The organism is Micromonospora jinlongensis (assembly GCF_013410645.1).
Taxonomy (GTDB): domain Bacteria; phylum Actinomycetota; class Actinomycetes; order Mycobacteriales; family Micromonosporaceae; genus Micromonospora; species Micromonospora zamorensis.
In genome coordinates this window covers 5355774-5413444 of the sequence record NZ_JACCHK010000001.1, presented here as the reverse complement: position 1 = coordinate 5413444, position 57671 = coordinate 5355774, and the positions used below count along the sequence as shown (strand labels likewise).

Annotated in this window: 52 protein-coding genes, 1 tRNA gene and 1 other RNA gene (2 of these 54 cut by a window edge); 14 read left to right on the top strand and 40 right to left on the bottom strand. The window is 71.0% G+C overall.

All coding sequences use genetic code 11. The annotated features are described in order from the left end of the window. Positions 1 to 1015, bottom strand: partial view of a magnesium chelatase ATPase subunit I gene (locus HNR22_RS24375; RefSeq protein ID WP_179782285.1) — the 5' portion only. Its footprint begins 446 nt before the window's first position; the window shows 1015 of its 1461 coding nt (coding positions 1–1015); its start codon is at positions 1013 to 1015; its stop codon lies off the left edge, out of view. Between the two features lie 207 nt (positions 1016 to 1222). Between HNR22_RS24375 and HNR22_RS24370 the strand changes: the two genes are divergently transcribed. Together HNR22_RS24370 and fxsT are read left to right on the top strand one after the other, a co-directional pair. Beyond that, positions 1223 to 2497, top strand: coding sequence for a TIR-like protein FxsC (locus tag HNR22_RS24370; RefSeq protein WP_179782284.1), 1275 nt, complete (start codon positions 1223 to 1225; stop codon positions 2495 to 2497). Beyond that, positions 2481 to 6536 carry an FxSxx-COOH system tetratricopeptide repeat protein gene (gene fxsT, locus HNR22_RS24365; RefSeq protein ID WP_179782283.1) on the top strand — a complete coding sequence of 1352 codons (4056 nt, stop codon included), beginning with the start codon at positions 2481 to 2483 and terminating at the stop codon, positions 6534 to 6536. Before HNR22_RS24370 ends, fxsT begins: the two co-directional genes overlap by 17 nt. Here fxsT and HNR22_RS24360 read toward each other — a convergent pair. The 8 genes from HNR22_RS24360 to HNR22_RS24325 form a co-directional block, all read right to left on the bottom strand. After that, positions 6505 to 8415: an HEXXH motif domain-containing protein gene (locus HNR22_RS24360; protein ID WP_179782282.1), complete on the bottom strand. Its 1911-nt coding sequence runs from the start codon at positions 8413 to 8415 to the stop codon at positions 6505 to 6507. The genes fxsT and HNR22_RS24360 overlap by 32 nt on opposite strands. Continuing rightward, positions 8412 to 9590, bottom strand: a complete 1179-nt coding sequence (locus tag HNR22_RS24355; protein ID WP_179782281.1) for an FxsB family cyclophane-forming radical SAM/SPASM peptide maturase — start codon at positions 9588 to 9590, stop codon at positions 8412 to 8414. The genes HNR22_RS24360 and HNR22_RS24355 overlap by 4 nt, the downstream gene beginning before the upstream one ends. Positions 9591 to 9613: 23 nt before the next feature. Then, on the bottom strand, positions 9614 to 9787 hold the full coding sequence (gene fxsA / locus HNR22_RS24350; RefSeq protein WP_088946343.1) for an FxSxx-COOH cyclophane-containing RiPP peptide: 174 nt from the start codon (positions 9785 to 9787) through the stop codon (positions 9614 to 9616). 274 nt (positions 9788 to 10061) lie between these two features. Further along, complete coding sequence (locus HNR22_RS24345) at positions 10062 to 11138, bottom strand: hypothetical protein (RefSeq protein ID WP_179782280.1); 1077 nt, start codon at positions 11136 to 11138, stop codon at positions 10062 to 10064. 76 nt (positions 11139 to 11214) lie between these two features. After that, the gene (locus HNR22_RS24340; protein WP_179782279.1) at positions 11215 to 11865 is read right to left on the bottom strand and encodes a response regulator transcription factor; all 651 of its coding nucleotides are present in this window, start codon (positions 11863 to 11865) and stop codon (positions 11215 to 11217) included. After that, positions 11862 to 13109, bottom strand: coding sequence for a histidine kinase (locus HNR22_RS24335; protein WP_179782278.1), 1248 nt, complete (start codon positions 13107 to 13109; stop codon positions 11862 to 11864). The genes HNR22_RS24340 and HNR22_RS24335 overlap by 4 nt, the downstream gene beginning before the upstream one ends. A gap of 55 nt (positions 13110 to 13164) precedes the next feature. Beyond that, a complete protein-coding gene (locus HNR22_RS24330; protein ID WP_088946339.1) occupies positions 13165 to 13671 on the bottom strand; it encodes a hemerythrin domain-containing protein in 507 nt (168 codons plus the stop codon). After that, a complete protein-coding gene (locus tag HNR22_RS24325) occupies positions 13668 to 14648 on the bottom strand; it encodes an aldo/keto reductase (RefSeq protein WP_179782277.1) in 981 nt (326 codons plus the stop codon). Before HNR22_RS24325 ends, HNR22_RS24330 begins: the two co-directional genes overlap by 4 nt. 76 nt (positions 14649 to 14724) lie before the next feature. Here HNR22_RS24325 and mgrA point away from each other — a divergent pair, with 76 nt between their 5' ends. Further along, positions 14725 to 15714, top strand: a complete 990-nt coding sequence (gene mgrA, locus HNR22_RS24320; RefSeq protein WP_179782276.1) for an L-glyceraldehyde 3-phosphate reductase — start codon at positions 14725 to 14727, stop codon at positions 15712 to 15714. 96 nt (positions 15715 to 15810) lie between these two features. Here the strand turns inward: mgrA and HNR22_RS24315 are convergent, their stop codons facing one another. After that, complete coding sequence (locus HNR22_RS24315) at positions 15811 to 16386, bottom strand: TetR family transcriptional regulator (RefSeq protein ID WP_218906667.1); 576 nt, start codon at positions 16384 to 16386, stop codon at positions 15811 to 15813. Between the two features lie 111 nt (positions 16387 to 16497). Between HNR22_RS24315 and HNR22_RS24310 the strand changes: the two genes are divergently transcribed. Continuing rightward, positions 16498 to 16926 carry a DoxX family protein gene (locus HNR22_RS24310; RefSeq protein WP_179782274.1) on the top strand — a complete coding sequence of 143 codons (429 nt, stop codon included), beginning with the start codon at positions 16498 to 16500 and terminating at the stop codon, positions 16924 to 16926. 194 nt (positions 16927 to 17120) lie between these two features. Continuing rightward, positions 17121 to 18032, top strand: a complete 912-nt coding sequence (locus HNR22_RS24305; RefSeq protein ID WP_218906665.1) for a Kelch repeat-containing protein — start codon at positions 17121 to 17123, stop codon at positions 18030 to 18032. Positions 18033 to 18095: 63 nt separating this feature from the next. Here the strand turns inward: HNR22_RS24305 and HNR22_RS24300 are convergent, their stop codons facing one another. Beyond that, positions 18096 to 19019 (bottom strand): lytic polysaccharide monooxygenase auxiliary activity family 9 protein, encoded by a 924-nt coding sequence (locus HNR22_RS24300; protein ID WP_179782272.1) that lies wholly within the window; start codon positions 19017 to 19019, stop codon positions 18096 to 18098. 124 nt (positions 19020 to 19143) lie between these two features. On the opposite strand from HNR22_RS24300, the gene HNR22_RS24295 reads away from it, so the two are divergent. Further along, positions 19144 to 19266: a 50S ribosomal protein L36 gene (locus tag HNR22_RS24295; protein ID WP_030490864.1), complete on the top strand. Its 123-nt coding sequence runs from the start codon at positions 19144 to 19146 to the stop codon at positions 19264 to 19266. A gap of 170 nt (positions 19267 to 19436) precedes the next feature. Then, positions 19437 to 19697: a YciI family protein gene (locus tag HNR22_RS24290; protein ID WP_179782271.1), complete on the top strand. Its 261-nt coding sequence runs from the start codon at positions 19437 to 19439 to the stop codon at positions 19695 to 19697. 73 nt (positions 19698 to 19770) lie between these two features. On the opposite strand, the gene HNR22_RS24285 is transcribed toward HNR22_RS24290, so the two are convergent. Together HNR22_RS24285 and HNR22_RS24280 are read right to left on the bottom strand one after the other, a co-directional pair. Further along, positions 19771 to 19843, bottom strand: a tRNA-Ala gene (locus HNR22_RS24285). Positions 19844 to 19931: 88 nt separating this feature from the next. Continuing rightward, entirely contained in the window at positions 19932 to 20522 is a 591-nt protein-coding gene (locus tag HNR22_RS24280; RefSeq protein WP_088946335.1) for a YqgE/AlgH family protein, read from the bottom strand. Between the two features lie 321 nt (positions 20523 to 20843). On the opposite strand from HNR22_RS24280, the gene mdlC reads away from it, so the two are divergent. After that, on the top strand, positions 20844 to 22439 hold the full coding sequence (gene mdlC / locus HNR22_RS24275; RefSeq protein ID WP_179782270.1) for a benzoylformate decarboxylase: 1596 nt from the start codon (positions 20844 to 20846) through the stop codon (positions 22437 to 22439). A gap of 9 nt (positions 22440 to 22448) precedes the next feature. Here the strand turns inward: mdlC and HNR22_RS24270 are convergent, their stop codons facing one another. From HNR22_RS24270 to pruA, 10 genes are all read right to left on the bottom strand, one after another. Then, the gene (locus HNR22_RS24270) at positions 22449 to 23405 is read right to left on the bottom strand and encodes a hypothetical protein (RefSeq protein ID WP_179782269.1); all 957 of its coding nucleotides are present in this window, start codon (positions 23403 to 23405) and stop codon (positions 22449 to 22451) included. A gap of 39 nt (positions 23406 to 23444) precedes the next feature. Further along, positions 23445 to 23990, bottom strand: coding sequence for a hypothetical protein (locus HNR22_RS24265; protein ID WP_246380998.1), 546 nt, complete (start codon positions 23988 to 23990; stop codon positions 23445 to 23447). Positions 23991 to 24161: 171 nt separating this feature from the next. After that, positions 24162 to 24839, bottom strand: a complete 678-nt coding sequence (locus HNR22_RS24260) for a hypothetical protein (RefSeq protein WP_179782268.1) — start codon at positions 24837 to 24839, stop codon at positions 24162 to 24164. Between the two features lie 73 nt (positions 24840 to 24912). Continuing rightward, positions 24913 to 25288: a transfer-messenger RNA gene (gene ssrA, locus HNR22_RS24255) on the bottom strand. A 104-nt stretch (positions 25289 to 25392) separates the two neighbouring features. Beyond that, positions 25393 to 25872 carry an SsrA-binding protein SmpB gene (smpB, locus tag HNR22_RS24250; protein ID WP_007455863.1) on the bottom strand — a complete coding sequence of 160 codons (480 nt, stop codon included), beginning with the start codon at positions 25870 to 25872 and terminating at the stop codon, positions 25393 to 25395. A gap of 151 nt (positions 25873 to 26023) precedes the next feature. Next, positions 26024 to 26899 (bottom strand): permease-like cell division protein FtsX, encoded by an 876-nt coding sequence (ftsX, locus tag HNR22_RS24245; RefSeq protein ID WP_179782267.1) that lies wholly within the window; start codon positions 26897 to 26899, stop codon positions 26024 to 26026. A gap of 67 nt (positions 26900 to 26966) precedes the next feature. Next, positions 26967 to 27647 carry a cell division ATP-binding protein FtsE gene (gene ftsE, locus HNR22_RS24240; protein WP_030331491.1) on the bottom strand — a complete coding sequence of 227 codons (681 nt, stop codon included), beginning with the start codon at positions 27645 to 27647 and terminating at the stop codon, positions 26967 to 26969. Between the two features lie 118 nt (positions 27648 to 27765). Further along, entirely contained in the window at positions 27766 to 28887 is a 1122-nt protein-coding gene (gene prfB, locus HNR22_RS24235; RefSeq protein WP_091393964.1) for a peptide chain release factor 2, read from the bottom strand. 64 nt (positions 28888 to 28951) lie between these two features. Continuing rightward, positions 28952 to 29467: a PadR family transcriptional regulator gene (locus HNR22_RS24230; RefSeq protein WP_099850731.1), complete on the bottom strand. Its 516-nt coding sequence runs from the start codon at positions 29465 to 29467 to the stop codon at positions 28952 to 28954. 177 nt (positions 29468 to 29644) lie between these two features. Further along, entirely contained in the window at positions 29645 to 31273 is a 1629-nt protein-coding gene (pruA, locus tag HNR22_RS24225; protein WP_179782266.1) for an L-glutamate gamma-semialdehyde dehydrogenase, read from the bottom strand. A gap of 383 nt (positions 31274 to 31656) precedes the next feature. On the opposite strand from pruA, the gene HNR22_RS24220 reads away from it, so the two are divergent. Beyond that, positions 31657 to 32748: a hypothetical protein gene (locus tag HNR22_RS24220; RefSeq protein WP_246380997.1), complete on the top strand. Its 1092-nt coding sequence runs from the start codon at positions 31657 to 31659 to the stop codon at positions 32746 to 32748. A gap of 18 nt (positions 32749 to 32766) precedes the next feature. On the opposite strand, the gene HNR22_RS24215 is transcribed toward HNR22_RS24220, so the two are convergent. Continuing rightward, positions 32767 to 33276, bottom strand: coding sequence for a DUF6912 family protein (locus HNR22_RS24215; protein ID WP_179782265.1), 510 nt, complete (start codon positions 33274 to 33276; stop codon positions 32767 to 32769). Between the two features lie 216 nt (positions 33277 to 33492). On the opposite strand from HNR22_RS24215, the gene HNR22_RS24210 reads away from it, so the two are divergent. Then, complete coding sequence (locus tag HNR22_RS24210) at positions 33493 to 33720, top strand: helix-turn-helix domain-containing protein (RefSeq protein ID WP_099850727.1); 228 nt, start codon at positions 33493 to 33495, stop codon at positions 33718 to 33720. Between the two features lie 226 nt (positions 33721 to 33946). Then, the gene (locus HNR22_RS24205) at positions 33947 to 34540 is read left to right on the top strand and encodes an Rv3235 family protein (protein ID WP_179782264.1); all 594 of its coding nucleotides are present in this window, start codon (positions 33947 to 33949) and stop codon (positions 34538 to 34540) included. A 276-nt stretch (positions 34541 to 34816) separates the two neighbouring features. Here HNR22_RS24205 and secA read toward each other — a convergent pair whose 3' ends face one another. Then, positions 34817 to 37744 carry a preprotein translocase subunit SecA gene (gene secA / locus HNR22_RS24200; RefSeq protein ID WP_179782263.1) on the bottom strand — a complete coding sequence of 976 codons (2928 nt, stop codon included), beginning with the start codon at positions 37742 to 37744 and terminating at the stop codon, positions 34817 to 34819. Between the two features lie 168 nt (positions 37745 to 37912). Between secA and HNR22_RS24195 the strand changes: the two genes are divergently transcribed. Further along, the gene (locus tag HNR22_RS24195) at positions 37913 to 39064 is read left to right on the top strand and encodes a GNAT family N-acetyltransferase (protein ID WP_179782262.1); all 1152 of its coding nucleotides are present in this window, start codon (positions 37913 to 37915) and stop codon (positions 39062 to 39064) included. Next, the gene (locus HNR22_RS24190; protein ID WP_179782261.1) at positions 39061 to 40173 is read left to right on the top strand and encodes a GNAT family N-acetyltransferase; all 1113 of its coding nucleotides are present in this window, start codon (positions 39061 to 39063) and stop codon (positions 40171 to 40173) included. Before HNR22_RS24195 ends, HNR22_RS24190 begins: the two co-directional genes overlap by 4 nt. A gap of 58 nt (positions 40174 to 40231) precedes the next feature. Here HNR22_RS24190 and hpf read toward each other — a convergent pair whose 3' ends face one another. The 8 genes from hpf to efeU form a co-directional block, all read right to left on the bottom strand. Beyond that, positions 40232 to 40876, bottom strand: coding sequence for a ribosome hibernation-promoting factor, HPF/YfiA family (gene hpf / locus HNR22_RS24185; protein WP_179782260.1), 645 nt, complete (start codon positions 40874 to 40876; stop codon positions 40232 to 40234). Between the two features lie 246 nt (positions 40877 to 41122). Continuing rightward, positions 41123 to 41797: a ComF family protein gene (locus tag HNR22_RS24180; protein ID WP_179783707.1), complete on the bottom strand. Its 675-nt coding sequence runs from the start codon at positions 41795 to 41797 to the stop codon at positions 41123 to 41125. Between the two features lie 37 nt (positions 41798 to 41834). Further along, complete coding sequence (locus HNR22_RS24175) at positions 41835 to 43655, bottom strand: LpqB family beta-propeller domain-containing protein (protein ID WP_179782259.1); 1821 nt, start codon at positions 43653 to 43655, stop codon at positions 41835 to 41837. Then, on the bottom strand, positions 43652 to 45406 hold the full coding sequence (mtrB, locus tag HNR22_RS24170) for an MtrAB system histidine kinase MtrB (RefSeq protein WP_179782258.1): 1755 nt from the start codon (positions 45404 to 45406) through the stop codon (positions 43652 to 43654). The genes HNR22_RS24175 and mtrB overlap by 4 nt, the downstream gene beginning before the upstream one ends. A 12-nt stretch (positions 45407 to 45418) precedes the next feature. Next, a complete protein-coding gene (gene mtrA, locus HNR22_RS24165; protein ID WP_030331519.1) occupies positions 45419 to 46108 on the bottom strand; it encodes an MtrAB system response regulator MtrA in 690 nt (229 codons plus the stop codon). Positions 46109 to 46330: 222 nt separating this feature from the next. Continuing rightward, positions 46331 to 47608, bottom strand: coding sequence for an iron uptake transporter deferrochelatase/peroxidase subunit (gene efeB, locus HNR22_RS24160; protein WP_179782257.1), 1278 nt, complete (start codon positions 47606 to 47608; stop codon positions 46331 to 46333). Between the two features lie 25 nt (positions 47609 to 47633). Beyond that, the gene (gene efeO / locus HNR22_RS24155; protein WP_179782256.1) at positions 47634 to 48767 is read right to left on the bottom strand and encodes an iron uptake system protein EfeO; all 1134 of its coding nucleotides are present in this window, start codon (positions 48765 to 48767) and stop codon (positions 47634 to 47636) included. A 23-nt stretch (positions 48768 to 48790) separates the two neighbouring features. Further along, entirely contained in the window at positions 48791 to 49693 is a 903-nt protein-coding gene (gene efeU / locus HNR22_RS24150) for an iron uptake transporter permease EfeU (protein WP_179782255.1), read from the bottom strand. A 168-nt stretch (positions 49694 to 49861) separates the two neighbouring features. Here efeU and HNR22_RS24145 point away from each other — a divergent pair, with 168 nt between their 5' ends. Continuing rightward, the gene (locus tag HNR22_RS24145) at positions 49862 to 50020 is read left to right on the top strand and encodes a hypothetical protein (protein WP_172861943.1); all 159 of its coding nucleotides are present in this window, start codon (positions 49862 to 49864) and stop codon (positions 50018 to 50020) included. A 90-nt stretch (positions 50021 to 50110) separates the two neighbouring features. On the opposite strand, the gene ahcY is transcribed toward HNR22_RS24145, so the two are convergent. The 7 genes from ahcY to HNR22_RS24110 all read right to left on the bottom strand — a co-directional run. Beyond that, positions 50111 to 51610, bottom strand: coding sequence for an adenosylhomocysteinase (gene ahcY / locus HNR22_RS24140; RefSeq protein WP_179782254.1), 1500 nt, complete (start codon positions 51608 to 51610; stop codon positions 50111 to 50113). A 280-nt stretch (positions 51611 to 51890) separates the two neighbouring features. After that, positions 51891 to 53054 (bottom strand): mannose-6-phosphate isomerase, class I, encoded by a 1164-nt coding sequence (gene manA / locus HNR22_RS24135; RefSeq protein ID WP_179782253.1) that lies wholly within the window; start codon positions 53052 to 53054, stop codon positions 51891 to 51893. A 3-nt stretch (positions 53055 to 53057) separates the two neighbouring features. Next, a complete protein-coding gene (locus HNR22_RS24130) occupies positions 53058 to 54047 on the bottom strand; it encodes a cation diffusion facilitator family transporter (RefSeq protein ID WP_179782252.1) in 990 nt (329 codons plus the stop codon). A gap of 67 nt (positions 54048 to 54114) precedes the next feature. After that, the gene (locus tag HNR22_RS24125; RefSeq protein ID WP_179782251.1) at positions 54115 to 55311 is read right to left on the bottom strand and encodes an SIS domain-containing protein; all 1197 of its coding nucleotides are present in this window, start codon (positions 55309 to 55311) and stop codon (positions 54115 to 54117) included. After that, a complete protein-coding gene (locus HNR22_RS24120) occupies positions 55308 to 55493 on the bottom strand; it encodes a Trm112 family protein (RefSeq protein ID WP_030490836.1) in 186 nt (61 codons plus the stop codon). The genes HNR22_RS24125 and HNR22_RS24120 overlap by 4 nt, the downstream gene beginning before the upstream one ends. A 61-nt stretch (positions 55494 to 55554) precedes the next feature. Continuing rightward, a complete protein-coding gene (locus HNR22_RS24115; protein ID WP_179782250.1) occupies positions 55555 to 56940 on the bottom strand; it encodes a phosphomannomutase/phosphoglucomutase in 1386 nt (461 codons plus the stop codon). A 70-nt stretch (positions 56941 to 57010) separates the two neighbouring features. Next, positions 57011 to 57671 carry the 3' portion of a hypothetical protein gene (locus HNR22_RS24110; RefSeq protein WP_179782249.1) on the bottom strand. The gene runs 398 nt beyond the window's last position, so the window shows 661 of its 1059 coding nt (coding positions 399–1059); its start codon lies off the right edge, out of view; the stop codon is at positions 57011 to 57013.

Genomic DNA, 57671 nt, shown 5'->3' with positions numbered 1-57671 from the left:
CGGTGGCGGCGAGCAGACCGGCGCGGCGCAGCGCGGCGCCGGCGACCGTCTCGGCGGCGGCGATGGCGAACCGGGCGGAGACCCCGGAGCGCGGGTCCACCGACGGCGACTCCCGCACCGCTCGGGCGAAGCGGGCCAGCACCTCCAGGACGTGCTCCGGCACGGCGGCGACCAGGTCGGCCTCCTGCCGGATGAGGTCCAGCTCCAGGTCCAGGTCCACCGGGTAGTGGGTGCGGATCTCCGCGCCGAACCGGTCCTTGAGCGGCGTGATGATCCGGCCCCGGTTGGTGTAGTCCTCCGGGTTGGCGCTGGCGACCAGGAGCAGGTCCAGCGGAAGCCGCAGCTGGTAGCCACGAACCTGGATGTCCCGCTCCTCCAGCACGTTGAGCAGCGCCACCTGGATCCGCTCGGCCAGGTCGGGCAGCTCGTTGACGGCGAAGATGCCCCGGTTGGTGCGCGGCACCAACCCGAAGTGGATGGTCTCCGGGTCGCCGAGGGTGCGGCCCTGGGCGATCCGGATCGGGTCCACGTCACCGATCAGGTCGCCGACGCTGGTGTCCGGGGTGGCGAGCTTCTCGCCGTAGCGCATCGAGCGGTGCAGCCAGCCGACCGGCTGGTCGTCGCCGGCCTCGGCGACCTGGGCACGGGAAGCCGGGGTGAGCGGGTGCATGGGGTGCTCGTTGAGCACCGAGCCGGGGATGACCGGGGTCCACTCGTCGAGCAGCGCGCCGAGTGCGCGGATCAGTCGGGTCTTGCCCTGGCCGCGCTCACCGAGCAGCACCATGTCGTGCCCGGCGAGCAGTGCCCGCTCGACCTCGGGCAGCACGCTGTCGTCGTAGCCGACGATGCCGGGGAAACGGGCCTCGCCGGAGCGCATCCGGGCGAGGAGGTTGTCGCGGAGTTCCTGCTTGACGGTGCGGTACTGGTGACCGGCCGCCCGAAGCGCGCCGAGCGTGCCGGGCAGGTCGGCCGGTGGAACCGGGATTACCGGAGTAGGCGCAGTCACCCGACCCACGCTAGCTCACCCCGGAGTCGACCTACGCCAATACGGAAAGTGATATCCGAGACGCCCTCTTGATGCGCCGATCGGCGGGCTGTGGCGCGCCGTCTCCGCCCCTATACTCACGGTTAGCTCCGCCGTTACGGCCGCCGGAAATGGCCGTGGCCGACGGGGTCACGGCCCGGCCATCCGATGGTCAACCTCTCCCGGCGCGGAGGTGCGGTGCTGTACTTCTTCCTCAGTTACGCGAGGGGCGACGAGGACGCACTGGTCCAACGTCTTTACGAGGATCTCAGCGCAGAGGTACGGCTGATCGCGGGTCTGCCCCGCGACGAGCGGGTGGGTTTCGTCGATCGCACCATCCTGCTGGGCGAGCGGTGGCCGCAGCGGCTGGTCGAGGCGCTGACCACGTGCCGCTCCTTCCTCGCTCTGATGACACCGAGATATTTCCAGAGCGAGCCCTGCGGCCAGGAATGGCGGATCTTCGCCGACCGCACTGCCCGCTACGACCAACAGAACGGGGTGGACAGCTCGCTCCTCAAACCGCTGATGTGGATCCCGGCCCGACCCGGCCGCATCCATCCGGTCGCCTCCCCGCTGCAATATTCCTCCCACAGCCTGGGCGACCTCTATCAGCGGTTGGGGGTGCGGCAGCTGATGCGACTGCAACGGCACAGCGACGACTACCGCACATTCCTTTTCGAACTGGCCAACCAGATCGTGTCCAGCGTGGAGGAGCATCCGCTGCCGGAGGGCCAGCGCACGATCGACCTGCGCGCCACACCCAGCGCCTTCCACCAGGCACCCGGGCAGCTCGCGGCGGACGTCGACCAGTTCGCGCCGATGCTGGTCCACTTCATCGTCGCGGCCTCGCACCGGGACGAGATGAGCACGGTACGCCAGTACGTGACCACGTACGGCAACCATGCGTTGGACTGGGCACCGTACGGGCCGCCGCTGCCCGACCCGGTCGTCGACTACGCCCGTGAGATCGCAGCCGACCACAGCTACCGGTCAACGGTGGTGGACCTGACGGAGCTGGCCCGACGCGCCGAGCAGGCCGCCCGCTACAACCAGATCCTGGTGCTGATCGTCGACGCCTGGCTGACTCGCCTGCCCGAGCAACGACAGTCGCTGGCCGCCCACGCCACTGCTTCCCTGCGCGACGGTGGCACCACGGCGGTGCTGATCCCGAGCAGTCGCGACGACACGGAGACCCGGGAGCACTGGCAGTCACTGTCGCGCGCGTGTCGGGAGATCTTCGACGACCTGGCCTCGGACGACGAGCTCTACCGGTCCAACATCCTCACCCACCGCGCCTTCCAGGAGGAGCTGCCGGAGGTCCTGGAGGTCGCTCGTAACCGGGTGTTCAGCCGAGGAGCGGTGCACCGGCCCCCCAGCCTCGCCACGGACACCCGACCACCACGCATCGACGGGCCCTGGGGCGCGGAGGGCGACGACACCACACCGGAGGACGGCCGTGACGACGAGCGCTGACCCGGGCATCACCGGCGATGGTGTCGAGGGTCGAATCATTACGTTCTACTCGTACAAGGGTGGCACCGGCCGCACCATGGCACTCGCCAACGTCGCCTGGATCCTGGCCGCCAACGGCTACCGGGTGCTCGCGGTCGACTGGGACCTGGAATCCCCTGGTCTGCACAAGTATTTTCACCCGTTCCTCCTCGACAAGGATCTGCGGACGTCGACCGGGGTCATCGACATGGTCCGCGACTACGCCGAGGCAGTCGTTCGACCGTTGGAGGAAACCGAGGACGAGGACTGGATCGGCAGCGCCGCCGACGTGCTGCACCACGCCGTCTCGCTGCACTGGGAGTTCCCCGCTCCCACCTCGGCCGTCCGGCCTTCCGCCGGTCCGATTCCGCCGGGCAGCCTGGACCTGTTGCCAGCCGGCCGACAGGACACGGCGTACACCAAGGCCGTGAGCACCTTCGACTGGCAGGCGTTCTTCGAGAAGCTGGGCGGCAACAGCTTCCTCGACGCACTGGCCGCCAGCATGCGGGACAACTACGACTACGTGCTGATCGACAGCCGCACCGGTGTCAGCGACGGCGCGGGCATCTGCACCGTCCGGCTACCCGACGTCGTGGTGACCTCCTTCACGCTCAACGACCAGAGCATCGACGGAGCTGCCGGCGTCACCCGCTCCATCATCCGGCAGCGCGGCGACCGACCGGTACGGATCCTGCCGGTGCCGATGCGGGTGGACAACGCCGAGCAGCTCAAGTTGGAGGCGGGCCGGGACCACGCGCGTCGCCGCTTCGCGCCTCTGCTCCCCCGGACTTCCGTGGAGGAGAGCGACAGGTACTGGGGCGAGATCGAGATCCCCTACCAGCCCTACTACGCGTACGAGGAGATCCTGGCGGGGTTCGGCGACCGGGCCCACCATGAGCGCACGCTGCTCGCCGCGTACGAGCGGCTGACCAAGGCGATCACCGAGGACGCGGTCGACAGCCTGCCGGCCATGGTGGATCGGCTTCGCCGTCAGTGGCTGGCCAAGTTCGAGCGGCAACGCATCTCCGGCGAGACCCCGGACGTGTTCGTCAGCTACGTGTCCCTCGATCGGTCGTGGGCCGAATGGGTCAGCGACGAGCTCCGGTCGGCCGGGCTGCGTACGGTGATGCGGGAGGTCGACTTTCCGGCCAGCCCTGGCGGGGGGACGTCGACGGCCGCTGGTTTCAAGGACGCCGCCCGGCTGGTGGTGCTGCTGTCCCAGGAATACATGCAGTCGTCGAACGCCAGCGAGTTGTGGTCCCAGGCCACCACCTACGAGTCGGGCAGCGGCGGCAACTTCCTGGTGCCCGTCCGGCTGGACAATTCCCGGGCGCCGGCGGTGTTCCTGGAGCGCGTTCCGGTGGACCTGGTGGGCGCCACGCAGGAGGAGGCCGCCAGGCGCCTGCTCGAGGCACTGGACCATCCCGCCCGTCCGGCGACCGACCCGGAGGGTGCCGGGCAACGACGGCGGTTCCCCGGCAACGAGCCGCCGGTCTGGCGGGTGCCGTTGCCGCGTAACGTCCAGTTCGTCGGGCGCAGCCGACTCCTGGAGGAGATGCGCGACTGGCTGTCGTCGGCCGAGGCCCAGCACACCCCGCTCGCGTTGCACGGTCTGGGTGGTGTGGGTAAGAGCCAGATCGCTCTGGAGTACGCCTACCGCTTCCGCGCCGAGTACGACGTCGTCTGGTGGATCTCCGCGCAGCAACCGAGCGTCATGCGGCTCGCTCTGTCCTCGCTCGCCGACCGGCTGGCGGACATGGCGGACACACCCCTCGGAGGCAACGTCGCCGAGCGGGTCCAGTGGGTGCTGGACGCCCTGCGCCGCGGCGATCCCTTCCGCCGGTGGCTGTTGGTCCTCGACAACGCCGACGAACCCGCCGAGTTGCACGATTTGATGCCGCAGGGGCCCGGCCACGTGCTCGTCACCACGCGCAACCACCTCTGGGCACGGCACGCCCGCAGCTTCGAGGTGGGTGCCTTCGACCGCGCGGAGAGCACCGCATTGTTGCGGCGGCGAATCCCACGCCTGCCCCTGTCGGATGCCGAGATGGTCGCTGACCGCCTGGGCGACCTGCCGCTCGCCGTCGAGCAGGCCGGAGCATGGCTCGCCACCACCGGCGAATCGGCCGCCCGGTATCTGCAGCGACTGCGCCGGTATCTGCCAGGCATGCTCTCCGACGAGCTCCCCACCGACTATCAACAGACCGGCGCGGAGCCCTGGCTCGTCTCACTCGAGAGCCTGCGGGAACGCAACCCGGCGGCGGCGAAGCTGCTGGAGGTCTGCGCGTTCTTCGCCGCCGAGCCGATCCCGATGTCGCTGCTCTACGACGACAGTTTCATCAACGTGCTGCTCCCCTACGATCCCTCGGTACGGGATCCCCTGCTCATGGGGCGCGCGCTGCGGGATGTCGGCCGGTACGCGCTGGCGCGAATCGACAGCGTGCGCGCTGGCGGGCGCGGCCGTACGCAGGACCATGGTGACGACGGCAATCAGGCCAGCCTCCGCATGCACCCACTGGTGCAGGAACTGATCCGGGAGTCCCTGTCCGACGAGGCCAAGGCGGAGAACCGGCGTCACGTGCACGCGATCCTCGCCGCCGCCAACCCGAAGGACCCCGACCAGCCCCGCAACTGGCCGATCTACGCGGATCTCTGGCCACATCTGCTGCCGTCGAAGACCCTCAACTCGCCCCAGCCGGAGGTCCGACAACTGTTGCTCGACGTGGCCCGCTACATGTGGACCCGGGTCGACTTCGGCACCTGCTCCGAGTTGGCCGAGAAGGCGATCGAGGCGTGGCGGGCGGAGCATGGCGCTGACGACCCGCCGACCCAGATGATGCGCTTCCACCTCGCCAACGCGCTTCGCCTCGAGGCGAAGTACCAGGCCGCGTACGACATCGATCAGGACGTGTACCAGCGGCTCTCCGCCACGCTCGGCGAAAACCACGAATACACGGTGATCGTGGCGGGCAGCCTCGCCGCGGACCTGCGGGCGCTCGGGTTCTTCGAACGGGCGCGCGAGTTGGACACTCGCACGGAGGAGCTGGCCCGCGAGGTGTTCGGCGAGGAACACTCCCGTGCGCTGATCGCCGCGCACAACCTGGCCCTGTCGCTCCGGCTGGTCGGCGATCTGCGCGGGGCGTTGCGGCTCAACGAACGCACGCTGGCCCGCCGCCGGGAGACGCTCGGTCCGATGCACCCGTACACCCTCTTCTCCGAGGGGCAGTACGGCCGCGACCTGCGCGACACCGGCGACCTCACCGAGTCCCGCCGGGTCCTGGAGGCAGCGGTGGAGGCCGACCGGGAGGTGCTCGGCGAGGAGGACAGCGAGACGCTACGGGTGACCAAGAACTACGCGGTGACCCTCCGGAAGTTGGGCGAGTTCGAGCGGGCCCACGCGTTGAGCGCGGACGTGCTGGTCCGTTCCCGCCGTCGGCACGGCTCCGACCATCCGGACGTGCAGGCCGCCGCGATGAATCTGGCCTGCGACGAGTCCGCTCTGGAGGACGACGCGGGCGCGCTCCGCCGGGCACGCCCGGTGTACCGGTGGTATCGAGACGCGATGGGCGAGGACCATCTGTTCACCCTGGCGTACGGCAACAACCTGGCGATCTTCCTCCGGAAGGCCGGGGATCTGGAGGCGGCCTTCACGCTGTCCGACGAGGTCGTCAACCGTTTCACCGAACGGGTCGGCGCCGATCATCCGTACACGCTGGCCGCGAACATCAACCTCGCCAACTGCTGGTACGGGCGTCGGGAGTTCGCGGCGGCTCTCGCCGCCGACCAGGACTGTTACGAGCGGGCGCAGCGCATCCTCGGCCCGTCCCACCCGGACACCCTCGCGGTGGCGAACAACCTGGCCACCAGTCTGAGTGTCGCCGGAGACCACCGAGGTGCCCGCGCTCTGCGTGACACGGTGATGCCCCTCTTCCGCCGCGTCCTGGGGGACAGCCACCCGAACACCATCGCCCTGGTCGAGGCGAACCGCCTCAACTGCGATCTGGAACCGCCACCGACGTAGCCGACGACGCGCCGTCGTGCTCGATGCCCGCTGCCGCCACGCAGGTGACCGGAGCCAGCCAGCGGGCCAGTTCGAGTGGATCCTCCGGGTGCCCGGCCGCGCGCAGCCGCCGGTACACCGCACGGCACAGCTCCGGGTCGGCGCCGCCGGTCTTCTCCGCCGCCGTCAGGCGCTGCTCGGCGAGGGCGAGCCCGACCCAGGCGGAGAGCTGCTCCGGATCGGCGCACACCTGCCCGCGGTAGCTCTCGCGGGCGGCCAGGTCATCCCCGGCGGCGAGGGCGAGGTCACCGTCGGACGCCGTGGGCAGTGCGTCGACGAGGCGTTCCGCGCCGGTGCGCAGCCGCATGAACCGCTCCGGATCGCTCAACCGCAACCGCACCAGGTCGAGCCGTGGGCTGAGGCTCAGCCATCGGCCGTCGGCCGGTTCCACCCGCAGCGTGACGATGGTGGCGGGGCACGGCAGGCCGGCTGTGCGGGCGGCGGCGAGCTGGTGGACGGCGTCCGGGTCCGGCCGGCGGTTCCGCAGTCGCCAGACCGTCCAGTGGTCCTCGGCGGCCTCCCTGGCGAGCTCGGCCGCCACCGGGTCCACCGGGTCCCGCCAGTCGTCGATGACCCGCCGCAGGCCGGCGACGAATTCGCGGCCGGCCGCGGTCAGACGGCCGAAGGACTCGATGTCCGCGCAGGTGCGGGACACGCGGTCGCGCCAGCGAGCGAATTCCACCTCGGCCAACCGGGCCGGGCCGCCGCTGCGCAACGCACGACGCGCCCGCCAGAACTCGGTCACCGCGATGAAGGCGTAGACACCCTGGAGGACGGCGCCGAGAGGCCGCGGATCGTCGCGCCAGGGGGCGTAGTAGTAGCGACGGTCGTCGCGGTCGTAGAGGGGCTCGACGTCGATCGTCGCACCGAGCTTGGCGTGCTGGAACTCGTGCAGCAGGCCGAGCGCGAACGCCTCCCCGTCGATCGGACGGGTCATCGAGACCGACCCGAAGGCGTCCATGCTGGTGACGTTGACCCCTGCGCTGACCGAATCGGCCAGCAGCGGCACGAGGCAGCGCAGGCCCTCGGCGATCGCCTCGGCGTGCCGACGGTGGTGGCGCACCAGTATCGGCCACGCGTCGTCGAGCAGCCGTTGCCACTCGGCAACCTCGGCGGGTGTGAGCCGGTCCGCGGCGCACAGCTGGTGCCGGTCCCGGTACGGGTCGAGATCGTCGAGAGTGATCCGCAGCGTCAACCCGTCGGCGGTGCTGCACAGTCGGTGCAGGCCGGACCATCCGTCGGTCTCCGCACCCGGCCCGGCGTCCGGCGGAGGAGCCAGCGACACCGTGACCGGCCCGACCAGGAGCTGCGACCCCGCCCGTCTGATGGTCACCCGCCGCGCGTCCCCCACCCGCGCGAGCCCGAGCGTGGGCAGGTAGACGGCCCCGTCGCGCGGTGTGACGCTGAGCTCGAAGTCCATTCCGGCCCGGAGGGCCGCCACCGCGGCGATCGAACCGAGCGGGGTCAGCTCGGCTTCGGCGGCCCACTCGGGTGCCGCCTCCACCACCAACCCGCCGGTCGTCCGGCCGACCGCTGCGGCGGACGCCGAACCGGACGGCGTCGGCGTACGCAGTCGGCGTAGCGCGGTGGCCAACCAGGCACCGGTGTGCGGCAGGGCCAGCACCGCCGGCCCCGCCTCGGGCGACCGGTCCGCCGCCGTGGCCCACAGCGCGAAGTGTCGGGCGGTCTCCTCCGTAGCGGCCGTGTCGAGGAGCGCGCGCAGCTGAAGCATGCGTTTGCTCACCTGACCGTCACGCAGCAGACGGATCGTCCGCCGGTCACCGAGGCCAGCCGCGAGCGCCGCGAGGTCGTCGGGGGCGAGCCGGTGGTATCCCGTCACGACCGCTCCCGGGGCATGGCTGCCAGGTCCGCTCGCAGGCGTCGTTGCACGTGGGCGATGAGCAGCAGAAGATCGGGGCAGTAGACGGACGGGTTGGTGAAACTTCCCTCCCGGTACCGGTGGGGATAGTTGCCGGCACCGCAGACGCGGTGCACCGGGCACGCTCGGCAGGATGCGGCGAGCGCCTCGACTCCCACCTGGCGGGCGATGACGGCGGGGTGCCGCAGCACGTCGTCAAGGGAGTCGGTGAAGACGGTCAGGTCGGTGCCGACCGCACCGGGGTAGGTGGAGCGCAGGGTGTCGACCTGCTCGTACGCCCCGTCGGTGTTGATCACCACGGCGGCCACCGGGCTCAGCCCGAGGGACTCGGTCCGGCTCCGCCCTCCGAACAGCAGATTGATGAGTTCTTCGAAGAGACGCACCCGGGTCAGCCGGGGTGAGGTGTCGTACCAGGCATCGAAGGCGGCCGCCAACCAGGTGCCGTAAGGGCTCGGGCCGTCACCTCGCCGCGGCGGCGGCGCCTCCCAGTTGGCGTGCGGGAGCAGGAAGTCCACCATCGGCGGCCGGTACGACACCAGCGTCTCGTAGGTCTCTCGGGGATCGGCGGCGAGGTCCACGACGCAGAGCACACCCGCGTACGAGTCGGGCCGCTCGGCGAGCAGGCGCAGGGCCCGGTCGACCTCGTCGTAGCTGCTGCGGCCCGACGCGTACCGGCGGTGCCGGTCGTTCGACGTCCGGTCTCCGTCCAGACTCACGCCCACCCGCACCCGGGCGTCGGCCAGCAGGGAGAGGGCGCGCGGAGTCAGGAGGGTGCCGTTGGTCTGCACGCTGACCTGGGCCTGCGACGGCGCGACCGCCTCCCGGAGCCGGTCCGCCATCCGGGCCAGGTTGGGGGCGCCGACCAGGAGCGGTTCACCACCGTGCAGGACGATCCGCACATCGGTCTGGTCGTGGGCGCGGACGTGTTCACGTATCCGCTGGCAGGCGTGGTCGAAGATCGCCGGGGCCATCAGCATGGGGTCGGAGAGGGCGCTGCGGTCCGCCAGTTCGTACATGTAGCAGTAGTCGCAGGCCAGGTTGCACCTGCTGTGGACCTTGAGGATGAACTCCGAGAACGGGACGGGCCGTGGGCGGGCGGCGACGCCGCCCTCGGCTACCGTGACGGTCCCCGTCATGCCGCGCCCGCCGCCCGGCATCCTCACATCGCCGAGTTCCACCCGGCGACCGCCTCCTGCGGGCGGTCGATCTCGTCGAGGATTCGGCGTAGCGAGTGGGCGAACACCGACTGGTCCAACTCCTGAAGATCAGCCAGGCTCACGTCACTGAGATCCACGAGGGTGCCCTGCGGTGCGCCATCGGTCGTATCCATCATGATCCGTCCACCCGCGAAAAGGACTCGCGCCCGAGTGAGCAATGAATTGTGCGGAAACCGCCGGGCCGAGACCCGTCACGTAACGCCGACCCCGCCGACGAACCGGGTCATCCTAGCGGCCTCACGCTGATTGCGCGGTGGGTCGGGCGGGTCATCCGGTTCAACGCCAGAGTGCGGTCCGCAGACATTGTTCTCGGCCATCCGGCCATCCAAAATCCGGCGTCCGGGCGGGAAGGACCATCGATCCGGTGACCGGCCGCGGCGACATGTCGGATCAACCCCGACCGCAGCGCCGGCAGGCTCCGCGGCGGCGCAGGTGGTACGCGTACGTGGCGACGCCGAGCGCCACGCCCCACAGCGGCCAGAGCAGCATCGGTGCCCCGGTCAGGCTGAGCCCGCCGGTGAGTTCCCAGAACCTGGGGTTGCTGAGCAGTCCGAACGAGGCCGCGGTCACCGCGATGGCGACGAGGGTGGCCGGCACCACGGCCAGCGTCACCGGCACCCGACGACCGGCCACGCCGAGCATCCAGCGGGGGAACCGCTCGCCCCAGCGCTGCACCAGCCCGAGGGTGAGGATCGCGCCGACGGTGGCGAACGCGCCCAGCCCGAACCCGGCCCACACCAGCCCGCTGTCCTGCATCTCGGTGAGGAATTCCCGGGAGATGCCGAGCGGGATGCCGGCCGCCCAGGCGAACCGGGTCAGCGCGTACGTGAACGGGATGACGGCGGCGATGCCGGCGGCCCACCGGCCCCAGCGGGCGGCGGCGGCCGGGGTGGTCCACCCTCGGTCGGTGTGGCCGCGACCGCAGCCCACGCAGGCCGCGGCGGTGCGACGCTGCCAGGCGAGCACCGCCCCGGCCAGCAGCAGCCCGCCGGCCAGCGCGGCGAACCGGGCGAACAGCGCCCAGTTGAAGATGTCGGCGTAGTCGACCGGCGGCCAGCCGAACGGCGCACCGACGATCAGTATCGGCAGGTAGCCGAGGACGAGCAGCACCCGGACGTCCGGCACGACCACGGCGAGGACGAACGCCACCGCCCAGCCGTAACCGGCGAGCAGCGTCCGTAGCGGGCCGGGTGGGCGTACGGCGGGGCGGCTCATGGCCAGTGCGGCCACCGCGGCGGTCAGCAGTACGCCGGCGAAGAGCGGGGTGGCCAGGTCCACCGGCACCAGGCGCAGCAGGTTGACGTCGCCGCCGTTGTGGTCGTTGGCGCCGAACGGGTAGCCGGCGCCGGTGAGGGTGCCGACCAGGGCGAGCACACCCCACAGGCCGAGCCAGCCGGCGGCCAGTGGGGCCAGCCGATCGGGCCAGCGGGAGTCGGATCGAGGCGGGGAGGCAGTGATCGTTGTCATGCTCACAGCCTCGACGGACGCCAGCCGGATTCCCTCCCGGCCGGCGGTGAACCCGTTCCCCCGGTGGAGGGACCGTTCAGCCGGACGGGGTGACGAAGCCGGACTCGTAGGCGGCGATGACCGCCTGCGTACGGTCGCGGACGCCCAGCTTGGCCAGCACGTTGCCGACGTGCGTCTTGACCGTCTCCACGCCGACCACCAGGTCCGCGGCGATCTCCGGGTTGGACCGGCCGGTGGTCATCAACCGCAGCACCTCGGCCTCCCGGTCGGTGAGTCGGGCGGCGCGCAGCTGGTCGCCGCCGGCCGGCCCGTACGCCCCGACGAGTTGGCGGATGGCGGCCGGGAAGAGCAGCGACTCCCCCGCCGCGACCACCCGGACGGCCTCCACCACCTCGGCGGGTCGGGCCCGTTTGAGCAGGAAGCCGGAGGCGCCGGCGCGCAGCGCCTCGTAGACGTACTCGTCGTTGGCGAACGTGGTGACCACCAGCACCCGGGGTGGGTCGGCGGAGGTGGCCAGCAGGTGTCGGGTGGCCTGGATGCCGTCGATGCCGGGCATTCGCACGTCCATCAGCACCACGTCGGGTCGGTGCCGGGCGACCAGCGGCGGCACCTCGGCGCCGTCGGCGGCCTCGGCGAGCACGCTCAGGTCGGGTTGGGCGTCGATGATGGCCCGCAGCCCGATCCGGATCAGCTCGTCATCGTCGACGATGAGCACTCCGGTGGTCATCGCGTCTCCTCGTAGGGCAGGCGGGCCCGGATCAGCCAGCGGTCACCGTCCGGCCCCACGGTGATTCCGCCGCCGAGCAGCAGCACCCGCTCCCGCATGCCGTCCAGGCCTCGACCGCCGCGCCCCGGATGAGCCCGCTCGGGGCGGCGGCGCATCCCGTTGACCAGCTCCAACTCCAGCGCCCCCGGGTGCAGGTCCAGCCGCAACGTCACCGGCCCCTCGCCGTACCGGGCGGCGTTGGTCAGTCCTTCCTGGACGATCCGGTAGCCCTCCCGGGAGACCGCCGCGGGCACTCGCGCCGGGTCGCCGACGCGATGCGCGTGCACGGCCAGCCCGGTCGCGCGGGCGTCGGTGACCAACCGGTCCAGGTCGGCGAGCGTACGCTGCGGCGCCACCACGGGTCGGTCGTTGCCGCCTTCCCGGAGCAGCCCGAGCACGTGGTCCAGTTCGTCCATCGCGGTCCGTCCGGTCTCCTCGATGGCGGTGAGCGCCCGCCGGACGAACTCCGGGTCGGTGTCGAGGACCTCGCGGGCGGCCCCGGCCTGGAGGGTGGCCACGGTCAGGGCGTGACCGATCGAGTCATGCAGCTCCCGGGCCAGCCGGTTGCGTTCGGCGAGCCGGACGGCCTGCGCCTCCAGGGCGGCGATGCGCTCCGCCGGGGCGGGGCCGAGCAGCACCGGCGCCATCGAGCCGGCGAGCGCGCCGAGGCCGGCGACGGCGTACCCGAGGCCGACCAGCAGGGCCACCCCGCTCAGGGTCAGCCAGCCGCTGTCCCGCCCGTCCAGCGGCCCGAACCGTTCTCGGCTGGTCAGCTCGGTGCCGATGCCGAACTGCTGGGCGATGAAGGCCAGTGCCATCGGCAGGGCGCTGAACAGCGCGACCATCACCAGCGCGCCGACGATGAGGTGGGTGGCGATCCAGAGCGCGCTGCGCAGCCGGGTCTCCCGGTCGGCCGTGTGCCCCGGCGCGGGTTCGGGCAGGTCGATGCCGAGCAGCGCCCGTACGGCGGCGATCTCCAGAGCCCGGCTGCCGTCCAGCAGCAGCGGCACCACGGCGATCAGCGCCGCGATCACCAGCAGCGCGTAGACCAGTGGGCGGGGGATCTCCGAGTCGGCGAGCAGTTGGGCGAAGGTCACCACGAGGACCCCGTACGGCAGGGCCAGCACGCCGCCGAGCAGCAGGAACACGCCGCGTCGCCAGGTGGTGCCGGCGACCAGCGGGGTCAGCACCGCTCGGAGGGTCACCTCGTCATTCTCATGCCGGAACCAGGATCGGCGACTCCCCCGTGCCGGGGAGATCTCAGCGGTGGTCGGCCACGTACTGCTGCGGGTCCTTGTCGCGGAACGGCAGGTTGCGGCCGTTCTTGTGCTCGCCGTAGAAGGTCAGCCAACGTTGGCCCAGCTCGGCGCGGAGCTCGGTGCTGGCGTGCCGGCGGAAGTCGGGCAGCGCCTCGTCCTCCTCCTCGGCGAGGTGCTCGCTGTTCTCCCGGCGGGCGGTGCCGACCGCCTCCCACCACTGCTCCGAACCGACCGGGTGCAGCTTCGCCTCGGCGATGGCGTCCCGGATCTTGTTGTGGTCGCCGATGGCGTCGGCGGTCTCGTCCTCGCCGTCGTCGCCGTGCTTGACCAGGTGCGGGTAGAGGATCGCCTCCTCCGCCTCGGCGTGGATGTCCAGGTGCAGGGCGAGAGCGTCCCAGATGGCGAGCATCTCCTGCTCGTCGCGGGCGTCGTCGAGGCGGGCGAAGCCGCGCCGGAAGGCGGCGTGGTCGTCCAGGATCAGTGCGGTGATGTCGTCCACTGTGCTCACTTCTCCGTTGGGCTGGCGAACCGGGCACGCACCATCGCCGGCATCGCGGCGAGGCCGGTGACCGGGCGGAAGCGTTTCGCGGTCTCGGCCAGTGCCGCGTACTCGTCGTCGGCGAGGTCGATGTCCGCGGCGGCGGCGTTGCGTTCCATCTGTTCCACCCCGGAGGCCCCGGGTATGGCGAGCACGTTCGGGTGTCGCAGCAGGTAGGCCAGCGCGATCTGACTGGGGGTGGCGTCGTGCGCGTCGGCCACCTGGCGCAGGGTGTCGATCAGGACCGCGCCACGTTCCAGGTTTTCCGGCAGGAAGTACGGGTTGGCCCGCCGGACCGCCCCGCTCGGCGGATTCTTCGCGTCGTAGCGGCCGGAGAGAAAGCCCTGCGCCAGCGGGCTGTACGCGATGACCACCCGACCGGTCTGCCGCGCGTACGGCAGCAGGTCCTGCTCGGGTGCGCGGTCCAGCATGCTGTAGCGGACCTGGTTGCTGAGCACCCGCCGGCCGAGCGCCGCCTCGGCGACCTGCCAGCGGCGCAGCCCGTAGTTGCTCACCCCGACCTCGCCGACCAGCCCGACGTCCTGCAACGCCCGCATGCCACGCATGGTCGTGTGGTCGGCGACGAGTGGGTTGGGCTGGTGCACCTGGTAGAGGTCGATGCTGGTGACGCCGAGCCGGGCCGCCGAGGCGACCGCCCGCTGCTGCACCACCGCGGCCACCGGCAGCACCGGGAAAATCTTGGTGGCGACCACCATCTTGGGTCGGTCGTCGCCGAGGGCGGCACCGAGGATCCGTTCGCTGCGCCCGAAGCCGTAGATCTCCGCGCTGTCGAAAACCGTCACGCCCAGCTCCACGGCCCGCCGGACGATCTGCGCCGCCTGCTTCTCGAAGGCCGGGCCGTAGCCCCATTCCCGCGAACCGAACTGCCAGGTGCCCAGCCCGATCTTGGACAGCGGTTTGGGGGTGTCGAGAGCAATGAAACGCATGGCGTCGAAACTACCCCGATGTCCTGGTTCACACGCGTGATCCCCGGCAGCGCGGGCCAGAGCTAGGCTCACGATCGTGACCTACCTCGCCGCGGATGACCGCTACGACTCCATGACCTACCGGCGCAGCGGACGCAGTGGCCTGCGGCTGCCCGCTGTCTCCCTCGGGCTCTGGCACAACTTCGGCCCGGACCGCCCCTTCGAACGGCAGCGCGACATCGTCCGGCGCGCCTTCGACCTGGGTGTCACCCACTTCGACCTGGCCAACAACTACGGCCCGCCGCCCGGTTCGGCGGAGGAGAACTTCGGCCGGATGCTCGCCACCGACCTGAGGGCGTACCGGGACGAGCTGGTCATCTCCAGCAAGGCCGGCTACCTCATGTGGCCCGGCCCGTACGGCGAGTGGGGCTCCCGCAAGAACCTGATCTCGTCTCTGGACCAGTCGCTGGGCCGGATGGGGCTGGACTACGTCGACATCTTCTACTCGCACCGGTTCGACCCGGACACCCCGCTGGAGGAGACGATGGGCGCGCTCGACGCCGCCGTCCGCTCCGGCAAGGCGCTCTACGTCGGCATCTCGAACTACAACTCCGAGCAGACCGCTCGGGCCGCCGCGATCCTGCGCGACCTGGGTACGCCGCTGCTGATCAACCAGCCGTCGTACTCGATGCTCAACCGCTGGACCGAGTCCGACGGCCTGCTCGACACGCTGGAGCAGGTCGGCGCGGGTTGCATCGCGTACAGCCCGCTGGCCCAGGGCCTGCTGACCGACCGCTACCTGGGTGGCATCCCGGCGGACTCCCGGGTGCGCACCAGCGTCTTCCTCAACGAGAGCGACCTCAGCGAGGAGAAGATGGCCACCATCCGAGGGCTCGGCGCGGTCGCCGAGGGGCGCGGGCAGTCCCTCGCGCAGCTGGCGCTGGCCTGGGCCCTGCGCGACCCGCGGATGACCAGCCTGATCATCGGGGCGAGCAGCGTCGAGCAACTGGAGACCAACATCGCCGCGCTCGACAACCTCGACTTCACCGCCGACGAGTTGGCCGAGATCGACCGACTGCTGGGCTGAGCGCCCGCGATACCGCGATACGACGTTGGCCGGCACCCTTCCCGGGTGCCGGCCAACGCGGTTGTTGGGCAGGGTGTGCCGGCAACGGCTTGACGGTTATCGCGCGTCGTCCCGCCTCGCCGCGGCCAGGACCCGATCGACAAGGTCTTCGACGAAGGGCCGATCCGCCGGTTGAGCCTGGAAACCCGCGCGCACGAGCACCCCGCCCACCAGGAGCGCCAGCGAAGGCTCGACATCCTCGGCCCGCAGGTGAGAGCGGAGCGCCGAGTCCAGCGACCGGGTCCCGGCCGCGTAGAGCCGCTCGCGCAGCTCATCGACGATGGGGTCACTGCCGGCCCGCTCAAGGAGCCCGCCGAAAACCCTGACGAGGTGCTTGTCGGCGAGGTCCTGCCCGAAATCGAGCAAGCCCGCTATCAGGTCGTGGCGTAGGTCGCCGGTCAACTGGGGGTGCCCGACCGCGGCACACATCTGATCGACCGACGCCCGAACCAGGTCCAGGCGCGTTGGCCAGTGTGCATAGAGAGTCGCCTTGGAGTAGCCCGCCCGGTGCGCGACCTCGGCGTGGGTCACCGCCGCCCAACCCTGCTCCAGGAACAGCGCCGTGGCCGCGTCGACGACATCCCGTCGGGTCCGCTGAACCCTCGGATCCACGTTGTCGGCTTCCTGCTCCACGACCACCAACCCTACCGAACAGCCAAACCATCCGACAACTTCTGAACGTCTTGTCTATTACTGAACGACTAGGCTAGGTTCGGAGACATGCTTACCCGAGAGGAACTCGTGATGACCGACCCTGCACAAACGCTGCGGACACCACCCGTCAGCGCACTCACCATCGGCCTGTGGGTCGCCCAGGGAGCCCTCGCGCTGATCTTCGCGGGCGGCGGCGTCTGGAAAATAGTCACGCCCATCGAGCGGGTCGCCGAGGCGTTCGCCTGGGCAGGCGAGGTCCCACCGGGCCTGTTCTACGCGACCGCCGCACTCGACATCCTCGGCGGGATCGGCGTGCTCCTGCCCTCGCTCACCCGGATCAGGCCCGAAGTGACAGTGCTCGCGGCTCTCGGGTGCGTCGCGCTGCAAGCCTCCGCGATCATCTTCCACCTCTCCCGGGGAGAGGCCGCGGACACGCCCGTCAACGTCCTGTTCATCGTGCTCGCGCTCTTCGTCGCCTGGGGTCGCCACTCGAAGGCCCCGATCGCGCCTCGGGCATGACAGACCGCACCACCGAACCGTCGGCCACTACCCACTTTGGAGCAAAATTGAAGAGGAACTATCGCATCGTCGCGGCGACGTTGGCGGCAGCTGCGTTGTCCGTCGCCGGCCTCGGGCAGGTGCCGTCGGCCGGCAGCGCGTCGGCAAAATCACCCGCCGGCCACGATCGAGCTGTGTGGAGCGACAGGGAGCCAATGAACACGGCACGGGCGGAGGTAGGGGTGGCCGCGCTCGACGGCCGCGTCTATGTCGTCGGTGGCACCGTGCAGAACGGCGACGAGCAGCCAACGTGGGCGACGACCCTGGTGACCAGCTACGACCCGCGTACGGACCGGTGGCGGCAGCACGCGCCCCTGCCGCGCCCCCTCACGCACGTCGGTGTGGCCGGGCTGAACGGAAAGTTGTACGCCTTCGGCGGCTTCACCGACATCGTGCACATGCACCCGCAGCAGGTGGCCTACGCCTACGACCCGCTGCGCGACGCCTGGAGCCGGCTGCCGGACATGCCCCAGAAGCTGGGCTCGGTCGGCGTCGCGGCGGTGAACGGAAAGCTGCACCTGCTCGGCGGACGGGACTCCCACACCGTCGTGACCCTGCCGGATCCGCCGATCTCCATGGGGTACGGCACCGTCCGGACCCACCTGACGTACGACCCGGCGCGGCGCAGCTGGTCCACGGCCGAGCCACTGCCGGTCGAGCCGCGCGACCACGCGGGAGTCGCCGTCATCGGCGATCGCGTACACGTGTTCGGCGGCCGGGTCGCCGACGGGGAGGACAGCCTCGCACGCCATGACGTCTACGACACTCGGACCCGACGGTGGAGCAGGGCAGCCCCCTTGCCGACGCCCCGCTCCGCCGGAGCCGCAGTCGTGCTCAACGGCCGGATCGTGTACGCCGGCGGCGAGTGCAGGCCGGACGAGACCACCTACGACGACGTGACGGCGTACGACCCCCGCAAGGACCGCTGGACCACGCTGTCGCCGTTGCCGCAGGGCCGGCACGGATTGGGCGCCGCCCGGGTCGGCGATCGCGGCTACTTCGTGGCGGGGGCGCTCACCTGCGGCGGCGGGGCAAGCGCCGACACGTTGGAGCTGAACCTCAGGTGAGACCGGCCAGGTGCGGTTCGATCGGCACCTGGGCTGAACACCGCCGGGCACGGGCGGCGTCGGTCACCAGATCCGACGCCGCCCGGCCCGGTGGTTGCGTACCTCGCACTGCCGGCCCACTGGTGCGGCGGCGCCGCGACGTCGCCGGCCCGCGCCGATCAGCAACAGCAGCAGGACCAGCGCGACGGCGGCGCCGGCCAGCACCGGCCACCGGCCGCCGAGGTTCGTCACCGACGCGACCGGCACGCCCGGGTCGGCCGCCGCCACCACCGCCGTGCCGCTCGGCGCCGACCCACTAGCAGCGGTACGCGGCGCGCTCTTCGGCGCGGTGGCCTTCGACGAAGTGGCCTTCGACGCGGCGGCCCTGGCACCACGGAACACCACGTCCGAGCAGGAGTAGTAGGTGTCCGGGGTGCTGGAGTTCTGCCAGATCGTGTAGATCAGGTGCCGACCGTCGCGACCCGCCGGCAGCCGACCCGCCAACTGGTACGCCCCGCCCCGCACCGGCGGGTCCTTCATCGTCAGAAACGGGCGCGCTTCCAGATCCGCCCAGGTCAACGGCGCGCGGGGGTCGTAATCGGGCTTGGTGACGTAGAGCCGGAAGGTGCCCCGGTGCTCGATCGTCGTCCGGTACGTGAAGGTGAACTTCGCGCCGGTGGTCAGCTCGGTGCTCGGCCAGTCGGTCCGGGGCAGATCCAGCCCCCGGTACGCGGACAGCCCACCGCTGCACAACTCACCGTCCGGGATCCGTTCCCGGTCCCGACCGTTGATCGCCGCGACGCGCACGTTGTCCCATTCGCGCACCGCCGCGCCCGCCTGGACCGCCGCCCGGCAGGCGCTGGTGGCCGCGTACCGGCCCTCGGGCCCGCAGGCCGCCGCCCGACTGACCGGGTTGGTCGGGGCGCCGTGTGCGGCGGCGGGCGTGGCTGCCAGCGGCACGGTCGCGGCAGCGACCAGCACCATGGCGAAGAGCCGGCGTACGGGCATGAGGATGACCTCCGCCCACTGGTACGGCCAGCGGGCGGCAAAGGTTCGACGGCTGGCCGACGGGAATCCGGCGGGTGGGTGCGGCGTTTCGATACTCGGAACCGCTTGCACCGAGGAGGCAGACATGAAGGTACGTAGCTCGTTGCGTGCGCTGAAGCAGAAGCCGGGTTCGGTGGTGGTCCGCCGTCGCGGCCGGGTGGTCGTGGTGAACCGCGCCAACCCGCAGTGGAAGAGCCGCCAGGGCTGACCCAGCCCGCACCGGACATACAGTCGACAAACGCCCTGACCGGGGACATCCGGTCAGGGCGTTTCGCGTGCGGCGGGTCAGGCGGGCGCACCGCCAGGTCGGTGCGGCGGCGGTGGTGCGGCGCATCGACTAGGGTGCTTTCCGAAGGATCGGCCCCAGGAGGAGGAACCGTGTTCATCGTGGAGCTGTCCTTCGGCGACGAACCCGACCGGCTCGCGGCGCGGCCGGCGCACCGGGAGCGCCTCCAGGCGCTGCGCCAGGAGGGCCGGTTGGTCATGGCCGGGCCGTTCCCCGACGACTCCGGCGCGCTCCTGATCTTCGACGTCCCGGATGCCGAGGCGCTCGCCGCGACCCTCGCGGAGGACGCTTACTACCGCACGCCCGGTGTGACGATCATCAGCCAGCGGGAGTGGTCACCAATCGTGCGCTAGGCGCCAACCCAGGCCCGGCCGCAACGGAAAACGCCCTGACCGGTTCATCGCCGGTCAGGGCGTTTCACAAGGGTGGAGCCGAGGGGACTCGAACCCCTGACCCCCACACTGCCAGTGTGGTGCGCTACCAGCTGCGCCACGGCCCCTTGCTGTTGTCCCGGTCGCCCGGGCACTGGGAAACTATACACAGACCGGCCCGCATGGTCATCTCGCGGGGTCCCCCGCCGAGCCGGGTCAGTTGAGCGCCACGTCCGGCGGGAAGTGCGCGACCGCGGCCATCATCCCGCCCTGCCGGCGCAGCACCATAGGCCACAGGTCGTCGGGCCGGTCGACGAAGGCGTCACCGGGCAACGCGTCCAGCAGGAACCACGAGCCGTCGGCGATCTCCTGCTCCAGCTGGCCGCTGCCCCAGCCGGAATAGCCGGCGAAGACGCGGATGCCGCCGATGCTCTCGCGCAGCCGCTCCGGGTCGACCGAGAGGTCGATCGTGCCGACCGCCCCGGAGACCTGGTGGAAGCCCTTCAGCCGGCGCATCGGGTGCCGCATCCGGGCCAGGCAGATGGCCGAGTCGGGCTGCACCGGGCCACCCTCGAAGAGCACCGCCGGGTGCCGGGCCAGGTCACTCCAGTCGCCGAGCACCTCGGCCACCGGCACCTCGGTGGCGCGGTTCAACACCACGCCGAGCGCACCGCCCGGCTCGTGGGCGACCAGCAGCACCACCGTACGGTCGAAGTTCGGGTCCTTGAGCGCCGGAGTCGCGACCAGCAGCCGCCCGGTCATCGACTCCATGGCTCGTCCGCCGATCGCCTGACCCTCTCCCTGCATCCCACCCACCCGTCAACCGTGAGCCGGCGCCGGGGATCGGTCATCTGCCGGATCCGCCCGGTGCGCCGGGATCAGCCGCGCTGTCAACGCCATGCCTGGCACCATAGCCTGCGTCCCGGGTGCTGGCTAAGGTCTGAACGGCGGGTGATCGGACAGTTGAGACGGAGTGTCGATGACCCGACCGTGAACCTCCTGGTGATCGAAGGATCCGGACCACCCACGGCGGGGAAACGCCCGAAAGGTCCGCCACATCCCGATAGATTCGGCTGATCGGGAGGGCGACCGCGGTCGTCCCTGCCCGCAACACGGAGGCGGGTGGCGATGGCAACGGTCCGGGACGCGACATACGACGTGCTCCGCACCCTCGGCATGACCACGGTCTTCGGCAACCCCGGCTCCACCGAGGAGCCGTTCCTGCGGGACTTTCCCGCCGACTTCCACTACGTCCACGCGTTGCACGAGGCGACAGCGGTGGCGATGGCCGACGGGTACGCCCAGGCGACCGGGCGACCCGCCCACGTCAACCTGCACACCGCACCGGGCACCGGCAACGGCATGGGCAACCTGGTCACCGCCTGGCACAACAAGACCCCGCTGATCGTCAGCGCCGGCCAGCAGACCCGGGAGATGCTGCTGCTCGAACCCCGGCTGGCCAACCGCCGACCCACCGAGCTTCCCCAGCCGTACGTCAAGTGGGCCTACGAGCCGGCCCGGGCGCAGGACATCCCCGCAGCGGTGCTGCGGGCCTACGCGACGGCCGTGCAGCCACCCGCCGGGCCGGTCTTCCTCTCGCTGCCGATGGACGACTGGGCCCAGACCGCCGACCCGCCGCCCGCCCCGCGCTCGGTGGCCACCCGGTTCGCGCCGGACCCCGAGCGGTTGGACGAGTTCGCCCGGATCCTCGCCGGCAGCCACAACCCGGTGCTCGTGTACGGGCCGGGGGTGGACCGCTCCGGAAGTTGGTCGACGGCGGTCGCGCTGGCCGAGCGGCTGGCCGCACCGGTCTGGTCGGCCCCGGCCACCGAGCGGGCCGTCTTCCCCGAGGACCACCCCCACTTTCGCGGTGTGCTGCCGTACGCGATCGGTCCGCTGGCCGAGGCACTGCGCGGGCACGACACGGTGCTGGTCGTCGGTGCCCCGGTGTTCCGCTACTACCCGTACGTGCCGGGCGGGCACCTGCCCGACGGCGCCCGGCTGCTGCACGTCACCGACGACCCCGACGAGGCCGCCCGCGCCCCGGTCGGGGACAGCCTGCTCGGCGATCCGGGGCTGACCTTGGCAGCGCTGGTCGAACGGGTGCCGACGGCCGACCGGCAGCCGCCACCACGGCGGGACGCACCGGCACCGCCCGAGGTCACCGCTCCACTGAGCGCCGACGCCCTGTTCGCCGCGCTGGCCGCGCACTGGCCGGCGGACGGCGTGCTGGTCCAGGAGTCACCATCCAATCTGTCCGCGCTGCGCCGTCAGCTCAAGATCAGTCGCCCGGCGTCGTACTTCACGATGGCCAGCGGAGGCCTCGGCTACGGCCTGCCGGCCGCGATCGGGGTGGCACTCGCCGAGCGGGACACCGGGCGCGGGCGACCCGTGGTGGCGGTGATCGGCGACGGCTCGTTCCACTACTCGGTGCAGGCTCTGTGGACGGCCGCGCGCCTCGCCCTGCCGGTGGTGGTCGTCGTCCCGGTCAACCAGCAGTACGCGATCCTCAAGGCGTTCGCGGAGCTGAAGGACACTCCCGGGGTGCCTGGCCTGGACCTGCCGGGGTTGGACATCATCGCAATCGCGGCCGGCTACGGCTGCGTCACCGAGGTGGTGGAGACCCCCGACCATCTCGGCGCGGCACTCGCCGCCGGGCTGCGCGCGGACCGACCCACCGTGCTGGCAGTGCCGATCAGCACCGACGTGCCCAACCTCCTCTGAGCCGGCCGGTCAGCGCGAGGCGATCGACAGCGCGGCGCCGGTGGACACGTCCAGCACCGGCCGAGCGCCCAGCGGTGCCGCGAGGGTGACGGTGACCGGTTCCATCTTGAGCAGGGCGATGCACTCGCCGGTGCTCCGGGTGACACTGCCGCCGACCACCACGACGTCCGGCCGTTCCCACACCAGCGGTGTGATCGCGGTGTCGCAGGCACCGACACCGAGCCGCACGGTCAACCGGGCACCGTCGACCGCCGCGAGGTCCTGAGCGGACACCAGCCCGTCCGGCAACGGCCCGGCCGGCGCGGTGGGCTCGGGCACCCGGCTGACCGCCGTGGGTGCGACGGCGAGCCGAGCCACCGGCGTGGCCAGCTCCTCGACGGTGAACAGCCAGGCCGGGACCTGCGCCTCACCCCGGCTCGTCCGGACCGGCACGGTGCCCAGCGTGACCCCGGTGACGGTGAGCGGGAGGCAGGCGGTCTGGGCCGTGCTGGTGGCCCACCCATCCGGCCCCGGTTCGACGGTGGGTCCGCCGGGGGTGGGCAGACCCGGCCGCTTCGGTCGCCCCGGGCAGGGTAGCGGGTCACCCTGGTCAAGCTCCTGGTACGCCTCGGCGGCGCTGACCAACGGCAACGTCAGCCGGCCGTCCGGGAACCGGATCTCACCGCCGACCCGGGTCGGCGGAATCGGAACCTGGGTGCGGTACCACCCGGCTCGGAAGGCCGCCTCGGTGTCCGGGGTGAAGCGCGGGTCGCCGGTCAGCACTGTCGGCCCCTCCAGGGGGACGTACCCCGTGCGCCAGTCGGGCCCGGGCTGCCACGCCTCGGCGACCCGGGCAGCCCGCTGGTCGAAGGCTTCGGCGCGATGCGGCGTCGGGTTGTTGGGCCCGTCGGCCGGGCCGGCGCCGGTCTGGGCGCAGCCCGCCACGAGCAACAGCGGGAGTACGAGCAGCAGGGTCGGTCGACGCATGCCCGGTTCGACGCGTCCGTCGACTCTCCGGTTCCCGGCTCAGGTCTCGCCACCCAGATCCGTCTGGTACGCCTCCCAGAGCAGATTGGCGCCGCGACGCCGATGCCGGACCAACCTCCGCAGCAGGTGCCCGGCCCAGTGCCGCAGCTCGTCCGGGTGCGTCTCGGGCTGCTCAGCGCTGCGCTGGACCGCCAGGATCGCGGCGACGATCGCCGCGTGTTCCCGGGTCAGCAGCCGCACCCCGTGGTGAAGCCGCGGCGACTGGGTGAGCAACTCCCGGTAGAGCCCGGCGGGGCCTTCGGTGATCCGGACGTGCTCGGCGAAGCCCTGCCCCACCGGACGCAGGCGCAGCAGGACCTCGTCGCGCCAGCAGGGACCGGTGGCAGCGACGGCCCGACCCAGCGCGTGCACGTCTCCGGCGAGCCCGGCCGGGCGCGGCTCACCGGGCAGCCCGACAGAAGGTGGCTCACCCGGCCGCCCGACGGTAGGTGGCTTGGCGGGGTGACCGGCGGGATCTGGCTCGGCGGGGTGACCGGCGCGCGGCCGGACGACGAGTGACGGCTGCTGGACCGGACCGGTGACCATGGCACCTCCCGCGCGGCGCGCTGCTATCCCATACCGCGATGGTGAGCCTGCCCGGCCCACCGTGTCCAGGGCCACAGATCGGCTCATCTGCCCCTTTCACCCCAGCGGCCTCACCGGCACCACTGGTGGGGCTCCGAGACTCCCCAGCCGTCCCTGGAGAGGCCGGGCCAGCTACTCAGCCAGCGGCTGTGCGGCGAGACGGCGCAGTTGGTCGGCGACGGTGTGCGCGTCGTCGCGGCCGTCGACCGGACGGCCCGTCGTGATCGCGTCTGCCAACGCCCGCAGCTCGGGCGGGGGCAGGCTACCCAGGCCCATGCCGCGCAGCGCGATGGTGACCCGCCGGTTGCTCGCCCGGTCGGTGGCGACGATGGCCCGTAGCCGCTGTCCGATCATCGGGGTGTCGTCCTCCCCCGTCCCGCGATAGGACAGCTTCGCGGTGTCGATACGGGCGGTGGCGAGGTCGACGGTGCGGGTGGTGAACGCCCCTCGCACCCGGGCCCGGCTGCCCTCCAACCAGGCGGCCGTGCGGAGCACCCGCAGCACCAGGTAGACGCCGAGCAGCAGGAACGGCAGGCCGCACAGCCCGATGAGCGGTACGGAGTTGGATTCCGCGCCGGCACCGGAGTCCCGCAGCGCGGGCGGCAGCATTCCCGGCGGGAGATCGCGGGCCTCCTCGTAGGAGGCGAACGCGTCCCCTGGACCGGCCAGCCGACGGAGCAGCCCGCCCGCGATCAGGGGCAGCGCCACGAACGCGGCACCGATGGTCGCGACGAAGACGCCGGACAGCACCGCCGCGGTGCGCTGACCCGGTGACGCGCCGACCGACAGGCGCAGCTCCTGGTTGGTCACAGGAGGCAGCGTAGAACTCCCTTCGACACAACGAAGCGCCCCGGCTGGTGGGCCGGGGCGCTTCGCTTCGAGGTGGTGGAGGTGCCGGGAATCGAACCCGGGTCCTTCGCCGGTTTGTCAGGGCTTCTCCGAGCGCAGCTCGCTGTGCCTCTACTCGGCCCCACCGCTCACGCGAGCAAGTTGGTGTGACGGGCCCAGTCGCTGATTAATCTCGCCGCACGGACCCCGCGACCGGGTCCGATTGGCCAGCCTCCTAGCTGATGCCGGCTACTGGGACGAAGGCGTTCCCAGGCCGACAGACTTAGCTACTCGCCTCAGGCGGCGAGAGCGAAGTCAGCGCGATTTTGCTTGGCGCTTATAAGTTTCCGACGACCGATTCTCGAGACGACGTCGGCTTCCTCGGCTCGCTTCCCCTGTCGCTGCGTACGAAGTCGAAACCAGTCACCCCCTCGACAGGCCGCCGATGTGGCGGCACTGACAAGACTAACGCCTGCCGCAACCGCTTTCATCCCGAGGCCCGGGCCGGCGCGCCAGCTCGGACAAACAGGATGAATCAGTCGTCCATCCCCTTACCTCGCCGGCCGGACACCCGGGCGATCTCCCGGTCCGCGTCCCGCTTGGCGAGGTCCTGACGCTTGTCGTACGACTTCTTGCCCTTGGCCAGCGCGATCTCGACCTTGGCCCAGCCGTCGGAGAAGTAGACCTGCAACGGGACGATCGTCAGACCGCCCTCGCGGGTCTTGCCGAGAAGCTTGTCGAGCTCGCCCCGGTTGAGCAGCAGCTTGCGCGTACGCCGGGGCTCGTGGTTGGTCCACGTGCCCTGGGTGTATTCCGGGATGTGCATGGAGTGCAGGAACAACTCGTTGTCGCGCTCCTGTGCGAACGCGTCGACCAGCGACGCGCGCCCGGCCCGCAGCGACTTGACCTCGGTGCCGGTCAGGGCCATGCCCGCCTCGTACGTGTCGAGGATCGCGTAGTCGTGGCGGGCCTTCTTGTTGGAGGCGACCACCTTGCGCCCCTTTTCCCGTGGCATCGGTGCCACCCCCTCTCCTGGATCGCCCGTGGCCGGGCTCACCCCGGCCGGACAACCGATCATGCTACCCGAATGACAAGGACCCTCCCGCGCCGTTTATTTCCGGCTGCGGGAGGGTCCTTGGGAGACGACGGGACGACCCGTCCGGTGCCTAGACCCGCAGGTAGAAGCGCAGGGTGATCCAGGCGGTGCCCGCGCTGACCAGACCACCGACGCCGGCCATCAGCGGGAAGATGAACAGGATGTCGCCCCAGCTGATCGGCGAAAGCAGACCCTGCAACGCGCTCAACGACCCGTCGAAGAGCAGATACTTCGCCGCGACCAGGGCGACCAGACCGAGCAGCGAGCCGATCAGGCCGGCCACCACCGCCTCCAGCACGAAGGGCGCCTGGATGAACCAGTTGGACGCACCGACAAGCTTCATGACCGCGACCTCACGCCGCTTGCTGTACGCCGCCACCTGAATGGTGTTCGCGACCAGCAGCAGGGCAGCGATCGCCATCACGATGGCGGCGGCCAGCGCGATGTTCTGGATCGAGGTGAGGATGTTGAAGATCTTGTCGAGGAGTTTGCTCTGGTCGACGATTTCGTCGACGCCGTCGGTCTGCTTGTACTGGTCGTAGATGTCGCGGTACTGCTCCGGGTTGTTCAGCGTGATCCGGAAGGACTCGGGCAGCTGGTCCGGCTTGACCGCGTTCACCAGGTCCGGCGCGTCCTGGTACATCGTCTTGAAGCGCTCGTACGCCTGGGCCTTGTCGACGTAGATGACCTCCTTGACCAGGGGGTCACTCTCCAACTTGCCCTTCAGCTCGGTGCGCTGAGGCTCGCTCACCTCCTGCTTCAGGAAGATCGCGACCTGGATGTTCTTGAAGTAGAGGTCCTTCATGTCGTCGACCTGGCGGTACATCAGACCGCTGGCGCCGAGCATGGTCAGCGAGACCGCCATCGTGATGATCATCGCGATGGACATGGTCACGTTGCGCCACAGTCCGACCAATACCTCGGACAGGACGTATTTCACGCGCATCGGGGTTTCCTCCGGGTCTCCGGCATGAAGTGTTCGTCGTCAGGCTGCGCAGGGGTGGAGCGCCGGCTCACCCGTAAACGCCGCGGGCCTGGTCACGCACGATGCGACCGCTCTCGATCTCGACGACGCGGCGGCGCATCTGGTTCACGATGTTGGAGTCGTGGGTGACCATCACGACGGTCGTGCCGGTGCGGTTGATCCGGTCCAGCAGACGCATGATCTCGATCGAGGTGTCCGGGTCCAGGTTTCCGGTGGGCTCGTCCGCCAGCAGGATCAGCGGACGGTTCACGAACGCCCGGGCGACGGCGACCCGCTGCTGCTCACCACCGGAGAGCTCGTGCGGGTAGCGGTGCTCCTTGCCACCGAGCCCGACCAACTCCAGCACCTCCGGCACGACCCGGCGGGCAACCGCCTTCGTCTTGCCGATCACCTCAAGGGCGAACGCCACGTTCTCGTACGCGGTGCGGTTCGGCAGCAGCCGGAAGTCCTGGAAGACACAGCCGATCGAGCGTCGGAAGTGGGGTCGCTTCCAGGAACGCATCGACGTGACGTCCTTGCCGTTGACCACGACGCGGCCCTTGTTGGGGGCCACCTCGTGCAGCAGCATCTTGATGATTGTGGACTTGCCGGAGCCGGATGGACCGATGAAGAAGACGAACTCGCCCTTCTCGATCGAGACGGACACGTTGTCGAGCGAAGGCCGGGACGCCTTCGGGTACGTCTTCGTCACTTGCTCAAGCTGAATCACGGGTGGTGAGTCTACGCGGTGTAACAACTGAGCCAAGCCCCACGCCCCGCCGATCCGCCACGAGTCGTCGAATCAGGCCTCTACCTGGAGATCGATGACGCGCTGCGCCCACACCTCGTCACGCACCGTCGCCAGCGAGCTGTCGCTGCTTGCGCCAGCGGATGCCCGCCTCGATGAAATCGTCGAGGTCGCCGTCGAAGACGCCGCTCGGATTGCCGGTCTCCTGCTCGGTTCGGAGATCCTTCACCATCTGATACGGGTGCAGGACGTAGGAGCGCATCTGGTCGCCCCACGAGCTGGTGCCGCCGCTCTTGAGGCCGGCCATCTTCTCTTCCTCCTCCTGGCGCTTGCGCTCCAGCAGCCGCGCCTGGAGCACCCGCAGCGCGGAGGCCTTGTTCTGCAACTGGGACTTCTCGTTCTGGCAGGTCACCACGATGCCGGTCGGGATGTGGGTCAGCCGGACCGCCGAGTCGGTGGTGTTGACGCTCTGCCCACCGGGGCCGGAGGAGCGGTAGACGTCGACGCGTACCTCGTTCTCCGGGATGTCGATGTGGTCGGTCTGCTCGGTGACCGGCAGGACCTCGACGCCCGCGAAGCTGGTCTGCCGGCGGCCCTGGTTGTCGAACGGGCTGATCCGGACCAGCCGGTGGGTGCCCGACTCGACGCTGAGCGTGCCGTAGGCGTACGGCACCTTCACCGCGAAGGTCGCCGACTTCAGGCCCGCCTCCTCGGCGTACGAGGTCTCGTAGACCTCGGTCGGGTAGCCGTGCCGCTCCGCCCAGCGCAGGTACATCCGCAGCAGCATCTCGGCGAAGTCCGCCGCGTCCACACCACCGGCACCGGCCCGGATGGCGACCAGCGCCTCCCGGGAGTCGTACTCGCCGGAGAGCAGGGTGCGGACCTCCATCTCCTGGATGGCCTTGGTCAGCCCGGTGATCTCCGACTCGACCTCGGTCAGCACACCCGGGTCGGCCTCGGCCTCCGCCAGCTCCAGCAGCACCTGGGCGTCGTCGAGGCCGGAACGGAGACTGCCCAACTTGCTGATCTCGCCGTTGACGTACGACAGCTGTGAGGTCACCTGCTGAGCCTTGGCCTGGTCGTCCCAGAGGTCGGGGGCGGACGCCTCCTGCTCAAGGCGGGCCTTGTCCTCGTGGAGTCGATCCAGGTTGAGGACGGCCTCGATGTTTCGCAGGGTCGCGTCGAGTTCCTTGAGCTGTTCGGCGTAATCGGCAGCGGTCACGACAGATAAGCGTACTGTGCCGCAGGCTGCTCAGCTCGTTGCCGGTGGGCGAACCCGCCCGGCGTCACCCGACGGGGGCGGTCTTCAACCACGACAGGGCGGCCCGGTGGTAGGCGACGGCGAACTCCAGCGCGCTGGCGTCGTACGTCTCGCCGTCCCGTTTGGCGTTCTTGACCTGTTCCCGAACCTGGGCGAGGGCCTCGGTGTGGTATTCGTTGGCCGAGGCGTACAGGCCCTTCAGTTGGCTGGCCGAGTGCAGGTTGCCGAACGCCATCCGCAGCGCGATCGGGTTGCGGATGGTGTCCCGCCCCGGGTTCTCCGCCAGCCAGCGGGAAAACGTCCGTTTCCCACTGGCGGTGAGTGCGTACGGCTGGCTCATCCGCGGCCCCGGCTTACCGAGACGCACGAAACCCCGCTCGGCCAGCACCGGCAACTCGCGGTAGACCTGGCTGCGGGTCATCGACCAGTACGGCGCCAGACGGCGCTCAGCGGCGGCCATCAACTGACCGCCTGTCATCGGGCCCTCGTGGAGGAGCCCGAGCAGGGCCGCCGCCGTAGGGTTGACTCCGGAATCCGCCATGCCCACTACGCTGCCACTTTGCGCACGCGGCGTCCAGGATTTGCCAGTTTGCCACCCAACAGGACTTCCTAAGTGCACTGTCGGCGGCAGACTGTCCGTTGAGGACTTTCGATGGATCAGGACCCTCGGCCGACCCACCGGCGGCTCCGCGCGCCGCCGGCGGGTCGTCGCCGCAGGTCAGCCCATGTGGGGGTACGTGTGGTCGGTCGGCGGCACGAAGGTCTCCTTGATCGTCCGCGGCGACACCCAGCGGACCAGGTTGAGCCAGGAGCCCGCCTTGTCGTTGGTGCCGCTGGCCCGGGCGCCCCCGAAGGGCTGCTGCCCGACCACCGCGCCGGTCGGCTTGTCGTTGATGTAGAAGTTGCCGGCCGCGTACCGCATGCGCTCGGCGACCGCGTCGACCACCCGGCGGTCGGTGGCGAACACGGAGCCGGTCAGCGCGTACGGGGCGATCGACTCGGCCTGCGCCACCACGTCGTCGAAGCGGGCGTCGTCGAACACGTGCACGCCCAGGATCGGCCCGAAGTATTCGGTGGTGAAGGTCTCGTGGGCGGCGTCGCCGCACTCGAAGAGCGTCGGCCGGACGAAGTAGCCGACCGAGTCGTCGGCGGTGCCACCGGCCAGCACCCGGCAGGAGTCGTCACCGGCGATCAGCTCCAGCGCCGCGGTGTGCCGGGCGAAGGCCTTGTCGTCGATCACCGCGCCGCCAAAGTTGCTGAAGTCGGCCACGTCGCCGTAGGTCAGCGAGTCGGTGGTGGCGGCCAGCCGGTCGCGCAGGCCACCCTCCCAGATCGAGCGCGGCACGTACGCCCGCGAGGCCGCCGAGCACTTCTGGCCCTGGTACTCGTACGCGCCGCGGATCAGCGCGGTGTGCAGGGCGTCCACGTCGGCACTGGTGTGCGCGACCACGAAGTCCTTGCCACCGGTCTCGCCGACGAGGCGCGGGTAGCCCCGGTAACGGGCGATGTTGTCGCCGACGGTCCGCCACAACTGCTGGAAGACCTTGGTCGAGCCGGTGAAGTGGATGCCGGCCAGGTCCGGGTCGGCGAGCACGACGTCGGACACCTCCTCGCCCCGGCCGGTGACCATGTTGATCACGCCGGGCGGCAGGCCGGCGGCCTCGAACAGCCGCATGGTGAAGTGCGCGGCGAACTGCTGGGTCGGGCCCGGCTTCCAGATCACCGTGTTGCCCAGCAGGGCGGGCGCCGACGGCAGGTTGCCGGCGATGGCGGTGAAGTTGAACGGGGTGACCGCGTAGACGAAGCCCTCCAGCGGGCGGTGGTCGAAACGGTTCCAGACCCCCGGCGAGGACGCCGGCTGCTCTTCCAGCAGGCGGCGGGCGAAGTGCACGTTGAACCGGAGGAAGTCGATGAACTCGCACGCCGCGTCGATCTCCGCCTGGATCGCGGTCTTCGACTGACCCAGCATCGTGGCGGCGTTGAGCGTGTCGCGCCACGGACCGGCGAGCAGCTCCGCGGCGCGCAGGAAGATCGCGGCACGCTCCTCGAACGGCAGCGCCCGCCACATCGGGGCGGCGTCCTTGGCCGCCTTGATCGCGGAGCGGGCGTCGTCGTGGGTGGCGTGCCCGGTCACGCCCAGCACGTGCGCGTGCCGGTGCGGCTGCACCACGTCGATCGAGTCACCGGCAGCCATCCGCTGCTCACCACCGATGGTCATCGGCAGGTCGATGCGCTCGGCGGCGAGCTCGGTCAGCCGCCGCTGGAGCCGGTCCCGGTCGGGGCTGCCCGGCTCGTAGTTTCGAACCGGCTCGTTGCGCGGCTCGGGAACGGAGAACACGGCATCCATCAAGGCTCCTGGCGATCTCGACAGCAGTGGCGAAACCGGACCCGCGGGCACCGACCGGACGGCCGGACACCGGACGCTACCCGGGAGTGCCGAGCAGCGGCGGGACCTCCGGTGATTCTCCCACGAAGGGCTGCACGCCCCACTTCCGCCACCGCCCTCGCCAAGGACCGACCCACCCCTCCTCCCCTTACCGATCGAGCTCGATCCGACGACCCGCCCGTACGCCGGGCAACCCCTCACCCGCCCGTCGAGTGACCGCATCGCCTGCACATCCCGGGAGCCCGGCCCCGGCGTACCCCTCGCGGTCGTCCCGGGGCGGCGGGTGACCCAGCGGACCCGCGTACCCTGAATGGTCGGTGACCTGCCGCCTCGAAGGGGAGACGATGACCAAGCAGCCCGGCCGCGTCCCGGCCGCGGAGTCGGACGACGCGTCGGCCGACGCGGCCAGCCCCAGCAGCCGGCCGCTGCCCGCCCCCGGCGCGGCGACCCTCGCGCTGCTGGCGCTCGGGTGGCTGACCGCCATGCTCTGGTCCACCCGGGAGGCCATCACCTCGGCGGCCGCGGGCGTCACCGCGATCAGCCTCTCCGCGTTCGCCCTGCCCGGCGTGATCTCGGCTGCCCTGGTGGCCGGCGCGGCCGTCGCGCTGGCCGCGGGCAACCTGCTGGCCCGCCGCTACGGCGACTGGGCCACCCTGCGCTTCGCCGGGGCGATCGGTGGCGGGATGCTGGTCGGCCTGGCTGCCGCGCTGGCGATCAACCTCACCTACTTCGACACCTCGACGACCAACGTGATCGCCGGCACCACCGCGGCGGCGGCGATCATCGGTGGCGCGGTGGCCGGCGCGCGAACCGCCCCGGCGGTCGGCGCTGTGGTGACCGCCGCGCTGGGCACCCTGATCTTCGTGGTCGCGTTCAGCAACGCCCGCGACCCGCTGTTCGACCTCTTCGGGGCCGGCGACAGCCAGGAGTCGCTGGTCAACGCGGCCAAATGGGTGTCCCGCACCGAGTCACTCGTCGCCGGGCTCCTTGCCGGGCTCCTCGCCTTCGGCTACCTGACCTGGGCGCGGCGTCGGGCCCTCCGCCACGATCCCGCGGCCCCGGCGCTGCGCTGGCCGGCGTACCTGCTCGCCGGCGCCGGCCCCGGCCTGCTCCTGCTGCTCGCCGAGCTGATCATCCGGGTCGGTGGCCGGTCGCTGCTCGACCTGGCCAGCGCGCTCAGCGAGGCCGACGCGGTGGCGCAGACCTCACTGGGCACCTCGCGGGTGGACAACGGCATCTGGGTGCTCTTCGTGGGGGCGCTGACCGCGCTCATCGCGTTCGGCCGCACCCTCGGCCCGGCCCACACCGACGACGAACCCGACGACAGCCCTGAGCCCGTCGCGGCCCGGGTCGACCCCGAGGACGACGAGGCCAGCCCGGCCGAGACGTTCGGCGCGTTCGACGCGGACCCGGCCAAGGCCGACCCGTCCCGCTGACCTCGGCTGGAGTCCGGCTCAGCTGACTGCGCGCAGCAGCAGATCCAGCTCCGTCACGTCGTACCACTCCAGCTCGTGGTCCTCAGCGCCGTCGACGGCGAACTGGGCATCGGGGTCGCCAGCGGCGGCCTCCGCCACGACGTCGGCCGCCGCAGCGACATCCTCGACCGCGTCCGCTCCATCCACGTGGATGGCCGCGATGGCACCAACCGGCACGGCGGCGGCCAACGTCACCATGCTGGAACCCAGCTCACCGTCGCCCCGCCCGACCGCGCTGGCCGGCAGGTCCACCGAGACGACGACGCGGCGGCGGGGCGCGGTCGGGTCCTCCCGGAGCAGGTGCAGCGCGTCCTGGGCGGCCCGCGTGAACGCGACGTACTCCAACTCCTCCTCGTCGCCCTCGGCGTACCACTCGCGCAGCGCCGGGGTCACGGCATGCGCGTCGTCGGCAGCCAGCCCCTCCTCACGCAGCCGGGTCAGCATCGGTACGGTCGCCGGCACGTACACCCGGACAAGCTCCTCGGTCACCGGTCGTCTCCCCGCTTCGTCCACCACCGGCGGCCGCCGGCACGGGCGCAGATCATGCCGCACGCCGTGACCGTCATACACCTCGCCTCCGGTCGGTGGAAGTTCCCGGCCGGTGTGTCCTGCACGGTCCGGCCGACCGCTGCGACGGCCCGGCGCTGGGCGGCACGGGCTGTCGGTGGCAAACTGAGCCAAACGACATCAACCCCGGGAGTTCCTGTGGAGCCGAGGTTCCTGCTGCTCTCCGACGTAGCCACCGAGCTGAACGTGTCGGACTCGCAGGTCTACCACATGGTGCGCAGCGGTGAACTGCCCGCGATCAAGATCGGTGGACGCGGCCAGTGGCGCGTCGAGCGCGCCCGCCTGGAGGAGTACATAGCGCGCAAGTACGACGAGACCGCGGAGTGGGTCCAGAGCAATCCCCTGATCGATCGCGATCCGGAGTAGCAGCGGCTGCGGCCCCTGCCCTTACTCATCCGCCGGCACTTGATCCACTCCGTTTCAAGGAAAGCGCGGTGTCCAGGCCGCGCGGATACCGCGGCTTTGGCAAACCCGAGTGGATCACGCCCTGCGCTCGTCGGAGTCGCCTCTCAAGCATTGACCGAGACCTGTTTATCCCTGAGAATTGGCATCGTCGGAGGCAAACGAACGCAAACGCAAGATCAAGGGGGCCATGATGAGCCAGGCGCAACCCGGCCCTTACCGACCACCCGTACGGCTGCGCCCAGTCCCGCCCATCGACCCGCCGTACGCCGACGAGGCTGACGGGTCGTACTGGCCGGCACCCGTCCACGGCCAGCTCGCCCTTGACCTGTTCGCCTCGACCCGGCCAGACCCGGTCCGACCACCAGAGCGCCGGGGCGCACTCCGCCCGGTGCCGAGCCGGTCCACCACCCACCCGGTGACGCCGCTGCCACCGGCGACCGCCCCGGAAGCCACCCGAGCTGCGCATCGCTTCGTCGGCACCTGCCTGGAGGTGATCAACGGGTACCGGTCCCCGGCGCAGGTGCGCGCACTGCTCGACCCGCCCCGCGCAAGTGACCTGCTGACCGAGTTGGCCCGCGCGTCCGGGCGGACCGGCGCACCTCGCCGTCGCGCCGACCGACCGGTCGTTCGGCTGCTGCGCCTACGCGTCTGCGAACCCCGGGAGGCCGCGGTGGAGGCGGCAGCCGTCCTCACCGGCGCGGGCGGCCGAAGCTGGGCAATGGCGCTCCGCCTGGAGCATCGTCGGGGCCGGTGGCTCTGTACCGCCCTGCACGTCCTCTGACCACACCCTGCGCCCGAGTTCGATCAACCCAACCTGGCCGGACCGGACCGCACCCGTCGGACCGGACCGGACCGGACCAGATCGGACTAGGCGCCGGACCGCGCCGGCCGGAGTCGGGCCGCTTGATCGACTCGGGTTTCAGGAATCCGGGCCATCAACCTGGCGCTGACACCCCGACTTCCTGAAACCCGAGTTGATCATCGCCCCGCAGACCCGCAGACCCGCATACCCGGGTCCCGGCCTGATGGCCGGGACCCGTTCGTCAGGTGCTGTCGGTCAGTTGCCGCCGTTGGGGGCGCCGTGGCAGCGCTTGTACTTGCGGCCCGAGCCACACGGGCACGGCGCGTTGCGGGACGGGCCGTTGCTCGCCTCGGCCTGGTTCGGTGCCGGCCGGCGGGAAGCGGCGGACGGAACCGCCGGGCCGCGAAGCCCCGAGGCGGGCCGCTGCGGGGCGGACGGCGCGGTCTGCCCCGGTGCCGCCGGTGCACCCGGTGCCGGTCGACCCACGCCGAGCGCCGGAGCCTGCTGCTGGGCCTGTTCGACGGCGACCGCGCCGGGGCTGGCCTCACCGTCGATGGTGGGAGCGGAGTATTGCAGGCCCTGCCGCTGCGGAGCGCGGTTGAGGCCCTTGGCCCGGATCTCCACCGGCTTGTCGAGCAGCGTGACCTCTTCGGAGCCCTCCTCCGGCTCCGGTTCGGTCACCTGGACGTCGACGTTGTAGAGGAAGCCGACCGTCTCCTCCTTGATGCCTTCCATCATGGTGGCGAACATGTCGAAGCCCTCGCGCTGGTATTCCACCACCGGGTCACGCTGGGCGTACGCCCGGAGGTTGATGCCCTCCTGGAGGTAGTCCATCTCGTAGAGGTGCTCGCGCCACTTGCGGTCGATGACCTGGAGCAGCACCATCCGCTCGAGCTGGCGCACCCCCTCGGTGCCGACCTGCTCCTCGCGCCGGTCGTACGCGGCGTTCGCGTCATCCTTGAGGCGGGAGACCAGGAAGTCGGCGTCCATGCCGGCGCGCGAGCCGCCGGCCTCCTCCTCCAGCTCCTCGATCGTCACGCCGACCGGGTAGAGCTGCTTCAGGCTGGACCAGAGCTGCTCAAGGTCCCAGTCCTCGCCGTAGCCCTCAGAGGTGGCGCCACGCACGTACGCCTCGACGGTGTCGTCGATCATGTTGCGGACCTGGTCGGAGAGGTCTTCACCGTTGAGCACCCGGAGCCGCTCGGCGTAGACGACCTGGCGCTGCTTGTTGAGCACCTCGTCGTACTTGAGCACGTTCTTGCGGATCTCGGCGTTCTGGCCCTCGATCTGGGCCTGGGCGCTCTTGATCTGCCGGGTGACCATCTTCGACTCGATGGGCACGTCTTCCGGGATGTTGAAGCGCTCCATCACGGCCTCGACCGCTCCGGCCCGGAAGCGCCGCATCAGCTCGTCCTGAAGGGACAGGTAGAACCGGGACTCGCCCGGGTCGCCCTGCCGGCCGGCGCGACCGCGCAGCTGGTTGTCGATCCGCCGGGACTCGTGCCGCTCGGTGCCCAGCACGTAGAGGCCGCCGGCGGCGGAGACCTCTTCGGCCTCGGCGTCGCAGGCCTGCTTCCAGGTGGGAAGGACCTCCTCCATCGCCTTGGCGTACTCTTCCTCGTTTTCCAGCGGGTCGAGGCCGCGCTGGCGCAGCTCGTTCGCGGCGAGGAACTCGGGGTTGCCGCCGAGGAGGATGTCGGTGCCGCGGCCGGCCATGTTGGTGGCCACGGTGACCGCGCCCTTACGCCCGGCCTGGGCGACGATCTCGGCCTCCCGGGCGTGGAACTTGGCGTTCAGCACGTTGTGCGGGATGCCGCGTCGGCGCAGGAGCTGGGAGAGGATCTCGGAGTTTTCCACCGAGACGGTGCCGACCAGCACCGGCTGGCCCATCTGGTGCCGCTCGGCGATGTCCTCGATGACCGCGTTGAACTTGGCCTTCTCCGTCTTGTAGATGACGTCCGGCCGGTCTTCGCGAACCATCGGGCGGTGGGTCGGGATCGTCACGACGCCGACCTTGTAGACCTTGTTGAACTCGCTCGCCTCGGTCTGCGCCGTACCGGTCATCCCGGACAGCTTCTCGTAGAGGCGGAAGTAGTTCTGGAGGGTGATCGTGGCCAGGGTCTGGTTCTCCTGCTTGATCTCCACCCCCTCCTTGGCCTCGATCGCCTGGTGCATGCCCTCGTTGTAGCGACGGCCGTGCAGGATGCGACCGGTGAACTCGTCGACGATCAGGACCTCACCGTCGCTGACGATGTAGTCCTTGTCGCGCTTGTAGAGCTCCTTGGCCTTGATGGCGTTGTTGAGGTAGCCGACCAGCGGGGTGTTGACCGACTCGTACAGGTTGTCGATGCCGAGCCGGTCCTCGACCTTGGCGACACCCCGCTCGGTCACGGCGATGGTGCGCTTGGAGTGGTCGACCTCGTAGTCGCCCTCACCGTCGGTGCCGGGCTGGAGCCGGGCCACCACGCCGGCGAACTCGCCGTACCAGCGGGCCGAGTGCTCGGCCGGGCCGGAGATGATCAGCGGGGTGCGTGCCTCGTCGATCAGGATGGAGTCGACCTCGTCGACCACGGCGAAGTTGTGGCCGCGCTGGACCAGCTCTTCCTTCGACCAGGCCATGTTGTCGCGCAGGTAGTCGAAGCCGAACTCGTTGTTGGTGCCGTAGGTGATGTCGCACTCGTAGGCGGCCTTGTGCTCGGTGGCCGGCCGGTTGGGCAGCACCACGCCGACGGTCAGCCCGAGGAACTCGTGCACCCGGCCCATCCACGCCGCGTCACGCTGGGCGAGGTAGTCGTTGACCGTGATCACGTGGACGCCCTTGCCGGACAGCGCGTTGAGGTAGACGGCCATGACCGAGGTCAGCGTCTTACCCTCACCGGTCTTCATCTCGGCGATGTTGCCGAAGTGCAGAGCCGCGCCGCCCATCACCTGGACGTCGTACGGGCGCTGGCCGAGCACCCTGGCGGCCGCCTCGCGGGCCACCGCGAACGCCTCCGGCAGCAGGTCGTCGAGGGTCTCACCCTCGTCGAGCCGCTCCCGGAACTGTTCGGTCATGCCGGCCAGTTCCTCATCGGTGAGGTTGACGTAGTCGTCCTCGATCGAGCTGACGGCGGCGGCGATGGCCTTGAGCCGTCGCACCATGCGGCCCTCGCCCGCGTTAAGGACCTTTTCCAGAATCGACACGGATCAACGCTCCCCTAGACAGTCTCGAACCATCGTAGGCGCTCCATCGGCCCGATGGTCACTGGTGGCGGTGCTCGACCCCGCCGAACCCGACATAACTCGCGTCCGGCGCACGCTCCAAACGTTATCCGGTTACGCCGTCGGCGAACGCTACGGCAGGATGCACGAGTGGAGCCCGTGGAGATCATCGAGGACGGCGTGCTGCTGCGGCCCTGGCGGGAGGCGGACGCCGAGGCCGTGCACCGAGCCTGCCAGGACCCGGACATTCAGCGCTGGACAACCGTACCCCGCCCATATCGCCCGGAACACGCTCACGGTTTCGTCACCGAGGTGAGCGGGCGGGCCTGGGCGGAAGGCACCGGGGCCCCCTTCGCGGTCTGCGACCCGGCCACCGGCGACCTGCTCGGCTCGTGCGGGTTGATCTCGATCGACCAGGCCGGCACCGGTGAGGTGGGCTACTGGACCGCCCCCTGGGCGCGCGGCCGGGGAGTGATGGTCCGGGCCACCCGGGCGCTGGCCCGCTGGTCCTTCGACAGCCTCGGGCTACGCCGGCTGATCTGGCACGCCGAGGTGGGCAACCACGCCTCCCGGCTGGTCGCACTCCGGGCTGGCTTCCGGGTCGACGGCCGGCTGCGGATGGCCCACCCGACGCCGCACCGTGGCGCGGACACCTGGATCGGATCGCTGCTGCCCGGCGAGGTGCCCGCACCCGGGTCGACCGGGCCGGCCGGCCCGGGCACCCTCGCCGCCCGGCGGGCCGCCGTCTTCGGCCGCCCGCAGCCCGTCCTGTTCGCCACTGCCGGCGCGGGCGAGCTGCGCCTGCGACCCATGGAGGAGCAGGACCTGGACGCCGTGGTGCAGACCTGCCGGGACCCGGAGAGCATCCGCTGGACGACGGTGCCGGACCCGTACGAACGCGACGACGCGCAGGGCTACCGGATCCACGGCCAGGACGCCTGGGCCCGGGGGGACGCCGCCCACTTCGTGATCGCCGACGCGGACGACCGGTACGCGGGCTCGCTCGACCTGCGGCTCTCCCCCGCCGACGCGCTGGTGGCCGACGTGGGCTTCATGACCGCCCCGGCGGCCCGTGGCCGCGGGTACATGCCGGCCGCGCTGGTCGCGCTCAGCGCCTGGGGTTTCACGACGCTGGGCCTGGCCCGGATCGAGTGGAAGGCGAACGTGGGCAACACCGCCTCCCGCCGGGTGGCCGAGAAGGCGGGCTTCACGTTCGAGGGAACGGCCCGGGCCGGGGTGCAACACCGCGGCGAGCGGGTCGACGTCTGGGTGGCCTCGTTGCTCAGCAAGGACCTGACGTGAGCCTCGAGCAGGTCGTCGAGGCGCACGGGGTGCGACTGCGGCCATTCCGCGCCGAGGACGTCGCCGACGTGGTCGACGGCTGCGCGGATCCGTTGACCCAGCGGTTCATCTCGGGGCTGCCGTCGCCGTACACCGAGACCGACGCCCGCTGGTGGATCGACGCCGGCGCCCCTGCGGCCTGGGCCGGTGGCGGCGCCGCGTACGCCATCGCGGACCCGGCCACCGACCGGCTGCTCGGCACGGTGGGGCTGAGCAATCCGGTGCCCACCCGGGGTCAGGCCGAGATCGGCTACTGGGTGCGGCCGGCGGCACGCGGGCGCGGGGTGGCCGCGGCGGCGACCCGCGCGCTGAGCGAGCACGCGTTCGCCGCCGGGACGGCCCGACTGGAACTGCTCACCGACGCGGAGAACGGGCCGAGCCAGCGGGTCGCGCTGGCCGCCGGCTTCCGCTACGAGGGTTCGCGCCGCTCGGCCGGTTGCAACCGGAACACGGGGCGGCACGATCTGCTGGCCTGGGTACGCCTCGCCGGGGATCCGCCCGGCCCGACCGCCCGACTGCTGCCCGATCTGCCCGACGGTGTGCTCACCGATCAGGTCGTGGCGCTGCGCCGGCTCGCGCCCGGCGATTCGGAGCTGATGTACCGGCTGCACAGCCGACCCGAGGTGGTGGCGAACCAGGCGCCGCCCGTACCGCCGACGCGCGAGGCGATCGAACGGCGCTGCCGTCTCGCGGAGAGCGGCTGGCTGACCGGCGACATCGCCCGACTGCTGATCACGGACGTGGTCAGCGGGGAGCCGGCGGGCAGTTGCGGGCTGTCGTACACCGACGTGGCCAGTGGCGAGGCGTCGGTCGGCTACGCGCTGCTGCCGGACTGGCGCGGCCGGGGGTACGCGACGCGGGCGATCCGACTGCTCGCCGGCTGGGCGTTCGGCCCGGCCGGGATGGCGCGGCTGACCGCCGGCACGGTGCCGGACAACACCGCGTCGCACCGCGTGCTGGAGCGGGTCGGGTTCGAGCGCGAGGCCCTGCAACGGGGCCGTCTGCCCGGGCTGGCCGGCACCCGCCTGGACGACCTGACCTTCGCGCTGCTGCCCGCCCACCTCCGTTGACGGATCATGGAGTTGTGGTGGGGGCTCCCCACCACGACTCCATGATCAACGCGTCTCGTTACCGGTCGGTGGCGAGGGAGATGATGCCGTAGTCGTACGCGTGGCGCCGGTAGACGACGCTCGGGCGGCCGGACTCCTTGTCCTGGAACAGGTAGAAGTCGTGCCCGACCAGTTCCATCTCGAACAGCGCGTCGTCGATCGTCATCGGCTCCGCCGGGTGCACCTTCTCCCGGGCGATGTGCCACGGCTGCTGGTCGTCGTACTCCTCCTCGACCCGCTCCGCGACGGCGGTGCCGGCGCGGGCGCCGTCAACCGGCGCGCTCAGGGCGGGGGCCACCAGGTCCGCGACCGGCAGGCCCGCGGTGGCCTCGGCGACGGAGATCGGCGTCTGCCGACCCCGGTGTACGCGGCGACGGTCGGCCGCGCGGCGCAGCCGGGTGTCGAGCTTCGCGATGGCCGCGTCGAGCGCGCTGTAGAAGTCGTTGGTGCACGCCTCGGCCCGAATCACCGGGCCCCGGGAAATGCAGGTGATCTCCACCCGCTGGCAGTGGTCGGCTTGGCGCGGATTGCGCTCGTGAAACAGCTCGACATCGACACGAATAAGTTTGTGGTCGTAGCGTTCGATCTTTGCGAGTTTCTCGGCTACGTGCACCCGGTAATGGTCCGGCACTTCGACGTTTCGGCCCTTGACCACGATGTCCACGTGACCTCCCTTTTTCGGACGGTCTTCGATCCGGTTACCCGGTCGCGCGCCGTGGGGAGACCCGCTGGCGTCGACCGGTTGGTACGGCTACGCCTCCTCTCACCGCCGGGGGCGGGTGGAACGAACCTCCTACCCCCGACAGCGAAACGCTAACTCCTGTTCGCGCGACAGTCACCCCATGTTGCCGAGACGGCCCAGGATTTTTCGCAGCTCATACACCAACGGGTGAAACGGAAACACGATCGGTTACGACTGGTGTCTTTTCTCGGTCGCCGCGAGCACCGCGGCGACACCCGGTGCCCACCCGGTCGCGGTCAGCACCCTGGTCGCGGCGGCCAGTGTGACGCCGGTGGTGACGATGTCGTCGAGCAGCACCACCACCGGGGCCCCGGCTGCGGCACGGGGCCAGCCGGGCGCGGCGGAGCGGGGCTGGAACGCGGCCTCGGCCGCGGCCGCCCGCCCGATGCTGTCCAGGGTCACTGAGTCGGGCCGGGGCAACGCCCGCAACGGGCGATGCACCTGCGCCGCCCAGCCGCCCCGGTTGAGCCGGGCCGCGCAGTGGCGGGCGAGCCGGTCCAGGTGATCCCCGTACCGGGAGCGGGCCGCCGCCGCCGTGTCCGGGACCGGGACCAGCGCCACCGGACCGGCCACGCCGACCGCCGCCGCGACGACCTCGGCGAGCAGGGCCCCGAGTGGGCGGGCCAGACCGTGCCGGCCGTGTTCCTTGTACGCCAGCAGTGCCTCACGCAGCGGGCCCGCGTACGGGCCGAGGGCGACGCAGGACGGCAGGCCCGGCGGGGCGGGTGTGGGGCGGACCGACCGTGGACGCAGCGCGTCCAGTGCCTCGACGCAGACCGGGCAGACCCCGTGCCGCAGACCGGGCCGGCGCTCCCGACAACCCGCGCAGGTGGCGGGCAGCACCAGGTCGGTGAGGTCCGCCCAGAGCCCGCTCACGGTGTCAGTAGAGGAAGAACGGTGCCGACGGGTTGCTCGGTCGGACGCCGGCCGGCACCGGGGCGATGTCCCGCACGCGGTCCGGCTCGATCCGCTCGAACGGACTGCTGCGGTAGGCCACCCCGTTCGCCTCGTACATGTAGGCCCCGCTGGGCACCCGCACGACGCGGTTGGTCGGGTACGCCGTCAGGTGGTTGACCTTGGCGCCCACGTCGGTCCGCAGGGGCGTCTCCACGGCGCCGTCCACGCTGATCTCGTAGATCGCCTGCTGGCCTGCGGACCCCGCCACCACCAGCCGGTCCTCCCTGCCCCAGTCGACCGCCGTGAGGCCGGTCAGCGAGGTGGCCAGTTGCCTCGGCGGCCCGATGGAGACCCCGCCGCCGTCCAGGTTGACCGCGGCGACGTAGAGCCGGCCACCGGCGATCACCGCGACCCGCTGACCGTCCAGCGCGGCGGCGACCGCTGTGACGTCAGCGGTGGGCAGGTTGAGCGGCACCGGGTACATCCGCGCTGCCTCGTCGAACCGGTAGAGCTGCCCGTCGGCCACGACCAGGCCGCGACCGGCACGGGAGTCGACGGTACGCAGCCAGACCGGTCGGCTCATCGAGGAGTATTCGGTGCCGCTGCGGCTGATGACCGAGACCGGCGCGACACCCGTGCCCACCGCGAGGCGGTACCGGCCACCGCTGCTGCCGTTGACCACCATCCCGGCGAGGAGCCGCTGATCCCGGGTCAGCGCCAGGCCGGCGGAGACGATGTTGCGATTGACCTCGGGCGTCAGCGGCACCATCCCGCTGAGTTCGCCGTCGAAGTCGAGCGGGTGGATGGCACCCTCGTACACGCCGAACCGCTGTGGGCTCTGGGCGTTGGGGTAGAGCTGCTGGGAGTTGCGTCGTTCGTTCAGGTCCTGCACGGGCTGCGAGTTGTTGCGGATCTTCAACTCCAGCTCGCCCGTCAGGTCGCCGAGTGACCAGGCGAGCTGGGTGATCAGCTGGTCGATGCCGTTCTGGTCGTCACCGGACATGTCCAGGTTGACCTCCCACCGGTTGTTCGCGCCGGTGGCATTGTTGATCAGCTCGGTGCGGTCGGGCAGCCCGACGACACCCGGGCGCAGCCAGTCGGACGGGCCGCCGACCAGCCACTTCACGACCTCGTTGACCCGGCGCTCGCTGGGCACCGCCACCGGCCGGTAGCGCTGGTCGGGCACCAGCCGGCTGCGGTCGGAACTCCAGAAGTAGATCGTCTCCTCCTGGTAGTACTGCTTGAGGGCGACGTCGCTGAGCAGCAGCACGTTCGGCGGGTCGAGGACGTAGAGGCCCGCGCGCTCGTCGTTGGCGCCGCCGTCCAACGCCGCGCTGCGCAGCCCGAACTCGTATTCCGTCTCGGTCGCCACGGGCGGGGCGAGGGTGCCGTTGGCCCGCAGCACACCGAGCTGCTGCACCGTGATCTTCACGGTGGTGGTCGAGTCGCTGTTGAGGGTGTAGACCGCCGCCTCGCGCAGCCGGACCACGTTCAGCGCGACCTCGCTGCCCTTCTTGTCCTGCAGACGGGACTTGTCCTCCGGGGCGACGAACGCCTTGACCCGCTCGTACGCCCGGTCCGGCTCGCCTGCGGCGGCGGACAGGAAGTTGCGCACGAACACCTCGTTGTCGCTGCCGCCGGCGGTCCGCGTCGGCGGCTCACTGCGCCGGACGTCGAACCCGCCGGCCCCGGTCACAGCCCCGCGCTTGCCGTCCACCCGCACGTCGGACCCGGCCGGGATGCCGCAGCCGGCACCGAGCAGCACCACCACACCGAGTGCCCCGAGCAGAGACGGTCGTCTCATGAGCGCACCTCCGCCCGCTGTCCGTCCCCGGTCGGGGCCGGGCCGATCGCCACCGCCCCGCCTGTGCCCGGGCCGATGGCCAGCGGGCCACCGTCACGGGGGCCACCGAAGGGCAGCGCGGCGTCGGCCGGCACCAGCCGCAGCGGCGAGGTGGTCAGCCGATCGCCGGCGCGGGCCGGCAGAGTGAGCCGGAACTGCGCGCCCTGCCCGGGAGCACCCCACGCCTCCAGCCAGCCGCCGTGCAACCGGGCGTCCTCCAGGCTGATCGACAGGCCAAGGCCGGTGCCACCGGTCTGCCGAGCCCGGGACGGGTCCGCCCGCCAGAACCGGTTGAACACCAGCTTCTCCTCGCCCACCTTGAGCCCCACACCCCGGTCGCGGACGGTGATCGCCACTGCGGTCTCGTCTGCGCCGAGGGTGATCAGCACCGGACGGGCCTCGCCGTGCTCGACGGCGTTGCCGACAAGGTTGCGCAGGATCCGCTCGACCCGGCGCGGGTCGACCTCGGCAATCACCGGCGCGCCCGGCAGGTCGAGCTCGATCGGGACGCCCACCCGCTCGGCCAGGCCGGCCAGCCGGTCGATCACCCGGTGCACCACCGGCACCAGGTCGGTCGGTTCGGAATCCAGCATGGCGAAACCGGCGTCGAACCGGCTGATCTCCAACAGGTCGGTGAGCAGCTCCTCGAACCGGTCCAGCTCAGCTTGGAGCAGCTCGGCGCTGCGGGCCACCGCCGGGTCGAACTCGTCGCGCTCGGCGAAGATCAGGTCAGCGGCCATCCGGACCGTGGTCAGCGGGGTACGCAGCTCGTGCGAGACGTCCGAGGTGAAGCGGCGCTGCAGCCGGGACATCTCCTCCAGACGCAGGATCTGCCGTTGCAGGTTGGTGGCCATCTGGTTGAACGAGGCGGCCAGCAGGGCGAGGTCGTCCTCGCCGTTGACCACCATCCGCTGGTCGAGCAGCCCGGCGGAGAGGCGCTGGGCGGTGCGCGCGGCGACCCGGACCGGGTTGACCACCAGGCGGGTGACCAGCGCCGCGAGCAGCCCGAGCAGGATCACCAGGGCGACCCCGGTGGCCACCACGGTCGCTCGGGCGTCGGCGGCGGTGACGTCCTGCCGGGTCAGCGGCACCAGATAGTAGAGCTCGATCTGGCCGAAGCTGGTGGGCACCGGCGACCCGTACACGAGGTATTTGGTGGACTTCCCGGTGAGCCGGCCGGTGCGGATCTGGCTGGCGACCTTGCCGTCGGCGACGGCGGCCCGCAGCTCAGGGCTGATCAGCTGTTGGACGTTCGCGGAGGGCGCGGTGCGCGTCTGGATCTCGTTGGGGTAGTCGTTGGCCGTGATCGCCACCACCACCCCGCTGGTCTGCTGGGGGTCGCCACCGGCGAGGTAGTTGACAGTGCCGTCGATGGTCTCCTGGAGCTGCGCCTCCTGCGGCTGGCCGTAGAGCGAGACCTGCTTGGCGGCGTAGCTGGCGCCGCTGGTCACCCGCTGCCGGACGTCGCTGCGGGCGCTGTCGAGCAGAATGGTGGTGATCTTGTCGGCGATCAGGAACGCGAAACCGCCCACCAACAGACTGGATGCCACCAGCGTGATGGTCACGACCCGCACCTGGAGCGAGCGGCGCCAGGTCTGGTGCGCCCGGGCCGCCACGCGGGCGACCCGGCCGCTCACCGCGCGCCAGGCCTCCCCGCCGGCGCTGGGCCGGCGGGCAGCCGTGCTCGGGGTGGGTGGGGGCGTGGTCGACACAGTGCGACCAGGCTATCCGGTCCCCGCCTTGTAACCCACGCCCCGCACGGTGAGGATGATTTCCGGTCGCTCCGGATCCGGCTCGATCTTGGCCCGCAGCCGCTGGACGTGCACGTTGACCAGGCGGGTGTCGGCCGCGTGCCGGTAACCCCACACCTGCTCCAGCAGCACCTCACGGGTGAAGACCTGACGTGGCTTGCGGGCGAGCGCGACCAGCAGGTCGAACTCCAGCGGAGTCAGCTTCACCTCCTCGTCGTTACGACTGACGGTGTGCGCGGGCACGTCGATGGTGATCTGGTTGTCGGGCGGCCCGATGGTCAGCATCTCGGGGGCGACGTCCTCACCTCGGCGCAGTCGGGCCCGCATCCGGGCGACCAACTCCTTGGGCTTGAACGGCTTGACCACGTAGTCGTCGGCACCGGACTCCAGGCCCAGCACGACATCCACGGTGTCGCTCTTGGCGGTCAGCATGACAATCGGCACGCCGGACTCCGCCCGGATGGACCGGGCGACGTCGATACCGCTCATACCGGGAAGCATCAGGTCAAGCAGCACGATATCGGGACGACTGTCACGAAATGCGGCCAACGCCCGCTCGCCGTCCGCCACGAACGAGGGCAGGAAACCCTCACTACGCAGCACGATGCCGAGCATCTCGGCGAGCGCGGGGTCGTCGTCGACCACCAGTACGCGGGCTCTCATGGGATTAATATTGCATCCTCATTCAGTTCGGTGGGACCGGCGTCTGCCGGTAAGGGATAGCGCCGCCGACGGACCTGTCACCGCGACCGGCGGCGGCGCCACGTGCTGCGGCGCCGGGCGCACGGACGGGTCCCGGGCCTGGCTGCCACCATGATCCCCCTTCGGCGCCGCCCGGCGCCACCGCAGCCCGGACCGATTCCGCTGTCGCCATCTCGACGACGGTCAGCCGAAGAGGGCGCGCCCCCAGTGGTCGCCGCCGTCGCGTACCCCGGGTGGGCAGGCGAACACACCGCTGGAGACGTGCCGCAGGTATTCGTTCATCACATCGTGTCGGGCCAACTGGGTCTGGATCGGCACGAACTGGCGGCGCGGATCGCGCTGGTAGGCGATGAAGAAGAGGCCCGCGTCGAGCCGGCCCAGGCCGTCCGAGCCGTCGACGAAGTTGTAGCCCCGGCGTAGCAACTGGGCGCCGCTGTTCCGGCTCGGGTGGGCCAGCGTGACGTGGGCATGCTCGGCGATCACCGGCTTGCCGTCCGTGCCGCGCGCCGCGAAGTCCGGCTCGTCGAACTCATCGGCCCGACCGAGTGGGGCACCGCTGCCCTTGCTCCGGCCGACGATCTCCTCCTGCTCGGCGAGGGAGGTACGGTCCCAGGTCTCCACGAGCATCCGGATCTTGCGCGTGACCAGGTACGAGCCCCCGGTCATCCAGTCCGGCCCGTCGCCCGGCTGCACCCACAACTGGTCGCGCAGCAGGTCGGTGTCCTCGGCCTTGAGATTGGCCGTGCCGTCCTTGAAGCCGAACAGGTTGCGCGCGGTGGCCTGGTCCCGGGAGGTCGACGAGGTACGCCCGAAGCCGAGCTGCGACCAGCGGACGCTCACCACGCCCATGCCGAGGCGAGCCAGGTTACGGATCGCGTGCACCGCCACCTGCGGATCGTTGGCGCACGCCTGCACACAGAGGTCGCCACCGGAGAGCTGCGGCTGCAACGCGTCACCCGGGAACTTCGGCAGCTCGGCCAGGGCGGCTGGCCGCCGGTCGGCGATGCCGAAACGGTCCCGGCCGTCGGAGTCGCGGAACAGCGTCGGCCCGAAGCCGATCGTCAGGGTGAGCTGCGAGGGGGGCAGCCCGAGCGCCTCGCCGGTGTCGTCCGGTGGGGCCTCCGGCATCCCGCCGACCGCGCCGAGGATCCCGGCGTCCCGCCCCGCGGTCATCCGGGCGGCGGCGGCAGTCCACTCCTCGAGCAGCTCGACCAGCCGGGCCCGGTCCTTGGTGATCACGTCGAAGGCGACGAAGTGCAACCGGTCCTGTGCCGGGGTGACGATGCCGGCCTGGTGCTCACCGTGGAACGGCACGGCCCCGGCCGGGTGGTCGCTCGCCGCGGCCGGGCCATGGGAGCCGTTCAGCAGTGCCCCCGCGCCGGCCGCCACTCCGGCGACGCCCGCCACCCCGGCGCCGGCCAGGGTGATCGCCCGGCGCCGGGTCAACCTGCTTCCGCTCATCGACTCGACTCCCTCTGCCATCCGGTCACTTCGCGACGGCCGCGGCGACCTTGCTGATCGGCTCGGCGAGCGCGTTGATCCCGTCGGAGAGCTCCTTGAGCTCGGCCTTGCTCAACGCGGTGTGCAGCTTCCACCCGTCGCCGTCGCGGTGCTTGCCGAGCAGCGCCTCCACGTTGGCGAACTCGGTGTCCAGTTGCGTGACCAGCTCCGGTGCGCGCTGCTGGAGCGCCGGGCGGAGGGCGGACACAGCGGCCTTCGAACCCTCCAGGTTGGCGGCGAAGTCCCACAGGTCGGTGTGCGAGTAGCGGTCCTCCTCGCCGGTGATCTTTCCGCTGGCCACCTCGTCGAGCAGTTCCTTCGCGCCGTTGGCGAGCTGGAGCGGGGAGAGCTTCTCTGCGTTGGCCTTGGCCACGATCTCCTTGACGTCGACCAGCAGCCGGTCGGCGATCGGGCCGTCCTTGCTGATGTCGCCGGACTGCCAGAGGTCCTTCTCGATCCGGTGGAAGCCGGTGAACTCCATCCCCTCCTCGATGACCTCCTCGCGGCCGTCGATCTTGGGGTCGAGGTCACCGAAGATCTCGGCCACCGGCTCGATCCGCTCCCAGTAGGTGCGGGCGACCGGGTAGAGCGCCTTGGCCTTGACGACGTCACCGGCCTTGACCGCGCCGACGAACTCCTCGGTCTTGTCGAGAAGCGCGCTGGTCTGGCTCTTGACGTAGCGCTGGTAGTTGTCGGCGGCGTCACCGAGCGCGGCGTCGGCGGTGAGCGGCTGCGCCGACCCGCTGACCTTGAGCGCACCCCGGATGCCCTTGCCGCTCATCCCGGGCTTGCAGGCCGTCTGGTACGTGCCGGCCGGCAGCTCCACGTGCAGCTCACGGCTGAGCCCGGGGGCGATGTTCTCCACCTCGCCGAGCACGCGGTCGCCCTCGGCGTACACGTAGAACTCGGTCACCTTCGCGCCGGAATTGGTGATCTTGAAGGTGGCCGTGCCGGCACCCAGGTCGGTCGTGCCGACCTCGCAGGCGGTGTCGCTGGCCTTGACCACGATCGGTCCGCCGGTCACGGCCGAGTCGCCCTTGTCGGAGTCGGAGCAGGCGGCCAGACCGGCCGTCGCCAGCACGCCGGCGGCGGCCAGCGCGAAGAACTGGGTCGTACGCATCTGAGCTGTCTCTCCTCGTGGAGTCAGGCACGCTGCGGCGTGGACGCCGCCTCGGCCTCGGCCTCGGTGCCGGTGTCGGCCCCGCGCTCGGTGACGGTGGTGGTCGCGGTGGGTGTCGGCGTACGCCGGGCCGGCCGCAGGAAGAGCAGGAGGACCGGTACGGCGTACCCGACCCAGGCGATGGTCTCCAGCACGGTGGGCGCGGGAGTCACGTTGAACATGCCGGCGAGCAGGGCGGCGTACCAGGTGCTCGGGTCGAGCGTGCTGGTGATGTCGAAGGCCAGGTCGTTCAGGCCGGGCAGGACGCCGGCCTCCTGGAAGTCGTGTACGCCGTACTTGAGGATGCCGGCGGCGACCAGGATCAGCAGCGCGCCGGTCCAGGTGAAGAACTTGCTGAGGTTGATCCGCAGGGCGCTGGCGTAGAGCAGCACGCCGAGCACCACGGCGGTCACGATGCCGCCGATCAACGCGAGCAGCGGTCCACTGTCGCCGGCCGCACCCTGGGCAGCCGAGTAGAAGATCAGTGCCGTCTCCAGGCCCTCGCGGATCACCGCGAGGAAGGCCATGCCGGCTACCGCGAGGGACCCGACGGCCAGCGCCTCGGTGAGCTTGCCCCGCAGCTCGCCGGCGATGGTCCGGGCGGCTCGGCGCATCCAGAAGATCATCCAGGTGACGAAGACGACGGCGGCGACGGAGGTGATCGCCTCGAACAACTCCCGGTCCTCGGAGCGGGCCAGCAGCGAGGTCGACGTGTATTCGATCAGCCAGCCGAAGAGCACCGAGAGCACGACGGCCAGGCCGACGCCCGCCCAGACCTGGGGCAACCGGTCCCGACGCTGCGACTTCACCAGGAAGGCGACCAGGATGCTGACCACCAGGGTGGCCTCCAGGCCTTCCCGAAGGCCGATCAGGTAGGTGGCGAACATCCGGGCTCCGAGTTGATTAGGCACGCCTCAACTGACTTAGGGCAGGCATACCTTCCTCCCGCTCGGGGCTGGCGTCAAGTCGATCGCGACAAGCTCACTCGCCCTGCGACCAGCCTCTTCGGCCTCGGGAGGGCGGGCCACCCCGGTCGACTGTGGGAGGATCCCGCCGTGAAGGCATTCCTGCCGTGGCTGACGGTGCTGGCCGTCGTGCTGCTGCTCAGCGCATTGCGCCTGCGGGCCCTGGCCACCGTCGTGTCGGTCGGCTGGCTGGCCTGGTGCGTCTGGACGTGGTTCCGCCCCACCCGCCGCGGCCCTCGGTCGGGCTGAGCCCGCCGGCCCTGACGACCGCGGGCCCTGGTGCCGGATACGACGAAACCGGGCCGGCTGCGAACAGCCGACCCGGTCCGGAATCGTCGATCAGTAGCGGTAGTGATCCGGCTTGAACGGACCCTCCGTGGAGACACCCAGGTACGCGGCCTGCTCCTTGGTCAGCGTGCTCAGCTTGGCGCCGAGCGCGCCCAGGTGCAGCCGGGCAACCTTCTCGTCCAGGTGCTTGGGCAGCACGTAGACGCCGATCGGGTACTCCTCGGTCTTGGTGAACAGCTCGATCTGGGCGATCGTCTGGTTCGCGAACGAGTTCGACATCACGAAGCTCGGGTGCCCGGTGGCGTTGCCCAGGTTCAGCAGGCGGCCCTCGGAGAGCACGATGATCGCGTGCCCATCGGCGAAGCGCCACAGGTCGACCTGCGGCTTGATGTTGACCCGCTCGACGTCGGAACGCTTGGCCAGACCAGCCATGTCGATCTCGTTGTCGAAGTGGCCGATGTTGCCGACGATGGCCTGGTGCTTCATCCGGGCCATGTGCTCGTTGGTGATGACGTCGAAGCAGCCGGTCGCGGTGATGAAGATGTCCGCCTGCTCGACCACGTCGTCCAGGGTGGCGACCTGGTAGCCGTCCATCGCGGCCTGCAACGCGCAGATCGGGTCGACCTCGGTCACCACGACCCGGGCGCCCTGGCCGCGCAGCGACTCGGCGCACCCCTTGCCCACGTCGCCGTAGCCCATCACCACGGCCATCTTGCCGCCGATCAGCACGTCGGTGGCCCGGTTGAGGCCGTCGATCAGCGAGTGCCGGCAGCCGTACTTGTTGTCGAACTTGCTCTTGGTCACCGAGTCGTTGACGTTGATGGCCGGGAAGAGCAGGGTGCCCGCGCGGTGCATCTCGTAGAGCCGGTGCACGCCGGTGGTGGTCTCCTCGGTCACGCCCTTGATGCCGGCGGAGATCCGGGTCCAGCGCTGGTTGTCCTCGCCGAGCGAGCGGTGCAGCAGTTCGAGGATGACGCCGTACTCCTCGGAGTCGGCGGACTCGACCGGCGGGACCGCCCCGGCCTTCTCGAACTCCGCGCCCTTGTGCACGAGCAGGGTGGCGTCGCCGCCGTCGTCGAGGATCATGTTCGGGCCCTGCCCGTCCGGCCAGGCGAGCACCTGCTCGGTGCACCACCAGTACTCCGGGAGGGTCTCGCCCTTCCACGCGTACACCGGCACGCCGGCCGGGGCCTCGGGGGTGCCCTCGGGGCCGACGACGATCGCCGCGGCGGCGTGGTCCTGGGTGGAGAAGATGTTGCAGGACGCCCAGCGCACCTGCGCGCCGAGCGCGACCAGCGTCTCGATCAGGACGGCGGTCTGGATGGTCATGTGCAGCGAGCCGGTGATCCGCGCGCCGGCGAGGGGCTGCGCCTCGGCGAACTCCCGGCGAATCGCCATCAGGCCGGGCATCTCGTGCTCGGCGAGCTGGATCTCCTTACGCCCGAACTCGGCGAGCGACAGATCCGCCACCTTGAAGTCGCCTTCGGCGAGCGTGCTCGGCCGGGCCTCGGACGGCGTACCGCTGGCGGACGCCGGGAGGGTGCTGGTCATGAAAGCTCCTGTCGAACGATGTCTGCGCCGACCTTCCACCTTACGCGCGCCGGCGACGGGCATCTGGGGACGGGCCGCGGACAGCGCACGGGGCGGTCGGTGATGGACGGACTTACCCGCCCACGTCCCGCCCGCCCCGTGCATCCCCCCGGTTTGGTTCCCCCGCACGTTCTCGGACCGTCGTCGCGATAACGCTGCGTACTCATAGAGTCACACTCAGGCAGGGTGGCGTCAAGCTATTCCGGGAAAGTCGGACTTGTGGCGTTGCCGAGCGTGCGCGTCAGCGCAATCCAGAGGTCGCCACGTACGCCTCACCGGCGCCGCTGACCCGCAACGGCTCACCGGCCGCCGTGCCGATCGCCGCCTCGCCGGACGCGAGCGTCACCGCACCGGCGCCATCGTCCACGGTGATCGAACCGCCACCGCAGAGCACCACCCGGGGACCGGGCAACGGCAGCGTGACCGAGGGCACCTCCGCACCGACGCGCACCCGGTGCAACGCGAAGTCGTCCACCGGCACGGGCCAGCAGTCCACACCCGGGCCCACCGGATGGGCGGCCCGCACCGGATCGTCGAGCACCTCGAAACGCAGCACCCGCAGCAGCTCGTCGACGTCCACCCGCTTCGGGGTCAGACCACCGCGCAGCACGTTGTCGCTGGCCGCCATGATCTCCACCCCGCAGCCGCTCAGGTAGGCGTGCAGGTTGCCGGCCGGCATCCAGATCCCCTCGCCCGCGACCAGCCGTAGGTGGTGCAGCAGCAGCGCCACCAGCGCGCCCGGATCGGCCGGGTAGGCCTTGGCCAGTCGGCGCACCAGCTCCGCGTCCGGGCCGTCGGCCGACGACGCCAGCACGGCGCCCAACAACCCGTCACGCTGCTCGACCGGCCAGCCGAGCAGCGTCCGTACCGCCGTCCGCAGCCCCGCCGGCCCAGCCCGCAACGCCTCGACCACCGGCGCCAACTCCGGTACGCCGAACGCGGCGAGCGCCTCCGCCGACTCCGCCGGGTCCCGGAAACCGCACAGCGCCTCGAACGGCGTGAGCGCGACCAGCAACTCCGGTTTGTGGTGCGGGTCCGAGTAGTTGCGCTCCCCCTCGGGGCGCCCGGCCTGCGCCGCGAAGCCAGCCCGGGCCTGCTCGGCGTCCGGATGAGCCTGGAGGCTCAGCGGAGCGTCGGCCGCGAGGACCTTGAGCAGGAACGGCAGGCGACTGCCGAACCGCTCGGACACCCGCTGGCCGAGCCACTGCCCCGGCTCGTCCCGCACCAGATCACAGAGGCTCAGCCGCAGACCGGCACGGACCACGCTGGCCGGGGCGCCCGGGTGGGCGCCCAACCACAGCTCCGCCTCCGGCCCCTCGCTGGGCACCGGCCTCCCCTGGAGGAGGGCGATGGCCGAACGAGACCCCCATGCGTAGTCGCGGATCGGTCCGTACAGTGGCTCCACCAGTCAGCCCCCGGACCGCTCGGCCTCTGGTTGGGGAACGGCGGTGTCAGCGGCGGCGCCGGTGCCGGCTTCGGCGGCGGCGACGCTGTAGATGTCCGGCTCCAGGTAGATCACCCGGGCGATCGGCACCGCGGCGCGGATCCGCGCCTCCACGGCGTTGATGCCCCGGGCCAGGTCGTGGGCGCTCTCGCACGCCGGCACGCCGATCTTCGCGGCCACCATCAGCTCTTCCGGGCCCAGGTAGAGCGTCTTCATGTGGATGATCCGCTCCACCTCGGGGCCGTCGGTGACGGCGCGCTCGATGGCGGCCAGCTCCGACGCCTCGGCACCCTCACCGAGCAGCAGGCTCTTCGTTTCGAGGGCCAGCACGATGGCGATGGCGACCAGCAACAGGCCGATCATCGCGGTGCCGGCGGCGTCCCACTCCCCGTTGCCGGTGATCAGGGTCATGGTGACGCCGAAGAGCGCGAACACCAGACCGACCAGGGCGCCGAAGTCCTCCAGCAGCACCACCGGCAACTCCGGTGCCTTGGCCCGGCGGATGAAGCGCACCCAGGACTGGTTGCCCCGGATGTGGTTGGACTCCTTGATGGCGGTCCGGAAGGAGAACGACTCCATGATGATCGCCGCCACCAGCACGACGACCGGCACCCACTGCCACTCGGTGATCCCGTGCGGATCCGACCACTTGTGGTACGCCTCGTACAGGGCGAACAGGCCACCAATGCTGAACAGCACGATGGACACGATGAACGCGTAGATGTAGCGCTCCCGGCCGTACCCGAACGGGTGCTCCGGGGTGGCCGCCCGCTTGGCCCGCTTGCCGCCGAGCAGCAGAAGGGCCTGATTGCCGGAGTCGGCGACCGAGTGGACCGACTCGGCCAACATCGACGACGAGCTGGTCAGCAGGAACGCGACGAACTTGGTGATGGCGATGCCGACGTTCGCCAGCAGGGCGGCGACAATCGCCTTCGTGCCACCGTTGGCGCTCATGCCACCGCTCCGCTTCGCCGTACGAAGCCGACCGGTCCGCGCATGATGCGCCGCCCATTGCGTTCGTTCACTGGTTCGACAGCTCCTTCATTTCGGTGATGGCCGGCACGGCCATCGGGTCCAGCCCATGGGCCAGGGCAAGGTAGATCGAGGCGAAATCCGGGACCGCGATCAGCGAGGCCAGCCGCTCCAACGCGGAGCCACCCTCGGCGGTCACCACGTCGCACCGCACGCCACGGCGCTCGGCGAGGGTCTGCACCGCGTCCGCGCGGCGCTCCTCGACGGCGAAGGGCTCGTCGGTGTCGTCCTCGGCGTTGAGCCCGCCGTCGCGCAGCAGCACCAACCGCAGCCGCGTGCCCTCGCCGTCGTCCTCGGCCGGGTCGGCGAAGATGTCCCGCTCCCCCTCGGCCAGACCGCCGAAGACACCGTCGAGCAGCCCGACCCGACCGCGACCGGCCTCACCGAGCGCCCCGGTGACCACCGGGTAGCGGGCGTTGGCCGACAGGGTGTCGCCGAACCGGCGGGCGGCCACGGTGGCCAGCGGGGACGAGCCCCAGACGATCGGGATCGAACCGGCCAGGCCCAGGGCCAGCGACTTCGCCGGGTTGACGAAGGACTCGGCGGCGGACCGGCAGCGGTCGGCATCCGCGTCGAGCCGGGCCGCGGTCTCCGCCAGGTCCGCCTCGTTGACCTTCACGAGCCCGAGGGAACGGGCTGCGAGCAGCACCGGCACGGTGAGCGCCCAGAGGCTGGCCCGGGCCGGAGCACGCCGGGGCACCGGAATGAACGGCGCCCGGGCCTGCTCGGCGATCGACTGCAACTGCGAGTCGGGGGCACCCACGGCGACCAGTCGGGCACCGCGCCGGTGCGCCGCCTCGGCCGCGCCGAGCGCCTCCGGGCTACGACCGGACGCGCTCACCGCGATCACCACATCGGCCGCGCCCACCCAACCGGGTACGCCGGCGCTGCGGTGCCCGATGATCGGGACCGGGCAGCGCGGCCCGGCGACAGTGGCCAGCACGTCTCCGGTACGCCCCGCCGTGCCGATGCCGGCGATGACCACGGCTCGGGGCCGCCCGTCGTCGGCGAGCACCGCCAGGTTCGCCTCGGCAGCCAGTGCGGCGCTCTCGCGGACCTGCGCACCGGCCGACGCCGTGTGCCGGAGCATGCCGCCCGGGTCGTGCTCGGCCAGCGCCTCCGGGTTGTCGAGCAGGGCCTCGTCGGCATCGCGACGTCCGCTGACCCCGGCCGTACCGTCGATCACGACGGCTGCCCGGGGCCGCCGCGCGCCTCGTCCAGCAACAGCACCGGTACGTCGTCGCGGACCTCGAAGATCCGACCGCACTCCGTGCAGGTCAACGTCTGCGCCTCGGCGTCGTAGGTGAGCGGGGCGTGGTGCGTGTCCGGACAGGCGAGAATCTCGAGCAACTGCGGATCCAGGGCCATGGCACGGCTCCTTCCACGTGTGCGGCTTCACCGGCGGCGGTGCCGACCGGCGCAGGCGATCTTATCGGCGAACGCGGTCCAGCACGTCGTCCCGGAGCGAGACCATCCGATCCCGGGTGGGTGCCTCGACGTTGAGCCGCAGCAGCGGCTCGGTGTTGGAGGCGCGCAGGTTGAACCACGCGCCGTCGGGGAATCGCAGGGTGAGTCCGTCCATCTCGTCGGCCACCGCGTCCGGGTACGCGGCCCGCACCTCGGCCACCGCCGCCGCCTGGTCGGACACAGTCGAGTTGATCTCGCCCGAGGCGACGTAACGCTCGAACTCGCCGGCCAACACGGAAAGTGGCAGCGACTGCTCGCCCAACGCGGCCAGCGTGTGCATCGCCGCGAGCATTCCGGTGTCGGCGAACCAGAAGTCACGGAAGTAGTAGTGCGCGGAGTGTTCGCCGCCGAAGACAGCATTGGTGCGGGCCATCTCCGCCTTGATGAACGAGTGCCCGACCCGGGCGACGACCGGGTGCCCACCGTGCTCACGGATGATCTCCGCGACCGCGCTGGAGGTGATCAGACCGTGGATCACGGTGGAGCCCGGGTGCTTGGCCAGCTCACGCGCGGCGACGAGGGCGGTGATCGCCGAGGGCGAGACCGGCTCGCCGCGCTCGTCCACCACGAAACACCGGTCGGCGTCACCATCGAAGGCCAGCCCGATGTCGGCACCGTGCTCGACCACCGCGCGCTGGAGGTCGACCAGGTTGGCCGGGTCCAGGGGGTTGGCCTCGTGATTGGGGAAGCTGCCGTCCAACTCGAAGTAGAGCGGCACGATCTCCAGCGGCAGCGCCGACAGGGCGGCGTCGCCCAGCACGGTGGGGACGGTGAAACCGCCCATCCCGTTACCGGCGTCGACGACGACCTTCAGCGGCCGGATGCCCGAGAGGTCGACCAGCTTGCGCAGGTAGCCGGCGTAGTCGGGGAGCATGTCACGTCGCTCGGCCGGCCGGGTCGGCTCACCGGCCGGACGGGCCTCGCCCGAGCCCAGGAGGGCCTGGGCCCGGTCCCGGATTTCCGTCAGGCCGCTCTCCTGGCCGATCGGCCGGGCACCGGAGCGGCACATCTTGATGCCGTTGTACTGCGCGGGGTTGTGACTGGCGGTGAACATCGCACCGGGCAGGTCGAGCGAGCCGGAGGCGAAGTAGAGCAGGTCGGTGGAGGCAAGCCCGATCTCGATCACCGAGCGCCCCTCGGCCCGTACGCCGGCGGCGAACGCGGCGGCCAGGCCGGGCGAGGTGGCCCGCATGTCGTACCCGACGACAACCGCGTCGCCCGGCTCGTCGGTGGAGTTGAGCAGCTGGGTGAAGGCGGCTCCCAGTGCCTCGGCGGCCCGCTCGTCCCACTGGTCCGGCACCGTCCCTCGGACGTCATACGCCTTCACAATCTGGGACAGATCAGACACGTGTTCCGCTCCTTGGCCGCAAGTTGGACACCGATCCTGAGCCTAACGGAGGGTTCGTGTCTCGCCCCGCTCAGCCCGGGAGCCGGGGAATGAAGACAGTGTGGCCGCCCTCGTCCGTCGGCGGGTCCCCGGGCAGCGGTCGGGTTCCGGGCGTCCCCGGCATCGGCTGCGTCGCCTCCGGCACCGCACCGGCACCGCCGGGGCGCGCACCGTAGACCCCACCGGTGGCAGGGCGCGGGGACGGCACCGCACCCCAGCCGGCGGCCGGTGGCTGCTGGCCGTACACCTGACCGGGGCGACCGGGCGCGGCCGGCGACCCACCGCCGGCGCGGTAGGTGGTGCCGCCGGGGTTACCCGGCAGCACCTCGGGCGACTGGTCGGACGGCTTGCGGTCCTGCCGCGAGCGACGCACCAGCAGCACGATGAGCAGCAGGCCGACCGCCACCATCGCGATGCCGAAGAACATCACCATTGAACCTCCTCCGGACGACTCCGCGGCAGTCGCCGTGGTGTTCGGGGCACTCGACACAACGCCCGGGGCGGCCGGGTTCACCGCCTCGTCGACGGTCACGACCTCGGACGGGCTCGGGGTGGGCGTCGGCTTCTTCGACGGCGTCGGCGACGGGCTGACCCGCGCGCCGGTCACCTTCGCCGTGTCGCTGCCCCGGCCCAACTCGTGACCGATGGCGCTGACACCCGCGCCGCTGACGACGAGTTGACCACCCGGGACA

Excerpts from the sequence above, each read along its gene's own strand:
- HNR22_RS24130 (WP_179782252.1), bottom strand. The coding sequence starts at position 54,047 with ATGAGCGCCAACGGTGGCACGAAGGCGATTGTCGCCGCCCTGCTGGCG.
- HNR22_RS24355 (WP_179782281.1), bottom strand. The coding sequence starts at position 9,590 with ATGACGGGGACCGTCACGGTAGCCGAGGGCGGCGTCGCCGCCCGCCCA.
- HNR22_RS24310 (WP_179782274.1), top strand. The coding sequence starts at position 16,498 with ATGACCGACCCTGCACAAACGCTGCGGACACCACCCGTCAGCGCACTC.
- efeB (WP_179782257.1), bottom strand. The coding sequence starts at position 47,608 with ATGAGCGGAAGCAGGTTGACCCGGCGCCGGGCGATCACCCTGGCCGGC.
- HNR22_RS24175 (WP_179782259.1), bottom strand. The coding sequence starts at position 43,655 with ATGAGACGACCGTCTCTGCTCGGGGCACTCGGTGTGGTGGTGCTGCTC.
- efeO (WP_179782256.1), bottom strand. The coding sequence starts at position 48,767 with ATGCGTACGACCCAGTTCTTCGCGCTGGCCGCCGCCGGCGTGCTGGCG.
- HNR22_RS24205 (WP_179782264.1), top strand. The coding sequence starts at position 33,947 with ATGATGAGCCAGGCGCAACCCGGCCCTTACCGACCACCCGTACGGCTG.
- efeU (WP_179782255.1), bottom strand. The coding sequence starts at position 49,693 with ATGTTCGCCACCTACCTGATCGGCCTTCGGGAAGGCCTGGAGGCCACC.
- HNR22_RS24230 (WP_099850731.1), bottom strand. The coding sequence starts at position 29,467 with ATGGCGGATTCCGGAGTCAACCCTACGGCGGCGGCCCTGCTCGGGCTC.
- HNR22_RS24340 (WP_179782279.1), bottom strand. The coding sequence starts at position 11,865 with ATGACCACCGGAGTGCTCATCGTCGACGATGACGAGCTGATCCGGATC.
- HNR22_RS24305 (WP_218906665.1), top strand. The coding sequence starts at position 17,121 with ATGAACACGGCACGGGCGGAGGTAGGGGTGGCCGCGCTCGACGGCCGC.
- fxsA (WP_088946343.1), bottom strand. The coding sequence starts at position 9,787 with ATGATGGATACGACCGATGGCGCACCGCAGGGCACCCTCGTGGATCTC.
- smpB (WP_007455863.1), bottom strand. The coding sequence starts at position 25,872 with ATGCCACGGGAAAAGGGGCGCAAGGTGGTCGCCTCCAACAAGAAGGCC.
- mtrA (WP_030331519.1), bottom strand. The coding sequence starts at position 46,108 with ATGAGAGCCCGCGTACTGGTGGTCGACGACGACCCCGCGCTCGCCGAG.
- ftsX (WP_179782267.1), bottom strand. The coding sequence starts at position 26,899 with ATGCGCGTGAAATACGTCCTGTCCGAGGTATTGGTCGGACTGTGGCGC.
- HNR22_RS24265 (WP_246380998.1), bottom strand. The coding sequence starts at position 23,990 with ATGGTCACCGGTCCGGTCCAGCAGCCGTCACTCGTCGTCCGGCCGCGC.
- HNR22_RS24295 (WP_030490864.1), top strand. The coding sequence starts at position 19,144 with ATGAAGGTACGTAGCTCGTTGCGTGCGCTGAAGCAGAAGCCGGGTTCG.
- HNR22_RS24220 (WP_246380997.1), top strand. The coding sequence starts at position 31,657 with ATGACCAAGCAGCCCGGCCGCGTCCCGGCCGCGGAGTCGGACGACGCG.
- ahcY (WP_179782254.1), bottom strand. The coding sequence starts at position 51,610 with ATGACCAGCACCCTCCCGGCGTCCGCCAGCGGTACGCCGTCCGAGGCC.
- HNR22_RS24270 (WP_179782269.1), bottom strand. The coding sequence starts at position 23,405 with ATGCGTCGACCGACCCTGCTGCTCGTACTCCCGCTGTTGCTCGTGGCG.
- pruA (WP_179782266.1), bottom strand. The coding sequence starts at position 31,273 with ATGGATGCCGTGTTCTCCGTTCCCGAGCCGCGCAACGAGCCGGTTCGA.
- HNR22_RS24325 (WP_179782277.1), bottom strand. The coding sequence starts at position 14,648 with ATGCGTTTCATTGCTCTCGACACCCCCAAACCGCTGTCCAAGATCGGG.
- mdlC (WP_179782270.1), top strand. The coding sequence starts at position 20,844 with ATGGCAACGGTCCGGGACGCGACATACGACGTGCTCCGCACCCTCGGC.
- HNR22_RS24300 (WP_179782272.1), bottom strand. The coding sequence starts at position 19,019 with ATGCCCGTACGCCGGCTCTTCGCCATGGTGCTGGTCGCTGCCGCGACC.
- HNR22_RS24345 (WP_179782280.1), bottom strand. The coding sequence starts at position 11,138 with ATGACAACGATCACTGCCTCCCCGCCTCGATCCGACTCCCGCTGGCCC.
- HNR22_RS24280 (WP_088946335.1), bottom strand. The coding sequence starts at position 20,522 with ATGCAGGGAGAGGGTCAGGCGATCGGCGGACGAGCCATGGAGTCGATG.
- HNR22_RS24120 (WP_030490836.1), bottom strand. The coding sequence starts at position 55,493 with ATGGCCCTGGATCCGCAGTTGCTCGAGATTCTCGCCTGTCCGGACACG.